Here is a 55,041-nt window from a genome sequence, read left to right on the forward strand (position 1 = left end):
CCTGTTGCCGAGGGATGCGTTGCAGCGCGTCAAGGTGAGGGCGTTCGCGCTGGCGATCGCCTGCGACACTCACCCCGTGCAGAACTTGAAGGTGCTGGCGCGGCTGCGCGAGCTCGGCCTTGCCGAGGAGAAGGTTCAGAACTGGGCGGCCTGGGTCAACCGCGAGGGGCTCGCGGCGTGCGAGACGCTGATCAGAAGCGAGCCGGGCCCGTTCTGCTTCGGGAATGCGCCGACGCTCGCCGATCTCTGCCTGGTGCCGCAGCTCGCCAATGCGCGCCGCTTCGGCGTCGACGTCTCCGCCTATCCGCGTCTGCTGAAGGCGGAAGCTGCGGCCAAGGCGCTGCCGGCGTTCGTCAACGCCGCGCCGGAGAAGCAGCCCGATGCCGAGTAAGCCTGCGCCTCCGATCACGATAGACGCGGTCTATGCGGCGCCGGGCTATCTGTTCCGGCGCATGCAGCAGATCGCGGTCTCGATCTTCATGGAGGAATGCAAGGCGTTCGACCTCACGCCGGTGCAATACGCGGCGCTGATCGCGATCCATACCCACCCCGGCATCGACGCGACGCGATTGTCCGCAGTGATCGCCTTCGACCGCTCCACGCTGGGCAGTGTGATCGAGCGGCTTCGGGCCAAGGATTTCGTCGAGCGCAGGCCGGCGCCGGAAGACAAGCGGATCAAGCTGCTCTATTTGACCAAATCAGGCGCGGCGATCCTGCGCGACATCATTCCCGCCGTCGAACGCGCCCAGGCGCGGATGCTCGAGCCGCTCAAGCCAGCGGACCGCAAGGCGCTTATGGGGCTCCTGGCGCAGCTCGTCGATCTCAACAACGAGGCGTCACGAGTGCCGCTGCGGGCGGAGGACGCGCTGGAGCATATGGGGAAGGCGCCTTAATCCTGGATGACAGCGGAGGTTCACATCCGCAACAACGCCTGCCGGTCGATCTTCCCCGTGCCGGTCTTCGGCAGCTCGTCGATGAAGATCACCTCGCGCGGATATTTGTAGGGAAGCAGTTTGCCCTTCACGTAATCCTGCAGCCGCCGGGTCGTTTCGCTTTGATCCGCCGCGCGGGTGTTCATCACCACCACTGCCTTAAGCGTCATGCGCCGGTCCGGCAGCTCGGCGGCGAACACCGCGCATTCGCGGATGTCCGGGTGGTCGGCGAGGCAAAGCTCAACCTCGAGCGGGTAGACCCATTGGCCGGAGATCTTGATGAGATCGTCGGCGCGGCCGCGGAAGAAGTGAAAGCCATCGCCATCGCGGACGAAGCGGTCGCCGGTGTAGATCCAGCCGCCTTCGCGGATGGTCTCGGCGGATTTGTCCGGCCGGTTCCAGTACAGCGGCGTGTTGGAATCGCCGCGCACCCACAAGATGCCTTCCTCGTCGTCGGCGACATCGCGGCCGTCCTTGTCGCGCAGCGCGACCTCATAGCCGGGCACGCGCAGGCCGGCGGCGCCGAGCTTCTTCCGCTCGGGGCGGTTGGAGAGATAGATGTGCAGCACCTCGGTCGAGCCGAGGCCTTCCACGATCTCGAGACCGGTTAGCGTCTTCCAGCCGTTGAAGACGTCGGCCGAGAGCACCTCGGCGGCCGAGAGCGCCATGCGCAGTGAGGAGAAGTCGGTCTTGTTCGCGCCCTCGGCCTTGGTCAGCGATGTATAAAGCGTCGGCAGGCCGAAGAAGACCGTCGGCCTGTACTGCTCGACCGCCGAAAAGATTGCCGCGGGCTTCGGCTGGCCTGGCAACAGCAGTGTCGTCGCGCCCGCCGAGAACGGGAAGGTGATCGCGTTGCCGAAGCCATAGGCGAAGAAGATTTTTGGCACCGAGAAGCAGATGTCATCCGGCGTCAGCTTCAAGACGTTCTGCGCAAAGGCGGCTTCGCTATAGGCCATGTCGTGCTGGAGATGCACGATGCCCTTGGGGCGGCCGGTCGATCCGGACGAATACATCCAGAACGCCATCTCGTTGCGATGCGTGTCGGCTTCCGCGAGCTCAGTCGGAAACTGGGGGAGCCAGCCGGCGGCGGAAACGGCGTTCGGCGCGGCGTGATCGCTCGCCGGGCCATTGACGACGACCAGGGTATGCAGGGCCGTGTCCTTGCAGGCCTCGGCGTTGAAACGTGCACAGAACTCGGCGTCCGCCACCGCAACAGTCGCGCCGGAATCGGCGAGATAGAATTGCAGCAGATCCGGCGGTGTCAGCGTGTTGATCAGCAATGGCACGAAGCCGGCGCGCACCGCGCCGAAGAACGCGGCCGGGTAGGCCGGAGTGTCATCGAGGAACAACAGCACGCGATCGCCGCGCTTGAGGCCAAGCGAGGCAAAGCCGTTGCCCCAGCGCCCGGCTTCCGCGCAGAGCTCCGCGTAGGTGCGCGTGCCCGCGGGGCCAATGAGCGCGAGCTTGTCACCGTGGCCTTTGCCGACATTGTCGAACAGCACGCGGCTGGCATTGTAGACCTGCGGAACGGAAAAGCCGATCTCGCGCGCGCCCGCGCAGTCGGCGGGCACCTGGTCGTGAATCTGCTGGCTCATGCCTCGTCCCCACCGTTCTTGGCGGCTTCGTAGCGCGCCATGAAGGCCGGCGACATCGCGCGCAGGCGGGAGTCGTCGATGCGGCCGGAGCGGGTGATGTAGCTATAAGCAAAGTCCATCAGGCCCTGCTGCATGTGCTGAGCAAAGTGCTCGTACCAGAAAGCGCTGGTCCGCGCGGCATTGACGAGCTTCTGCACCACCGGCTTTCGCGCGGCCTGGTAGCGATGCAGGGCGGTCGAGAGATGGGCGTCCGATTCCAGCGCCTTGACCAGTGCAATGGCGTCCTCGATCGCGAGCCGCGTGCCCGAGCCGATCGAAAAATGCGCCGAGTGCAGGGCGTCACCGAGCAGCACCATGTTCTTGAACGACCAGTGCTCGTTCCAGACCCAGGGGAAGTTGCGCCAGACCGATTTGTTGGAGACCAGCGAGCGGCCGCCGAGCGTGTCGGCGAACACCTCCTCGCAGACACCTTTGGACTGCTCCACGTCTTTGTAGGCGAAACCGTAGGCCTGCCACGTCGCATGATCGCATTCGACCAGGAACGTGCTCATGGTCGGCGAGTAGCGGTAGTGGTGGGCGTTGAAGGCGCCGCGGTCGGTCTTCACAAAGGTCTGCGACAGCGTGTCGAAGCGCTTCGAGGTGCCGTACCAGACGAACTTGTTGGAGGAGTAGGACAGCGAGGTGCCGAAATCGCCCTCGAAGGCGCGGCGCACCAGCGAGTTCAGCCCGTCGGCAGCGACGATCAGATCGTGCCCGTTGAGCTGATCGATCGCATGAATCGGCGTGTCAAAGCGCGGGGTGACGCCGGCATCAATCGCGCGCTGCTGCAGGAATCGCAAGAGCTCGAGCCGGCCGATCGAGGAGAAGCCGACGCCGTCGATGGCCACGCTGTCGCCGCTCAGGTTCAGCGTAATGTTTTCCCAGCTCTCCATGTGCGGCGCGATCGCGTCGACCGTCTCGGGGTCGTCGGCGCGCAGGAATTCCAGGGCCTGATCAGAAAACACCACGCCAAAGCCCCAGGTCGCGTCGGCCGGGTTCTGTTCGAACAGGTCGACTTGATCCTCGGGGTGACGCTTCTTCCAGAGATAGGCGAAGTAGAGCCCACCGGGCCCCCCGCCAATCACGGCGATCCGCAACGTCTGCCTCCCTAATTGACAGTATACTTACTATCTAGGGGTAGACTAATGTGCTCCGGCCACCCGCGCCAGCGGAATTATCGGCAAGCCGCGCGGCACACCACAGCTCACGTCCGGACGCGCGTTTGGCGCGTGTCCGAAGCAGTGACCTTGCGAAGCATAGCCAAACCGTGGCGGCTTGGCCATCCGCCCCGTCAGACGCAGCGCTTCACCCGTACGCCGCCCACGAGCACGGTGGTGCAGCGGACCGCCGGATGGCACGCTTCTCTAGCGTGCCGCGAACGGCGCCAGCACGTCCTTGCAGGCAGGTGACAGCGACGCGGCGTTGCTGGCGATGCACTGCACGATGCGGCCGCCGCCAGGCGCTACGCCGGCGCACAGCGTGCGGATGTCGGCACCGCAGGCGGAGCGGACGATGAACAGCTCTTCGCGCGGCCGCAGCGGGCGCAACGCGATCACGGCGGGCGCGGCTGCCGGTGCTGCCGCTGCCGCGGGAGCCGCGCCCGGAGGTGCCGCCGTTGCTGCCGTGCCACCGCCGCCGGCCGCGGCGCTCACGGCCTTCTCGCAGGCCGGCGAAACCTTTGCCTTGTTCTTCTCGAGGCATTCGAGCGCAGGCGCGCCGCCTGGCGGCACGCTGGCGCACACCTTGGGATAATCGGCGCGGCACGCGCTCTTGACGGCAGCGACCTGCGCGCTGCTCGGCTGTTTGGCTGCCGCGGCCTTCGGCGCTGCTCCAGATGCCGGCTTTGCGGCGGGGGCGGTTTCAGCCTTCGGCGCGGCAGGCGCGGCCTCCGCCTTGGGTGGAGCCTCTTTGGGTGCAGCCTCGGTCTTCGGCGCCGCAGCAGGCTCGACGGCGCGAACCGCGGTTTGGCATCCCGAGGACAGGCTGGACATGTTCTTCTGCAGGCATTGATAGGCTTCCACGCCGCCGGGCGTGACGCTCGCGCAGTGCGCCATGAAATCCGAGCGGCATGCGGAGCGGATCGCGCTCTTCTGCGCCTCGGTCGGCGCTTGTGCGAATGCGCCTGCTGCAGTTGCGAAGAGAGCCGCCGCCAGCAACGCCCCGCGTGCCGACGCATGTTTCAACGTGTTGAACATCCGAGTAATTCCTGCCCTGTCGGCAACGCCGACAATTTTTTCAAATGTGATGCAAACAATCGTCGCGGGTGATGCCGCGCGCGACATCATTGGCCGCCGCGACCTCTACCGCAAGTAGATATTGGCTTTGCAATTGCGACGTAACTACGTCGTCAGAGCTTGATCATCCGCTTGCCGCGGTTCTCGCCCGCCAGCAATCCGATCAGCGCCTTCGGCGTGTTCTCGAGGCCGTCGATGATGTCCTCCTGCACCTTCAGCTTGCCGGATGTGACCCAGGCCTGGAGGTCGGCGAGCGCTCGCTGACTCTCTTTCATGTAGTCCATCACGATGAAGCCTTGCATGACGAGCCGCTTCACCACGATCAGGCCGGGCACGCCGCGCGGGCCGTGTGCCGAGGGCGCGCCGTCATATTGCGAGATCGCACCGCAGCAGGCGATGCGGCCGTAATTGTTCATCTGCGGCAGGCAGGCTTCGAGAATGTCGCCGCCGACATTGTCGAAATAGACATCGATGCCCTTCGGAGCCGCCGCGCGCAACGCCTTGAACACCGCGCCGTCCTTGTAGTCGACGACGGCATCGAAGCCGAGTTCGGAGGTCAGCCAGCTGCACTTGTCGGCGCCGCCGGCGATGCCGATGACCCGGCATCCCTTGATCTTCGCGATTTGCCCGACGATCGAGCCGACCGAGCCCGCGGCCGCGGAGACCACGACCGTCTCGCCCTCTCTGGGCTTGCCGATCTCCAGCAGGCCGAAATAGGCGGTGAGGCCGGCAATGCCGAACACGCTGAGCAGATGCGTCATCGGCTCGAGCTTCGGCATCTTGGTGAGATGCTTGGCGGGCACTGTCGCCAACTCCTGCCAGCCGGTGTCGCCGAACACGATGTCGCCCGGCGCAAGCTCCGGCGCCTTCGAGCTGATGACCTCGGCGATGGCGCCGCCGGCCATCACGCTGTTGGCCTCCACCGCTGAACGATAGGTCGCGCCGTGCATCCAGGCGCGGTTGGCGGCGTCGAGCGAGATGTAACGCACGCGCAGCAAGGCCTCGCCGTCCTTCGGCTCGGGCACCGCACCTTCGACCAGCTTGAAGTGCTCGGGACCGAGCTTGCCGCTGGGCTTTTCCACCAAAAGAATCTGACGATTGACGCTGCCGCTCATGATGTTTCCCCTCGGTCGTTTGACGATTATTGATGCAGCTGCCGCAAGAAAAACGTGCAAGCCGCTTTCGTTGTGCGCTGCATGAAGGCTAGATCGCGGGCGCCAGTTTCGCAACGGGAACATCCGCCCGACGATCGCACGCCAAGCGTGTTGCGCAGTCGTCATATCTGCGACATCATGAAGCGGTCGGTGTAGCGGGGGTGTTCAATGTCGAACAGGTTTACGCAATTCATTCTGGTGGCGATGGTGCTGGGCATCATCATGGGCGCGGCGATCTACAATTTCCTGCCCGACACACGGGGCGACTGGGCCTCGTCCATCAACCTGATCGCCGTGATTTTCCTGCGCCTGATCAAGATGATCATCGCGCCGCTGGTATTTGCGACCCTGGTCGGCGGCATTGCTCATATGGGCTCGGGCTCCAAGCTCGGCCGCATCTTCGCCAAGACCATGGGCTGGTTCGTCAGCGCCTCTTTCGTCTCGCTGATGCTCGGCCTGGTGATGGTCAATCTGCTCCAGCCCGGCGCGAATTTCCCGGGTACGCTGCCTGACAAGGCGCAGTCGACCGGCCTGCCGGTTTCCGCCTTCTCGATCGAAAAATTCCTGACCCATCTGATCCCGACCTCGATCGCGGATGCGATGGCGCAGAACGAGATCCTGCAGATCGTGATCTTCGCCGTGTTCTTCTCGGTGGCGATGGGCTCGATGCCCGAGCGCTCCAAGCCGATCCTGGCGCTGATCGACGACATCGGCCACATCATGCTCAAGGTGACGGGCTATGTGATGCTGTTCGCGCCGTTCGCGGTCTGGGCCGCCATCACCGCGACGGTTGCCAAGAACGGCCTGCTGGTGCTCTGGAAGCTCATCGTCTTCATGGGTGGCTTCTATCTCTCGCTCGCGCTCCTGTGGGGCATCCTGGTGGTCGTGGGCTTCATCGTGATCGGGCCGCGCTACGCCCATCTGCTGAAGCTGATCCGCGAACCGCTGATGATCGCGTTCTCCACCGCGAGCTCGGAAGCGGCGTATCCGAAAACTCTGGAGGGGTTGAACAAGTTCGGCGCCTCGTCGCGGATATCGAGCTTCGTGCTGCCGCTCGGCTATTCCTTCAATCTCGACGGCACGATGATGTACTGCACCTTCGCGAGCGTCTTCATCGCGCAGAGCTATCACATCGACATGCCGCTCGGCACCCAGCTCGCGATGCTGGCAACGCTGATGATCACCTCGAAGGGCGTGGCCGGCGTGCCGCGCGCCTCCCTCGTGGTGATCGCCTCGACGCTCTCGCAGTTCGGCATCCCCGAGGCGGGGCTGTTGATGATCATGGGCATCGACACCTTCCTCGACATGGGCCGCAGCGCCACCAACGTGATCGGCAACACGCTCGCGACCTCGGTCGTGGCCAAGTGGGAAGGCGAGCTCGGGCCCGAGCACGAGCTTGAACCTGGCGATGCCGTGCCGGGGAACATGATCCCCGGCGAAGTGCCTGCGATGGCCGGCCATTGATCGGAGTGCATCATGCGCCTTTCAATGGCGATATCGGGCGGCCTGTTGCTGGCAGCGTGCCTGCTGGCCACGGGTGCCTCCGCCCAGACCGGTGGCAGCGAAGGGCTTAGCCCGACGCTGTCGGCGATCAAGACCGCGCACACCGTGCGCCTCGGCTATCGCGAGAGCTCGCCGCCGTTCTCCTTCCTCGACCAGGCCAACCGGCCGATCGGCTACAGCCTCGAGCTTTGCGAGGCTATTGTCGAGGAGATCGGCGTCGAGGTCGACGATCCCAATCTGAAGATCGCCTACGTCAAGGTCACCTCCGATGACCGCATCGACGCCGTGCTCCAGAACAAAATCGACCTGGAATGCGGCTCGACCACGGCCAATGCCGAGCGCGGCAAGCGCGTCGCCTTCTCGCCGCTGATGTTCGTCGCCGGCACCAAGCTGATGGTGCCGAAGGCGTCCAGCGTCCAGTCACTGACTGATCTGAAGGGCAAGACCGTCGTGGTGACGAAGGGCACCACCAACGAGCAGGCGATCCAGGCGGCCGACAAGAAGTCATCGTTGGGACTGAACATCGTTGTCGGTGCCGATCACGAACAGTCATACCAGATGCTCGTCGACGGCAAGGCCGATGCGTTCGCGACCGACGACATCCTGCTGTCCAGCCTGATCGTGCGTCACAAGGCACAGGACAAGTTCCGCGTCACCGGCGATTACCTGTCCTACGACCCCTACGGCATCATGTTCCGCAAGGGCGAACCGCAACTGGCGGCGGTGGTCGATCGCACTTTCCGCAAGCTCGGCTCCAACCACGACCTCGTTCCGCTCTACAACAAATGGTTCACCGCACGGCTTCCGACCGGCGAACGGCTGAACGTGCCGATCTCGCTGCAGCTGGAGGAAGCCTTCAAGGCGATGGACGATTCCGCGAGCGCGAATAACTAGCGCCTGTGCGACGAACGAAAGTGTGCCCTCTCCCTTACCGGGGGAGAGGGCGCAGCAACGAGCAGCGCGCGCTCACGTGCCGGCGGGCACCTGGTCCAGAAATCCCGTGATGCTCCTGATACGGCCGTCCTTCAGCACGGCGAAATCCGTCCCCTTGATCGGGCTGTCGATGCCGTCAGGACCAAGGCCCCAACTGAAGCGGACATGGTCGCCGTCGCCGTTGGGCTCGCCGATCAGCTTGAATTTGAAATCAGGGAAGCGCTGCTGCACGCCTGCGATCAGCGCATCGACGCCGTCATGGCCGTCGCCCTTCATCAGGGGATCGACATAGCTCGCATCCGCCGTCCAGTTCTGGCTCAGCAGTTCGCGCCGGCGGTCAGCTGCACGTTCGTTCCAGAGATCGATGTAGCGGCGAGCGATGGTGATGGGATCGGTCATTGTCGTCTCCTTCGATGGCGCCGTGTCGTTCGGCTGACATGATTATCGAAGGTTTGCGCGCGCTGATCGATTACCTCGGAGGTCATGCGCATGATGCGGGAAAGTGTGAAGCGGTTTCCCGATCGGATCATGCGCCGACAAGCGCGCGCAAATGTTTGTCGCGAACTTACTTGGCCGCCGTGACCATGATTTCGACGGTGTATTGTGCCGCCGCGAGCTTGGCTTCGACGGTGGCGCGTGCCGGCGTGTTGCCGGGCGAGACCCAGGCGTCCCACACCGCGTTCATCTCGCCAAACGTCTTCATGTCGGTGATGTAGATCGTGGCCGAAAGAAGTTTGGACTTGTCGGTGCCGGCCTTGGCGAGATGGCTATCGATAGTCGCCAGAATGTCCTGGGTCTGCTTCGTCACGCTTTCGCCGGCGGCGTTGTTGGCGACGACACCGGCGAGATAGACTGTGTTACCGTGCACGACGACCTGGCTCATGCGCGGGCCGGTTTCAAGACGCTGAATGCTCATTGGGGGTCTCCTTTGAATGGCGGCCCTGTCTAGCGCAGCGGCTTGCCCTGTGCCACCCCAGGCACGCATGCGTTGCCGGGCACGCATGCGTTGCCAGGCACGCATGCGTCATCGGCGATGCCTGAGTTGCACTTCAGGGAAACTGGCCGAAGAACGTCCAGATCGTTTCTGCTGCGTCGATGTCGCCGTTCTGCGACCCGAGCAAGCTGGCGGCGACCTTCGGGAAGCGGGCATCCGGAGAAAATCCGGGCATGCGATGACCGCCTTGATTGATGCGATAAAGCACGACGTCGTGCCCTTCAGGACAGCGCGAGGAGATCCGCGTCACCGTGGACTGGTCTGCTGGCGCCCTGTCGGGCAAATCGGTCATGTCGGCATTATCGGTCTCGCAGCCGTTGAGCTTGCGCCAGAACGCAAGCGTCTCGTCGGTGGACCAAAAACTGTCTGCGGCATAATAGCTCGATCCGCGGCCGCCTTCGTAGGGGACCAGCGGATCGGCGGTGCCGTTCATCAGCAGCATCGGCAACGGCCGCGACGGATGGCACGTGACAGCGGTCTCATCAGTGAGGTTCATGCTCACGCTCGCGCCGGCAGCAAACAGATCGGCGCGGGCGCAGACCAGCGTCATTGCCATGGCGCCGCCATTGGAGATGCCGGTGACATAGACGCGGCGAGGATCGGCGGTGCCGTTCGCCACCAGCTTCTCGACGAGCTTTGCGATGAAGGCGACGTCGTCGGTGCCTGCGGGCGGGCCACGGAGCGCCGGTCCCGCCTTGGTCCTCGCATCGGCCCATGCGTGGTTGAGGCCATCAGGAAAGACCACCGCAAACCCTTCGCGCTTTGCGACCTGCGGCCACGCCGTCCGCGTCATCATGTCGGCTCCGCGCTGCGTCTTGCCGTGCAGCACGACGACGAGCGGCACGAGCCGCTTCGACGGCAGTTGCACAGTGTAGGACCGCTTCACACCGTCAATATCGATCGTATCCGCGGACGCAGCCGAGGCAGCGGCTAATGCCGCAACAAACGCCCCGATGCGCAGCCGCGGCCGCATCATCTAGCCCACGGCCTTCGCCGCGGCCCGGCCCGCATTGCGGCCCGAGAACAGGCAGCCGCCGAGGAACGTGCCTTCCAGCGAACGATAGCCGTGCACGCCGCCGCCGCCGAAGCCGGCGGCTTCGCCGGCTGCATAGAGGCCGGGGATGACGCTGCCCTCCTCGCCGAACACGCGCGAAGAGAGGTCGGTCTCGAAACCGCCGAGCGTCTTGCGGGTGAGGATGTTGAGCTTGACCGCGATCAGCGGCCCTTGCGCGGGATCGAGGATGCGGTGAGGGGAGGCGGTGCGGATCAGTCTGTCGCCGATATAGCGCCGCGCATTGTGAATGTTCATCACCTGCGCATCCTTGACGTAAGGGTTGGCGATCTCTCGGTCGCGCGCCTCGATCTGCATCCTGATGTGCTCGAGCTTGAGGAGGTCGCTGCCGGCCAGCTTGTTCATGGCCGCAACGAGATCCTCGATCTTGTCGCGCACGATGAAGTCGACACCATGGCTTTTGAACGCTTCCACCGGTGCCGGCGCGCCCTTGTTGGTGGCGCGCTTGATGGTCATACGCCAGCTCTTGCCGGTGAGGTCGGGATTCTGCTCCGAGCCCGACAGCGCAAACTCCTTCTTGATGATGCTCTGGGTCAGGATGAACCAGGAATAATCGTAGCCGGTGGACATGATGTATTGGAGCTGGCCGAGCGTGTCGGAGCCGGGAAACAACGGCGCCGGCAGGCGCGTGCCGGTGGCGTCGAACCACATCGAGGAGGGGCCGGGCAGGATGCGGATGCCGTGGCGCGGCCAGATCGGTGACCAGTTCTGGATGCCTTCGACATAATGCCACATGCGGTCGCGGTTGATCAGCCGCGCGCCTGCTTTCTCGGTGATGCCGATCATGCGGCCGTCGACATGCTCGGGCACGCCGGAGATCATGAATTTCGGCGGCGCGCCGAGTCGCTTCGGCCAGTTCTGCCGCACCAGCTCGTGATTGCCGCCGATGCCGCCGGACGCCACGATCACGGCTTGGGCCTTCAACGCAAACTCGCCGACAACATTGCGCGACGAACTCTTGCCGCGCTCGACATTGTCGGGGGCGAGAATGGCGCCGCCGACGCCATCCACCGTACCGTTGGTGATCGAGAGCGCATCGACGCGATGGCGGAACCGAAAGCTCAGCCGGCCGCTTCTGACCGCCTCGCGCGCCCGGCGCTCGAACGGCTCGACGATGCCGGGCCCGGTGCCCCAGGTGACATGAAAGCGCGGCACCGAATTGCCGTGGCCCATCGCGTCATAACCACCGCGCTCGGCCCATCCGACCACGGGGAAAATGCGATGGCCCATCGCTCGCAGCCATGCACGCTTCTCGCCGGCCGCGAACGCCACATAGGCGTCGGCCCATTGCCGCGGCCAGAAATCCTCGTCGCGGTCGAAGCCGGCGGTGCCGAGCCAGTCCTGCATCGCGAGGTCGAAGGAGTCCTTGATGCCGAGCCGGCGCTGCTCCGGCGAATCGACCAGGAACAATCCGCCGAACGACCAGAACGCCTGGCCGCCGAGCGACTGCTCGCCCTCCTGGTCGACCACGATTACGCGCTTGCCGGCGTCCGCGATCTCGGTTGCGGCCACCAGGCCCGACAGTCCTGCGCCGACAACGATGACGTCAGTCTCTTCAGCCATCTGTTCGGCCATATGTTTCCCCCTCCATGTGTTTCGCCCTCCACAGGTTCCTCCCTGTAGTTGCCCGGATTGAAGCCGGCGGTTGCAACTGAGATCAAGAGGACGGCGCGTAAGACATCGTTAACTTGTTCCACTTCGGGAAAAAGACCGGCTGAGTGCAGCGCCGGCGCAACACTGGATTTGAATTTGTTTTGAGCGAGCCGGCATGCCTAGACAAAACCGCGGTTACGACGGACCCTAGCAGGGCATCACCACCTGACACACAGATTCGAATTCGACTGGGGCGGGGGCCAATGAAGTTTCTGACGGGGTTGCTTGCGGCGGTTCTCCTGATCGCGAGCATGGGCGCTTCTCACGCGGTGGTTCGGATCGCGGATGACCGCGGCGGCCGGATCGGAACCTACGTCGACAAATACCAGGACCTGCGACAGTCGGGCGATACCGTCATCATCGACGGTCTCTGCGCCTCTGCCTGCACCATCGTCCTCGGCGCCATCCCGCCTGACCGCATCTGCGTGACGTCGCACGCCACACTGGGCTTCCACGCCGCGTGGGATTTCGGCAGCAACGGCCGCGCCGTCACCAATACCGAAGCGACCCAGATGCTCTATGCGATGTATCCCTCGCAGGTGAAGCGCTGGATCAATCAGCGCGGCGGCCTCACCCCGCATATGCTCTTCCTGAAGGGCCGGCAGCTCCAGGCTATGTACAAGCCTTGCTACCTCGACGCGCAGGCCTCGGCCAACAAGCCATCGTCGCGGTAGGCCGCGCCGTCGTTGCTTCCGTTCAACCCTGAATTCTCGTCATAGCCGGGCGTCGCTTTCGCTCGCCTGTGTCCCGGCCATCCACGTTTTTGGCCCGGGCGAGAAATCACGTGGATGCCCGGGCCTTCGCCTCGCGGAAGCGGCTTCGGCCGCGCAAGCCCGGGCATGACGGAGAACCTCCGTATCACAAGTTCTCCAGCCCCCCGCCGCGCTTGCCCGGCCCCGTCCCAGCGCCTATTTGAAAGGCAGGGAACCCTTCACCCCGATCGTTGTCATGGCTCAACCACTGCACCCTACCCATCCTGTATCGGACAATTCGCCCACTGCCGGCCGGACGCCGGTCGTGCTGCTGTTGGCAGGTGCTGGCGTCGGCGGCCTGGTCGTGCTCGGCGCGCTCGCGCTCTGGTTCCACTACGGCAGCCAGGTGTTCTTCGAAATGATCAGGACCGGTCTTGCCGCCTGCTTCTGACACGCGACAGGAAGTTTTCCGCTCATGAGCCCTACCGCCCGTCCGCTGGTGATCGCGACCGCCTTCGCCGCAAGCCTCGTCCTCGGGCTGCTGATCGTATTCTGGGCCATGGGCGGGGTCGGCAAGGTGGCGCAGCCGGCCGCGATCGGCGGCCCGTTCCTGCTCACCGACCAGAACGGCAAGACCGTCACCGACAAGAACCTCAAGGGCAAGCCGACCCTGATCTTCTTCGGCTACACCCATTGTCCCGACGTCTGCCCAACCTCGCTGTTCGAGATCTCGGAAGTGCTGCGCGCGATGGGCAAGGACGCCGACAAGGTCAATGCCGTCTTCATCTCGGTCGATCCCGAGCGCGATACGCCGGCCGCGATGAAGGATTATCTGTCGAGCTTCGACCCGCACCTCGAAGGGCTGAGCGGCGATCCTGCCGAGACCGCCAAGGTGATCACCTCCTACCGGGTCTATGCCAAGAAGGTCCCGACCAAGGACGGCGACTACACCATGGACCACACGGCGCTGATCTATCTGATGGATCGCGACGGCCGCTTCGTCTCGCCGTTCAACCTGAAGCGCACGCCGGAAGAAGCCGCAGGGGAGTTGAAGCGGTATCTGTAGGCTCCCCTATTGACCGCAATCCGCGCTCGCGTTCCCGGCCGGATGGGCTATAAGGCCCTCCGATCCCAACGAAAATCGTTCATTTCAGCCGATGGCTCCATCGCAACAGGCGAAATCGTCCAAATCCGCCCGTGGCTTGCTGACCGGGCTGATCGTCGGCGTCTGCGCGCTCGCTGCTGCGCCGTCCGCGCAGGCGCAGGCCCCGGCCAAGCAGCCCCCAACGGCGCCGCAAGCCTCACCTCAGGTCGCGCCGCAAGCCGCCCCGCAGGCGGTGCCGGGTTTCTGGGACCCGCGGCGGCGGCCGGAGCGGCCGGACCTGTCGCGCCTGACCGTGATCCGTTTCCTGACCGAGACCGACTATCCGCCGTTCAACTACACCGGCGCCGACGGTAATCCGGCCGGCTTCAACGTCGACTTCGCGCGCGCGCTGTGCGAGGAGATCAAGGTCACTTGCACGGTGCAGATGCGGCGCTTCGAGACGCTGGTCGATGCGCTCGCCTCCAACCGGGGCGATGCCATCATCGCCTCGATGGCGGTGAGTCCGCAGCTCCGCGCCCGGGTCGACTTCACCGATCCCTATTACCGCGTGCCTGCGCGCTTTGCTTCGCGCAAGGACGCGGTGATGCCGGAGATCCGGCCCGAATATCTCGAAGGCAAGAAGGTCGGCGTCATCGCCGGCTCCGCGCATGAGGCCTATCTCAAGGCCCTGTTCACCGACGCCGAGTTGCACCCTTATCCCAACGACGACGCTATGCGCGGCGCCTTGCGCAAGGGCGAGGTCGATTTCATCTTCGGCGACGCCATCGCGCTCGCGTTCTGGATCAACGGCACGGATTCCGGCGATTGCTGCGCCTTCTCCGGCGGCCCCTTCGTCGAGAGCCGTTTCTTCGGCGAGGGCATTGGCATCGCCGTACGCAAGGGCAACGACGTGCTGCGCCAGGCCCTGAACTGGGCGATGTTCCGCGTCTGGGAGAAGGGCCGCTACACCGATCTGTGGCTGCGGTATTTCTCGGTGAGCCCGTTCTAGTCCCAGGCGCCGTTGCCAATTCCTCATCCTGACGAGCTTGCGTAGCAAGCGTCTCGAAGGATGACGGCCCCGCTGGTGGCCGGGCCCTTCGAGACCCGCGCTTCGCGGGCACCTCAGGATGAGGATATGTCGTATCCGCGACACCGGCGCATTAACCGTCCGCTCATCCTTTTCGTCAAAATAGCACCGCTCTGGCCGCAGCGTCGCTCGCGGAGCGGCCTTCCGCGTGGTGAAATCGAGCTTCGGCTTCGAGTGGTGTGATGCGTAACATAATGATCTTCGCGGCGATCATGATCGGCCTCGGCACCTTCATGGCGCAGATGGCGGACAGGATGAGCTCCGCCTCGGCGACGTCGGTGCCGCGTACGGTCGCAGTCGCGTCCACCGCGCCGGCCGGCGGCCGCAGCCTCAACATCCCCCGCGACGGCCGCGGCCACTTCCAAACCGAGGGCCGGATCGAAGGCCAGCGCATCGGCTTCATGGTCGACACCGGCGCCTCCGTGGTCGCGCTGAACGAGACCTCGGCCGCCCGCTTCGGCCTGCGTCCCTCGCGCAGCGATTACAACGCCACCGTCTCCACCGCCAACGGCACCATCAAGGCCGCGCGCACTCGCATCGCCATGCTCGATGTCGGCGGCCTCGTCGTGCGCGATGTCGATGCCATGGTGCTGCCCGACGAGGCGCTGTCCGAGAACTTGCTCGGTCTCTCCTTCCTCTCCCGCCTCAGGCGCTTCGAATACGCCAACGGTCAGATAGTGCTGGAGCAGTAAAGGTCCTCCCAAAGGCGACGGCGACACATATTTCAAGAAAATCTCTATTTCGATCGCTCTCGCGGACAGATTTCCCCGTTACCAAACTGCCGCAATTATCATCCATAAGCTGCCATTCCCGCCTTCCGCTGCAGCCCGGCATTCGCTAAGGCTGCATCAAATCCTGGCTCTTTTTCACGAGACCGTCTCAATGTTCCCCAAGCCGAAATCCGTGTTGCTGCCCAACACCTATGCCTTCGAATCCGAGCCGATGGTGAAGGCCACGGGCTTTCGCGAATACGACGCGCGCTGGCTGTTCCAGAAGGAAATCAACCTGATGGGTATCCAGGCGCTCGGCATGGGGCTGGGCGCGCTGATCGCGGAGCTCGGCGTCAGCCAGGAGATCGTCACCGGTCATGATTTCCGCGGCTATTCGGCCTCGATCAAATATGCGCTGATCTCCGGCCTGATGGCAGCAGGCTGCAAGGTGCACGACATCGGGCTCGCGGTGACGCCGATGGCCTATTTCGCGCAGTTCGACCTCGACGTGCCCTGCTGCGCCATGGTCACGGCCTCACACAACGACAATGGCTGGACCGGCGTGAAGATGGGCGCCAACCGCCCGCTGACCTTCGGTCCCGACGAGATGACGCGGCTGAAGGAGATCGTGCTGGGCGCCGAGTTCAAGAACAAGGCCGGCGGCTCCTATCAATTCCACGAGAACTATCCGGCGCGCTACATCGCCGATCTCACCAGCCGCCCGAAGCTCAAGCGCAAGCTCAAGGTCGTCGCGGCCTGCGGCAACGGTACCGCCGGCGCATTCGCGCCGCAGGTGCTGGAGGCGATCGGCTGCGAGGTGATCCCGCTCGACACCGAGCTCGACCACACCTTCCCGAAATACAATCCGAACCCCGAAGACATGGAGATGCTGCACGCGATCCGCGACGCGGTGCTGCAGCACAAGGCCGATGTGGGTCTCGGCTTCGATGGCGACGGCGATCGCTGCGGCGTCGTCGACAACACCGGCGAGGAGATCTTTGCCGACAAGGTCGGCGTGATGCTGGCGCGCGACATGTCCGCGATCCACAAGGACGCGCAGTTCATCGTCGACGTGAAGTCGACCGGCCTGTTCATCACCGATCCGGTGCTGCAGAAGCAGGGTGCAAAAACCACCTATTGGAAGACCGGCCATTCCTACATGAAGCGCCGCACCCATGAGACGGGTGCGCTCGCCGGCTTCGAGAAGTCCGGCCACTTCTTCTTCAACAAGCCTTATGGACGCGGCTATGACGACGGTCTCGTCTCGGCGCTGGCGATCTGCGATATGCTTGACCGCGCCCCCGGCAAGTCGATGGCCGATCTCAAGAACGCGCTGCCGAAGACCTGGTCGTCGCCGACGATGTCGCCGCATTGCGCCGACGAGACCAAATACGGCGTCATCGACAAGGTGGTAAAGCACTTCGAGGCCTTGCAGGCCAATGGCGCCAAGATCGGCGGCCAGTCGATCCGCGATCTCGTCACCGTCAACGGCGTCCGCGTCACGGTCGAGGACGGCAGCTGGGGCCTGGTGCGGGCCTCCTCCAACAAGCCCGAGCTCGTTGTCGTGGTCGAGAGCCCGGTCTCCGAGCAGCGCATGCACGACATGTTCGAGATGGTGAACAGCGTGCTGCGCACCCATCCCGAAGTCGGCGAGTACAATCAGAAGATTTGAGGCGCGAGGCTAGTCTCACCTGCTGTCATGCCCGGCTTGACCGGGGCATCCAGTACGCCGCGGCTTATCCGTACCCCATCATCGTCTCTGGAATACTGGATCGCCCGGTCAAGCCGGGCGACGACAGTTTGCGTGTGGTGAGCCTTAAGCCGCAACCACAGCCGGGATCGGCAGCGCGGTGACCGACTTGATCTTCTCCATCGCGAAGCGCGAGGTGACGTTCTTCAGCGGCACGGCGCTGATCAGTTTCTTGTAGAACACGTCATAGGCCTGCATGTCCGCGACGACGACGCGCAGCATGTAATCGACGTCGCCGGCCATGCGATAGAACTCCATCACCTCAGGCATGGCGCTGACGGCGTCGGCGAACCTCTTGAGCCAGGCGTCGGAATGGTCGGAGCTCTCGACCGACACGAACACGGAGATGCCGAGCCCGATCTTGTTCTGGTCGACCAGCGCCACCCGCTTGGTAATCACGCCGTCGGCCTCCAGGCGCTGGATGCGCTTCCAGCAGGGGGTCGAGGACAGGCCGACGCGGTCGCCAATCTCGGCGACGGAGAGGGAGGCATCGTCCTGCAGCACCATCAGAATCTTGCGGTCGATGGCGTCGAGGCGGCGGCTGGTCTCGGGGAGTGGGACGGCTAGATCGGTCATTTGAAGAACTTTGTTCCATTTCAAGGGACGTTTTCCCTGATATAGAGAAAATCTTTCTATAGCAAGTCTATAATCTTGGCGCCCGCTCCAACGTCGCCGCCGGCGACATGCTCAAAAGCTCTTCAACTTCAACGCGTTGCGGGGCGGCCAGGCCGCCACCATGACGGGTGCATTTCAGCGCCGCGGCGGCCGCGGCGAATCGCAGCGCCTGCCGCACGCCGCCACCTTCGGCGAAGCGAAGCGTGAAGGCGCCATGGAAGACGTCGCCGGCGCCGAGCGTATCGACGGCCTGAACCGGGAAGGCCGGCGTCTGCTCCAATGCGCCGGTCTCGTTCAGCCAGATCGTGCCATACGGACCGCGGGTGGCGGCGAGGAAGGCGGGCGTGAGCGTGGCCAGGCGCTTCAATGCCGCGCCGTCATCGGGGATGCCGGCTGTCTCCTGCACCTGGTCACTGGCGAACAGCAGATGCGACGCGGTCGTGAGCAGGCTGTCCTGCAACGCCATGCGCGATCGACGCCGACGATGACGGCAATGCCGCGCCGGCGTGCCTCAGTGCAGAGCGAAGTTGCGAACGCGGCGCAGCGGCTTTCGACGAGAACCGCCCGGCAATCGGCGAGCAGCTTGTCGGCGTCGGGCAACTCGACTGTCCACAGGGCCGGATCGCGATAGATCGTGAGCGTTCGCTCGGCCGTCGCGTCAATGATGATGGCAGAGACGGGCGTGCTCGCATCAGGTATGCGCACGATATGGCTTGTGTCGATATTTTCGGATGTCATGCGGTCGAGAATGAAGCCGCTCGACGTCTCCTGCGCATCGCCCATCGGACCTGCGAACGCGACGCGGCCACCAAGCCGAGCGATAGCGATCGCGGCATTGAGTGCGTTGCCGCCGCAAATCTCCGCGAGATGGCTGGCATTCGCCTTGCTGCCGCGCGCGGGCACGGTTTCGACACGAAAGGTCAGGTCGCGCACGGGAATGCCGATGCAGAGGATGCGCGGCGCGATCCCTGGTGCAGCCATCTCCGTCTCAGCTCTTGTCGTGCACCCAGCGGCCGAGCAGGTGATGCGCAATCGCAAACGGATGCGGGCCGGCGAGCCCGTCAGGATGCGTCCGCGTCAGCATCAAGGCCGCCTCCTCGCGCGTGAACCAGCGCGCATCCTCCAACTCGGAGTGATCGACGACGATGTCCTCGCTCACCGCCCGCGCGCTGCACCCGATCATCAGCGACGACGGATAGGGCCAGGGCTGGGTCATGTAATATTGCACCTCGGTGCAGCGAATCCCGGATTCTTCGAAAATCTCGCGGCGCACCGCGTCCTCGATGGTTTCGGCGGCCTCGACGAAGCCGGCGAGGCAGGAATACATGCCCGGCGGAAACTGCTTCTGGCGGCCGAGCAGGCATTTGTCGCCGGCGGCGACGTGCATGATCACGACAGGGTCGGTGCGCGGGAAATGCTCGGCCTTGCAACTCGGGCACTCCCGCTTCCAGCCGCCTTCCTTCATCGCGGTACGCGTGCCGCAATTGGCGCAATAGCCGTGGCGCTGATGCCAGCTCACCATCGACTTCGCCATCGCGATCGCCGACAGCTCCTGCGGCGGCACCGCGCCCTGCATCGCCATGCCGCGCAGCTCGCTGAGGGCGTAGTCTTCGCGCCCGATCAGCTTCTCGGACGCGGCCTGCGACAGGCCCATTCCGAACATCGCGGCGCCGTCGCGCAAGCCTAAGAAGATCGTGCCGGGATTGGCGCCGCATTTCAACGCCTCGTCGATTCCGAGCAGCGCGCGCACTTTGTCGCCTTCGCGCTTCACCAGCAGTGAGTCGCGATAGACCACATAGGCGCGCGACGACGGCTTCTGCTCCATCGCGAACAGCTTTTCGTCGTCGCGGCGCAGATGCGCGGCGCGGTCGAGAATGTTGGTGACGAAGGCGGGTTGTCCCAGTGGAAACGAGTCAAATGCTGACATTTCTTGTTCTTTCAACCCAACCAGATCTTGCGGCGAAGCGCGCTGATGAAACTCTGCACCTCTGTGGCGTCGTGCGCCAAGGGCTGCATCACGCCCCAGACCGGCCGCGGCCAGGCGGCGTCACTGGTGCGGCGCGCGATGATGTGGACGTGAAGCTGCGGCACGAGGTTGCCGAGTGCCGCGATGTTGAGCTTGTCGCATTGGGTGATCTCCTTCAGCGCGCGCGAGACGCGGGAGATCTCGGTCATCAACTGCGCCTGCTGCACCTCGTCGAGGTCGATGATCTCCACTGCATCGGCGCGTCGCGGCACCAGCAGCAGCCAGGGATAATGCGCGTCCTTGATGACCAAGACCTTGCACAGCGGCAAATCGCCGATGTCGATAGTGTCCTCTTTCAGGCGGGAGTGCAGCGACCAGGCGGGTTCGGACATAAAGGTTTCCGGATGGCCCGACGGGATCGGGCATGGCGGGGCGGAACCCCTGAATATTTGCTGCGACCATACGATACGGAATCTGATTGGGGAAGGATGGCGCTCCGCAGAGGCGGCATACGCGATCGTCGTCCTGGACAAGCGCAGCGCCGATCCAGGACCCATTACCATCGGATTGGGTTTGGCGAAGATTCGGGGTTACCGACTTCGTGCCGCAACTTCTCTTTGGGGTAATGGGTCCTGGCTTTCGCCAGGACGACGGTGGGGCGTGCCTTTACCCCTCCGCCAACACCCGCGCATTGGCGCGGACCGAGGCTTCGCTGACGCGGATGCCGAGGCCGGCACCGTCCGGCACCACGACGTGGCCGCCGCGATTGGCGACGCGCTCTTCCAGCACGTCCTCGGTCAGCACATGATGCGGCATGTAGAATTCGCAGCCGAGCGAGATGCCCGGCGTCGCGGCGATCAGCTGCGTGCCGGCGGCAAGCCCGATGCCGCCCTCCCACAGCGTGCCGCCATAGCCGGGCAGGCCCGCGATGTCAGCGATCGCCATGATCGCCTGCGCCTCGAACAGGCCGCCGGCCTTCATCAGCTTGATCGAGACGGCATCTGCCGCCTCGCGGCGCACCACCTCCATCATGTCGCGGCGGTCGAAACAGCTTTCGTCGGCGAGCACCGGCGTTTCCAGCGCCGCGGTGAGCTGCGCCATCACGTCGAGAAATTTGCGCGGCACCGGCTGCTCGATGAAGGTCGGCGCAAACTGCTCGATATCGCGCAGGATTTTGATGGCGCCGAACGGCGCCAGCGCCTGGTTGTAATCGACGCGTAGATCGACCTTGTCGCCGAATTCTTTCCGGATCGACGCGAGATGATCGAGATCCTCGCGATGCGGCTTCACGCCGGTCTTGACCTTGTAGATCAAATTGCCGTCCGGAACCATCTTCCGCATGCGTTCGAGATCGGCGGCGAAATCCGGATCGGCGATCGAGAACGACAGCGGGATCGTGTCGCGTACGCGCCCGCCGAGCAGGTCGGCGACCGAAAGTCCCGACGACTTGCCGACGATGTCGAGCAGCGCCATCTCGATCGCGACCTTGGCTTCGGCATGTCCGACCAGCGCACGATCGAGCTCGGCCATCAGCGCGCGGATGCGGCGCACCGACTTGCCGAGCACGATTGGCCGCAAATAGATGTCGAGCGCGGCGAACGCCGCTTCCGGCGTTCCCGTGAACACTTCCCATGGTGCCGCCTCGCCCCAGCCGATCACGCCGTCGCTCGACGTGAGCTCCAGCAGCACGCGCTTCACCGTACCCTTGACGTTGCCGACGCCCTGGAGGCGCGCCATCTTGATCGGGCTCTCGATCAGGAACAGCCTGAGACGTTCGATGGTGGCTTCGGTCATGTCAGGCCTCCATTGACGTGCCAGACCTGGCCGGTGACGTAGGATGCTTTTGGGGATGCCAGGAAGGCGATGATCTCGGCGACTTCCTCCGGTCGCCCGCGGCGGCCCATCGGGATCAGCGTCTCGGTCGCGGCGATCTGCTCGGGTGTAAGCCGGCTTTCGCTGGGCTTGTCCTTGACGATCAGGCCCGGCGCGACGGCGTTGACGGTGATGCCCTCCCTGGCGAGCTCGACTGCGGTGAGCCGCACCAGCGCTTCGAGCGCGGAGCGGCTCGCGGCCGTCGCTGCAAAGGGCGCGAACTCCGGCCGGATCGCGTGAGCGACGAACGACGACACCGCCACGATCCGCGAATCTCGCCCTGCACGCAGCAGCGGCAGCGCGGCGTCCACCAACCGTGTGAACGCCAGCGCCGACTCGTCCATTGCCTTGCGGAACTGATCCGCCGGCGTACCGATGGCGCTGCCGCGCCGGGCATGGCCGCCGATCAGGATCAATCCGTCGAGCCGGCCGAAGGCACGTTGCGTAGCGGCGACGGCGTCGGTGGCCGCGGTCTCCTCGGCGAGATCGCCGAGGCATTTTGCGACGATCGCGCCTTGCGCTTCGGCTTCCGCCGCCGTGGCGTCGAGGCCGGCTGCGTTGGAGCGCGTGTGCAGCAGCAGCGCAGTGCCGGGCCCCGCGAGCAGTTTTGCGGTGGCGCGGCCGATGCCGCTGGCGGCGCCGGTGACGAGATAGACGCGATCGATTTCGGACATCACGATGCCGTTGTAACCGGCGGCAGCGCGCCGGTGCGGTGGAAATGGCTGAGGAACGCGCGCGTCGCTCCTTCCTGCGGATTGTCGATCACCTGTCGCGCCGGGCCTTCCTCGACCACGACGCCGTCGCGCATGAAGATCAGACGGTCGGCGACTTCGCGGGCAAAGGCGATCTCGTGGGTGACGATCACCATGGTCATGCCCTCCGACGCCAGCTGCTGCATGACGTTCAAGACCTCGCCGACAAGCTCGGGATCGAGCGCGGAGGTGACCTCGTCGAACAGCATCACGTCCGGCTCCATGGCGAGCGCCCGCGCAATCGCGACGCGCTGCTTCTGTCCGCCGGAGAGCGTTGCCGGATATTGGTCGGCCTTCTCTGCAAGGCCCACCTTCGCGAGTTGGGCCCGCGCCAGCTTCTCGGCGTCCGCCTTGGCCATGCGCCGCACCGTGACCGGTCCCTCCATCACGTTCTGCAGCGTCGTCATGTGCGGGAACAGATTGAAATGCTGGAACACCATGCCGGTGGTGGTACGGAATTTGGCCAGCGTCTTCACATCGGGGAGCTTCGTACCCTCGCCGAACGAAAAGCGGGTGTCGCCGACGCGAACGCTGCCGCCGTCGGGCGTCACCAGGAGGTTGATGCAGCGGAGCAGCGTCGACTTGCCGGAGCCGGACGGGCCGATCAGCGCCACGACGCCGCCCTTCGCGACATCCAGGCTGATGCTCTTCAAAACCTCGTTGCTGCCAAAGCTTTTGCGCAGCGTCCGGATCTCGATCTTGGAAGAGGTGTCGCTCATTCGCCGACCGCCAGTCGCTTCTCGCCGCGCCGGACCATGATGGTCAGGGGGATCAGGATCGCCGCATAGGCGACCGCGACGGCGGTGTAGGTTTCCAGCGGACGGTAGCTGTCATGGGCGGCGACCTGGCTCTGATAGACCAGATCAGGCACCGCCAGCACCGAGACCAGCGAGGTGTTCTTGAACTGGATGATCGACTGGTTCATCAGCGCCGGGATCATGCGCTTGATCGCCTGCGGCAGCACGATGCGCCGCATGCTCTGTCCCGGGGTCATACCGAGCGCGGCACCGGCTTCGGACTGGCCGCGGTCGATCGAGATGATGCCGCCGCGGATGATCTCCGAATAGAACGAGCCGCCATAGAGCGACAGCGCCAGCGCGGACGCCGTGATTGGGGTCATCTCGACACCCGCCAGGATCGGCAGCGCGTAATAGAACCAGATCAGCTGCACCAGGATCGGCGTGCAGCGGAACGCCTCGATGAAGGTGAGCGCGAGCAGGCGCACCGCGCGAAAGCGCGACAGGGTGCCGAACGCGCCGAACAGGCCGAAGACGAGGCCAAGCACGACGATGACCACGGTGAAGCCTACGGTGACGCCGAGCCCGTTGAGAAAGAGCCAGCGATAGCTCCAGAGGATGCCGAAGTCCCACTGATACATGCGTGTGTTACTCGTCGAACGCCTTGACCGCCGGCATTGTCGTCCGGGGCGATGCGAAGCATCGAGCCCGGAATCTCGAGATTCCGGGTTCGCCCTTTGGGCGCCCCGGAATGACAGTGGAAGACTACAGCGAAACGCCCGGCGGAATGTCCGCCTCGGTCACGCCCACCAGCTCCATGTTGGTGATGATGGCGTTGCGAATGAAGCCGAGGCCTTTGTTGAAGTCGATCCAGGTGTTGACGTAGTCGCGCCAGGTCTTGTCGGTCTCGCGGCGGAAGCCGGCGTTCGACGTGGTAGCAAAGATCGGCGTCGGCAGCACGAACTGGCCCAGCGAGGGATTTTTCTTCAGCACCGTGAGCGACAGCATGGTGATCAGGCACTGCGCGTCGACGCGGCCGGTCTGGAGCGCGGCGGTGGCGTCGTCGGCGGTCTTCAGCCGCGAGATCTGCGCCTTCGGCGTCAGGCGGCTCACGACCTGGTCGTGCGAGGAGCCCTGGTCGACCGCGATCTTGACGTCGGGCGAGTTCAGCTCGGCCCAGCTCTTCGGCTTGAAGTCCTTCTTGCAGAGGATGCCGAAGGCGTTGTTGAAGACCGGCACCGAGAAGTCGACCACCAGCGCGCGCTTCGGGGTCGGGTTGAGGCCGAAGAAGATGTCGATCTTGTTGGACTGGAGGTCGAGCACCGAATTGCCCCAGGTGGTCTCGGTGATCTCGAGCTCGGCCTCCATGTCCTCGGCGAGCGCCTTGGCGATGTCGACGTAAAAGCCTTTCCACTGGCCGGTCGAAAGATCCTTCATGTAATAGGGCGCGCCGCCGCCGACCGCGCCGATCCGCATCTTCTTGGTGCGGCGGATGCGGGCGAAGGTCGATTCGTTGGTATCGGCGGTCTGCGCCACGGCAGGGGAGGCCAGCGTCGCCGCGCCAATCGCGCCAAGTCCGACAATCGATGCAACATCACGACGTGTAACCATTGGGATCAATCGCTTTTCTGTTGGAAGAAGTTCCGGCAGCGTTCTTACCAAGGCGCCTCCGGCAGTGAAAGCACAGCCTATCGGCTGGGCAGACCAGGAATTGCCCGGATGCTGGGCAAGCCACCATGAAGCCGCGCCTGTTCAAGCCGATACCCGCTTGCTTTCCGGTCCTTTTGGCCCCAAATAGGGGCCGGGAGATTGGCGGTGGACGAGCCACTCGCCAACCGGGTCAGGTCCGGAAGGAAGCAGCCCTAACGAGGTCCGGATCGGGTCGCTCGTCAGTCTCCTACCTGTTTTTTCCGAGCGAATTGCGCCGGCGGCTCGGGCCGCCAGCGCGCTCCTTTCCGCAAAGCCGGCCGAAAGACACTTCATTGCGGATCGACCGATGACCGACGCTGGCGCCCCTCCCAACCCTGAAAGCGCCGGCCGGGCCAGCACGCCCTACCGGGTGCTGGCGCGGAAATACCGTCCTTCCTCATTCGACGATCTGATCGGCCAGGAAGCCGTGGTCCGCACCGTCTCAAATGCATTCGAGACCGGTCGCATTCCGCAGGCCTGGATCCTCACCGGCGTCCGCGGGGTCGGCAAGACCACCACTGCGCGCATCCTTGCCCGCGCGCTCAACTACGAGATGCCGGATGGCTCGGTGAAGGGCCCGACGGTCCAGATGCCGACGCTCGGCGTGCATTGCCAGGCCATCATGGAAAGCCGGCACATGGACGTGCTGGAGATGGACGCGGCCTCGCACACCGGCGTCGACGACGTCCGTCAGATCAATGACAGCGTCCGCTACGCGCCGGCCAGCGCCCGCTACAAGGTCTACATCATCGACGAAGTCCACATGCTGTCGACGGCGGCGTTCAACGCCTTCCTGAAGACGCTGGAGGAACCGCCGGAGCACGCCAAGTTCGTGTTCGCAACGACCGAGATCCGCAAGGTTCCGGTCACGGTGCTGTCGCGCTGCCAGCGTTTTGACCTGCGCCGCGTCGAGGCCGACGTGCTGATGAAGCATCTGGCCAACATCGCGGCCAAGGAAAACGTCGAGATCGAGCCCGAAGCACTAGGTATCATCGCGCGCGCCGCGGAAGGCTCGGTGCGCGATTCGCTCTCGCTGCTCGATCAGGCGATCGCGCATGCGGCAGGCACCGTGAAGGCCGATGCCGTCAGGCAGATGCTGGGGCTCGCCGACCGCACCCGTGTCATCGATCTTTTCGATTCTCTGGCGCGTGGCGACATCGCGTCCGCGTTTAGGGAGTTCCGCGACCAGTACGACGTCGGCGCCGATCCGATCGTCGTGCTCTCGGATCTCGCCGAATTCGTCAATTTCGTCACCCGCGTGAAGATCGTGCCGGCGACCGCCGACAACGTCGCCTATGGCGAGACCGAGCGCGTGCGCGCGCGGGATTTCGCCTCGAAGATCTCGATGCGCGTGCTGTCGCGGATGTGGCAGATGCTGCTCAAGGGCATCACCGAGGTGCAGGCCGCGACGCGGCCCGCCGCAGCCGCCGAGATGGTGCTGGTGCGCATCGCCTATGTCGCCGACCTGCCGACGCCTGACGAAGCGATCAAGATGCTGGAGCAGAACGGCGGTGGTTCGCCAGTCGTGAGCGGCGGCAGTGCCGCGCGCAACGCGCCGGCCGGGCCGGTGGCGTCCGCGGCTCCCGTTCGCATGCCGAATTCGTCACCGTCCTCGTTCGGCGGCGGTGGTGCTCGTCCGCAGATGGCAACACCCGCGCCGGATCCGCAAGCTGCCACGCCCGTGTTGCGCGTCACGAGCTTCACCCAGCTCGTTGCCCTGGCCGGGCAGAAGCGCGACCTCCTGACCAAGGGCGCGCTCGAAGGCGACATGCGCCTCGTTCGTTTCGAGGAGGGCCGGCTGGAAGTCGCGCTCGAGCCGAACGCCTCCAAGACCATGATTTCCGATCTCGCGCGAAAATTCGAGCTCTGGACCGGGCGCCGCTGGACCGTGATCGTCTCCAACGAGCCGGGCCAGCCGACGCTGCGCTCGGTAAGCCAGGCGGCCAAGCAGGAACATGCGCGCACCGCCGAGGCCGATCCGCGCGTGCGCGAGGTGCTGTCGCGGTTTCCGGGTGCGAAGGTCGTCGAGGTCCGCAGGCTTGCCCCCGAGGCGCCGGAATCCGATATTAACGCCGACTATGGCAGTGACGATCCGCCCGACGGTTCCGACGGCGACGATCTCTAGAGCATGATCCGGAAAAAGCGTGCAGCGCTTTTCCGACTGGATCACGCTCAAAACAATCAGCGAAGGCGCGACGATGAGTCATCGCGCCAACCAAGGACAGCACCGATGGTCGATATTTTCGGCATGATGAAGCAGGCGCAGCAGCTGCAATCCAAGATGCAGGAGATGCAGGACCAGCTCGCCAACGTCGAGGTCGAGGGCATCTCCGGCGGCGGTCTCGTCGCCGTGCGCATGACCGCGAAGATGGACGTCAAGGGCGTCAAGATCGATCCTTCGCTGATGAAGGCGGAAGAGCGCGAGGTGCTCGAGGATCTGCTCGTCACCGCCTTCGGCGAGGCCCGCCGCAAGGCGGAAGCCGCCATGCAGGAGAAGATGCAGTCGCTCACCGGCGGGCTCGGTCTGCCGCCGGGGCTGTCGGGGCTGTTCGGCCAGTAGGATGGGCGCTGTTGCGGGTCCTGAAATCGAGCGGCTGGTCCAGCTTCTCGCGCGGCTGCCGGGCCTCGGTCCGCGCTCGGCGCGGCGCGCCGCGTTGCATCTGATCAAGAAGCGCGAAGCGCTGATGATACCGCTGTCCTCGGCCATGCAGGTCGCGCTCGAGAAGGTCCAGGTCTGCAAGACCTGCGGCAACATCGACACGCAAAGTCCCTGCACGGTCTGCACCGATCCGAGGCGCGACCCCTCGATCATCGTCGTCGTCGCCGACGTTGCCGATCTCTGGGCGCTGGAACGGGCCAATGCCACTCAAGGGCGCTATCACGTGCTGGGTGCGACATTGTCGCCGCTCGACGGCGTCGGCCCGCAGGACCTCACCATCGAGGCGCTGGTCGCGCGCGCGCATGAGGCACAGGTGCATGAGGTCATCCTGGCGCTGAATGCCACCGTCGACGGCCAGACCACGGCACATTACATCACCGACCTGCTTCAGGACGCCAACGTAAAAGTAACCCGGCTCGCCCATGGTGTGCCGGTCGGCGGCGAGCTTGATTATCTCGATGAAGGTACGCTATCGGCCGCGATGCGGCAGCGCACCCTGTTCTAGCCATCCAGACTTACGGAACGGACGACATGACGAAACTTTTCGCCACACGATGGGCTTTGGTCGCGACGCTGACGATGCTGGCGACGCCGGCCATCTCCGCGCAACAGGACGACGGGGCTCCGCCGCCGTCGAAGCCCGGCAAGCCGATCAATGCCGGGGAGGTGCTGTCGGGCGAGCTGAACACGATGAAAGTGCGCGACGTCAAGAACGTCGGCAAGCGGGTTGCGACCTACCAGATCACCTCCGAGCCGCGCCGACTGCCGCCGCCGAGCGGGCTGTGCAATCTCGAGACCGGACCCGAAACCTTCCAGCTCGTTCCCAGCGGCGACGCGCAGGCAGCGCAGCTGAAGACGTTTGCCGGCAAGGAGATCTCGGTCAAGGTCGACGAAGTCGCCTGCGCCAGCGATCCCGGCCAGATGAGCGAGGCCGTGATCACGAAATGGAGCCTGATCAAGAAGCAGTAGGGGGCGCCCCGTTTGCTCGCCACACATATAAGCGCATCTGTTTTTCGTCATGCCCGGGCTCGTCCCGGGCATCCACGTTTTTGGCGCCGCGTAGCAAGGCGTGGATGGCCGGGACAAGCCCGGCCATGACGGCGTTGCGCTAAACCCGCACCGGCCCCAGCGCATCAAAATGCCCGCGCTTCTGCAACCAGGCCAGCAGCACCAGGCTCGGGATCGCCACCAGCATGCAGATCACGAAGAACAGCGGCCAGCCGGTGGTATCAGCCACGAAGCCGGCGCCTGACGAGAGATAGGTCCGCCCCACCGCGGCAAGCGCGGTGAGCAGCGCATATTGCGTCGCCGTGTGCAGCGGGTTCTGGCAGAGCGCCGAAAGATAGGCGACGAAGATCACCGTGCCGATGGCGCTGGTGAAGTTCTCACAGGTGATGGCGAAGGCGAGCGCCCATTGGCTGGTGCCGACGAAGGCCAGCCAGGAGAAGGAGAGGTTCGCGAGCGCCTGCACCACGCCGCCGATCCAGAGGCTGGTCGCAAGCGAATAGCGCCGCGCGACGAAGCCGCCGGCAAAGCCGCCGATCAGAGTCGCAGCAAGGCCCACGCCCTTCACGATCGCCGCATAGTCGTTGCGGGAGAAGCCGAGGTCGATCACGAACGGCGCGGTCATCGTGCCGGAAAAGGCGTCGGTGAACTTGAACAGCACGACGAAGGCGAGTGCCGCAAGCGCGTCCTTGCGCGTCAGGAATTCCGAGAAGGCGCCGATTGCCGCGTGCAGCACGCGCGCGAGCGCGGTCTGCGTCTGCGTCGCGGCTTCCGCCCGCAATGACTGCTCGGGCTCGGTCGCGACCAGCGCCGTCATCGTCCCGATCAGCACCATCGCCGCCATCACCACATAGCCCCACATCCAGGCGGACGTGCGGGTGATGCCGGTGCTCTCGAAGCCGGAGACGATGAACAGCGCGCCGGCGGTCGAGACCAGCATGCCGATGCGATAGGCCGCGACATAGGACGCCATGCCGGCGGCCTGCTCGCTCTCCGGCAGGCTCTCGACGCGGAAGGCGTCGACCACGATGTCCTGCGTCGACGAGGCCGTCGCCACCAGCAATGCGCCGAGCGCGACGTAGAACGGCGAGCGCGCGGGATCGGTCAGCGCCAGCAGCAGGATCGCTGCGATCAGCAGCAATTGCGAGAACAGCAGCCAGCCGCGGCGCCGCCCGAACGCGCGCGTGAACAGCGGCACATGCATCGCATCGACCAGCGGCGCCCACAGGAATTTCAGCGTGTAGGGCGTGCCGACCAGCGCAAACAGCCCGATGGTCTTGAGATCGACGCCGGATTCCCGCATCCACACCAGCAGCGTCGAGCCCGACAGCGCCAGCGGCAGCCCGGACGAGAAACCGAGGAACAGCACGATCAGCACCCGCGGCTGCAGGTAAACGGCAAGGCTGTCACGCCAGGAGGTGGGGGCCGTGCCGGGGCCGGCAGGGGAGGTCGCGTCGGGTGCGGTCATGGCAGGGTGTTAGCAGATTCTGAGAGCCACAAGTGAGGTGTCGTCGCCCGGCTTGACCGGGCGACCCAGTATTCCAGAGGCCGGAGTTATGGAGGGCCCGCGATCTCCGCATAGAGATCGTTCCAATCGGGATTATCCTTCTCGATCAGCGCAAGCTTCCAGGCGCGCGTCCATTTTTTCAGGCGCTTCTCGCGTTTTATCGCATTCTCGGGATCATCGAATTGCCCGAAATAGACTAGCTTCACAACGCCATATTCCTTCGTGAAGCTCTCGACTAACTGCAATTTGTGTTCGGCCACACGGCGGATGAGATCGTTCGTTACGCCAATGTAGAGCGTGTCGCCCATCTTGCTGGCGAGAATGTACACGTAGTAGCAGCGCCCGCCCATCTGCCGTCTCTGGGATACTGGGTCGCCCGGTCAACCCGGGCGACGACAGTGTGTTCTATATTCTACTCCCCCGCCTGGAGCTTCCTCGGGAACAGCTCGGCAGCGCCGGTGGCCACGAGATGCGGGGCTTCGGGCGCATCGCTCTTGCTGAAATCGAGCTCTTCGATCCGCCCCGCGCGCTTCTCGATCTTGTCGGCGGAGATCAGGATCTGGCGGACGTCCTCGTTGGCGTCGGCAAAGTGCTTCTGCAATTTCAGCACGCGCTCGCGCAGGCGGCCGAGATCGTCGCCGAGCTTGATCACCTCGGTCTGGATCTGGTCGGCGGCATCGCGCATGCGCGCGTCCTTCATGATCTGCTGCATCACCTGGATTGCGAGCATCAAAAGCGACGGCGACACCAGCACGACGCGGGCGCGATACGCCTTCTGGATCACGTCGTCGAAACCGTCGTGGATCTCGGCGTAGACCGATTCCGACGGCACGAACATCAACGCCATTTCCTGGGTCTCGCCGGCGACGAGATATTTTTCGGCAATGTCGCTGACATGCTTCATCACGTCACCGCGCAGCCGCTGCGTGGCGATGCGCTTTTCCTCATCGGTGCGCGCATCATGCAGCGCGGTCATCGCCTCCAGCGGAAATTTCGCGTCGATGCAGAGCGGACGCTGGTCGGGCAGGAACACGACGCAGTCCGGACGCTTGCCGGTCGAGAGCGTGAACTGGAACTCGTAGGCGCCCTTCGGCAGACCGTCCTGGACGATCGCTTCCATCCGCGCCTGACCGAAGGCGCCGCGCGACTGCTTGTTGGCGAGCACGTCGCGCAGGGTCGTCACCTGCGTGGTGAGGTCGGTGAGGTTCTTGTGTGCGCTGTCGATGATGCCGAGCCGCTCGTGCAGCGCGTGCAGGCTCTCCATGGTGTTGCGGGTCGAGTGCTCCATGGACTGGCCGACGCGGTGGGTCACCGAATCCAGCCGCTCGTTGACCGCGCGCGCCATGTCGGCCTGGCGGCCGGCCAGCGTCTGGGTCATGGCGTCGACCCGGCCCGCAGCCTCGCTCTGGGCGTGCAGCATCTGGCTGATGCGCTCCTCGAGCTCGTCGGCGCGGATGGCGTTGGCCATCGCGAGTTCCGCGCCGCGCCGCCCTGACCGCGCGATCACGACGGCAATCACGAGCAGCAGGATAAGGACCAGGGCGCCGAAGCCGATCAGCGCGTCCACGGTGCGCACCGGCCAGTCGCCAAGCATGAAAATGATCTCGTTCATGCCCCTGCTTCTAGCCGATTCGCTTCGAGACACGAACGAATAGCGAACATTTATGGTAAATGCTCTGTTAATTTTTATGGTTAACGAAACCTGAAGTTTTATGGTTAGCGGAGGGTTAACGGGGTTCCCGGCCGCATTGACCGCATCGAACGCGCGGCTTAAATCGCGGCCATGGCCCTCAGAGAAATCATCATCCTGCCCGACAAGCAGCTGCGTCTGGTCTCCAAGCCGATCGAGAAGGTCACGCCGGAGATCCGCAAGCTTGCCGACGACATGTTCGAGACCATGTACGACGCGCCCGGCATCGGGCTCGCGGCGATCCAGATCGCGCAGCCGTTGCGGCTGATCACCATGGACCTCGCCAAGCCCGACCAGGACGGCGAGACCAAGCCCGAGCCGCGCGTCTTCATCAATCCGGAAATCATCGCCTCTTCGGAGGACCTGTCGGTCTACGAGGAAGGCTGCCTGTCGATCCCCGAATATTACGAGGAGGTCGAGCGCCCTGCGAAGGTGCGGGTGCGCTACACCGATCTCGACGGCAAGGTGCACGAGGAGGACGCCGAAGGCCTCTACGCCACCTGCATCCAGCACGAGATCGACCATCTCAACGGCGTGCTGTTCGTCGACTATCTGTCAAAGCTCAAGCGCGACCGCGTGCTGAAGAAGTTCGAGAAAGCCGCCAAGCGCGCGGAGTGAGGTTCTCTGTCGATGCCCCTCCGCCTGATCTTCATGGGCACGCCCGATTTCTCCGTGCCGACGCTGCTCGAGCTCGTCGCGCATGGCCACGAGATCGCGGCCGTGTACACGCGCGCGCCGAAGCCCGGCGGACGGCGCGGGCTGCAATTGCAGCCGACCCCGGTGGAAGAGGCCGCGCGAAAGCTCGGTGTGCCCGTGCTGACGCCGAAGACTTTGAAAACGCCGGAGGCGCTGGAAGAGTTTCGCGCCTTTGACGCCGATGCGGCCGTCGTCGTCGCCTATGGCATGATCCTGCCGCAGGCGATCCTCGATGCGCCAAAGCTCGGCTGCTACAACCTGCACGCCTCGCTGCTGCCACGCTGGCGCGGTGCCGCTCCCATCAACCGCGCGATCATGGCCGGCGATGCCGAGAGCGGCGTGATGGTGATGAAGATGGATGTTGGCCTCGACACCGGCGACGTCGCTATGGCGGAACGGCTCGCGATCACGGACAACATGACCGCGCTCGATCTGCACGATCGTCTGTCGCGGCTCGGTGCCGATCTGATGGTGCGCGCCATGGCCGCGCTGGCGCGCGGCGGGCTTCAGCTGAAGCAGCAGAGCGAGGACGGCGTCACCTATGCCGCCAAGATCGACAAGGCCGAGGCGCGGATCGACTGGACCAGGCCCGCACGCGAGGTGCTGCGCCATATCCACGGCCTGTCGCCGTTTCCCGGCGCCTGGGCCGAACTTGAGAATGCGCGAGTCAAGATCCTGCGCTGCGAGCTGGCGAAAGGCACGGGCGCACCCGGTGAGGTGCTCGACGATCACCTCACCATCGCCTGCGGCGAGGGCGCAATCCGTCTGATCGAGCTCCAGCGCGAAGGCAAGGCACGCATGCAGGCCGCGGACTTCCTGCGCGGCGTGCCGTTGAAGACCGGCGCCAAATTCACCTGACGCTGTCATACCCCGCGAAGGCGGGGTATCCAGTACGCCGAGGCTTCTCGGTCGAACGGATAGGCTGCGGAGTACTGGATCGCCCGGTCGAGCCGGGCGATGACAGCGAAACTGGACAAGATGCCCCGCTACAAGCTCACCATCGAATATGACGGCGCGCCGTTCTTCGGCTGGCAGGTGCAGGAGACGCTGCCCTCGGTGCAAGGGGCGCTGGAGGCTGCCGTCAAGGCGATGACCGGCGCGGATGCGCGCGTGCACGGCGCCGGGCGCACCGATGCCGGCGTGCATGCGCGCGGCCAGGTCGCGCATGTCGATATCGCGAAGCAGTTTCCGCCGGGCCGTTTTCGCGACGGCTTGAATGCGCATCTGCGCCCGCATCCGGTGGCGGTGCTCGAAGCGGATATCGTGCCTGATAGTTTCGAGGCGCGCTTCTCGGCCATCAAGCGCCACTACCGCTACCGTATCGTCAACACTCGCGCCAATCTCGCACTCGATGCCGGCCACGCCTGGCGCGTGCCGCGCCGGCTCGACGCCGATGCGATGCATGCGGCGGCACAACGCCTGCTCGGCAAGCACGATTTCACCACCTTCCGCGACACCGAGTGCCAGGCCAGGTCGCCGGAGAAGACGCTCGATCAGCTCGACGTGCTGCGCGACGGGCGCGAGATCACCATAGTCACCTCGGCGCGCTCATTCCTGCACAGCCAGGTGCGCTCGATGGTGGGGTCGCTGATGTGGGTCGGCGAAGGCCGCTGGACCCCCGACGATCTCTCCGCAGCGCTCGCCGCACGCAACCGCGCCGCCTGCGGCATCGTCGCCCCGCCGGACGGGCTGTATCTGATGCAGGTGGATTATTGATGGGGTGAGGGCGCGTACTCTCGCTACATCCCCCACTGTCATGCCCCGGCTTGACCGGGGCATCCAGTACGCCGCGGCCTCTCGGCTCAGTCACTACCCTCACGGGATACTGGATCGCCCGGTCAAGCCGGGCGATGACAGCAGTGGGTTTGGCGGCAATGGGGCCTACCCAAAATACCTCGCCAAAATCCCGCGATACACCTTGGTCAGCTGCTCCAGATCCCTGACCGGCACGCGTTCGTCGACCTGGTGCATGGTCTGGCCGACCAGGCCGAATTCGATCACCGGGCAATAGCTCGAGATGAAGCGCGCGTCCGAGGTGCCGCCTGACGTCGACAGCTCTGGCTTGCGGCCCGTCACTTCCTCGATCGCGGACACCGCGAGTTCGGTGAACGGGCCGGGCTTGGTCACGAACACGTTCGAGTTCGAGGGCTCCCAGACGATGCGGGCGCGAATGCGGTTGCCGCAGGCTTTTGTCAGCCGCGTCTCGACCAGCTCGCGCAGGCTCGCCTGAGTGTGGTTGTCGTTGTAGCGGATGTTGAATTTTGCGCGCGCTTGTCCCGGGATGACGTTGTTGGCGGTGTTGCCGACGTCGACCGAGGTGAATTCGAGGTTGGAGGCCTGGAACTGCGTGCTGCCATGGTCGAGCGGCTCGTCCGAGATGGCCACGATCAGCCGCGCGATATCAGGCACCGGATTGGCGGCGCGGTGCGGATAGGCGACGTGACCCTGCACGCCGTCGACATACAGCGTGCCGGATTGCGAGCCGCGGCGGCCGACCTTGATGGTGTCGCCGAGGGTCTCGACATTGGAGGGCTCGCCCAGCACACAATGATCGAATTTCTCGCCGCGCTCGGCCGCCCATTGCAGCAGCTTGATGGTGCCGTTGATGGAGACGTCTTCCTCGTCGCCGGTGATCAGAAAGGAAATCGAACCTTTGCCGTCGCGGCGCGGCTTGCCGTCGTTCGCGGCGAGATGCTCCAGCACCGCGGCGACCGAGCAGGCGATGCCGCCCTTCATGTCGACCGCGCCGCGGCCGTGCAGAAAGCCGTCCTTCACCTCGCCGGAGAACGCGCCGACGCTCCAGGCGCTCTCGTCGCCAGGCGGCACCACGTCGGTGTGGCCGGCAAAGGTGATGTGCGGCCCGTCAGTGCCGATCCGCGCATAGAGATTGTCGACGTCGGCGGTGCCGGGCTGGCTGAAGGTCACGCGGTGGCACCTGAAGCCCGCCGCATTGAGGGCCTGTTCGAGCACGCCCAGCGCACCGGCATCGGCCGGAGTTACAGAGGGGCAGCGGATGAGATCGCGGGCAATCGAGAGAGCATCGGTCATGCGCCCCGCTTAACATGCATGCCGCCGGGTGGGCTAGCACTGGGCGGGACAAATTCGATCTCACCCTGCTGGTCCCAGCTTTTTGCCGCAGGTGCGGGCGCGGAGCCATCTTCAAGGACGGCCAGTGGATCGGGGCCGAACCGGTTGTCGCCCGAGGTGCCGGGCACAATGAACATTTCCACGAGGCCCCAAAACCACGGAATGTGCACGGCCCAGGCGACGGCAAGAACCCAGTTTGAATTGGTGGGCAGCAGGTCCGAGAACTGGTCGAACAACGCAGGCACGACGAAGAACGGAACCAGCCACCAGCCGCTCCGGTCGCGATCGTGCAGCCGCTTGGTCGCGGTTGCGAGATAGATCCACAGGAATAGCAAAGTGCCGAACACTTTGAGGATGAGGGTCGCCCGATCGGCCGTAGCCAGCTGACGATAGGCCCTGGGATCGACCACGTTGAAGATGTCGTCGACACCGAAATCGAAGTCGACTTTGAAGTTGAAGGCGAAAGTTGCGGCCCCGTTCAGCACCTTGATGGCCTGGTCGATCATCCCGAGCATGCAGGCCAGCATCATGACGATCAGCAGCACCTGCCACAGCAGCGCGCGGTTGATGCGGCCGTCGAAGCGGAAGAGATACCAGATCCAGTCCATACCAAAGGCTCCGGGCGGGAAAGGTCGCCCGAATCTTGGTCGCGATGGGGGGAGGGCGGGTTCGATGAACCCTCGGTGTCGTCCGGCAGCTGGTGCCGCGAATCAATCCCGCAGCAGCTCGTTGATGCTGGTCTTGGAGCGCGTGCGCTCGTCGACGCGCTTGACGATGACGGCGCAGGCGGTGCTCGGGCCGATCTGGCCGTTCTTCATGGGCTTGCCGGGCAGCGCGCCGGGAACGACGACCGAATATTCCGGCACCTCGCCGATGAAGATCTCGCCGGTCTCGCGATCGACGATCTTGGTCGACGCCCCCAGGAACACGCCCATCGACAGCACCGCGCCCTTGCGCACGATCACGCCCTCGGCGACCTCGGAGCGCGCGCCGATAAAGCAATCGTCCTCGATGATCACGGGCTCGGCCTGCAGCGGCTCGAGCACGCCGCCGATGCCGACGCCGCCGGAGATGTGCACGCGCTTGCCGATCTGCGCGCAGGAGCCGACGGTCGACCAGGTGTCGATCATGGTGGATTCATCGACGTAGGCGCCGAGATTGACGAAGGACGGCATCAGCACGACGTTGCGGGCGATGAAGGCGGAGCGGCGCACGATGGAGCCGGGGACGGCGCGGAAACCGGCATCGCGAAAGCGGTTCTCGCCCCAGCCGTCGAACTTCGAGGGCACCTTGTCCCACCAGGCCGCCTTGCCGGGGCCACCGGGAATGGCGCCCATGTCGTTGAGGCGGAACGAGAGCAGCACCGCCTTCTTCAGCCATTGATTGACCTTCCACTTGCCGTCGGCCCCGCGCTCGGCAACGCGGGCCTCACCCTTGTCCAGAATCTCCAGCGCGTGATCCACGGCCTCGCGGACCTCGCCCCTGGTCGAGGTCGAGACGCCGTCGCGCGCCTCGAAGGCGCCGTTGATGGTGGATTCGAGGGCGGACAGGGACATTTGGCGATCCTTGAGCGGTATTTGCGGGGAATTTGGATCGCTTTTTCGGGACTTGGAGCGAGAGAGTCAAGAACGCAGTCGGCCATGTCCCGACGCGTTCGGATGCGCCCGGGACATGGCCGGCGGCTATTTTGATGTGCCCGCGAGCTCGATACCGTTCACGATACCCTCGCAGAGGCCGGCGAGCTCATTTCCGAGTTCGGTCAATGCCGGCGAGCGGTAGCGCGCGAAGGCCATAGCCGGATCAAGCCATCGCAGTTCGGCTTGACCGTCGGGAAATCCGATCACGGCGAATTTTAGGGGGGCCTCGAGCAGTGCCGCGCTATCGGCCGCCAGCAGCCGCGACATCAGGCGTGGGTGGAAAAACAGGACCTGACGCGCGGGGCCGATGGCGAAGCCGCCACGACTGAGCAGCATTTGCGGGTCGATCTCGTGCAGGATCCAGAGGTCTGCCGCAATGATTCCCTGCTTCAAGCGGGTGACCACCTCTTCGACGGTCAGCGAAGAGGAGACCGACCGTTGAAACGAGCTTGCGGCCGAACCGCATCCGGAGAAGGCCACAGGTTGCGGTGTTTGCGTCATCGGATCAGCCTTCGCCCGGCTTCGGTGCCCGGCTCGAATCGAACGCTTCGAGCGTCCGTGCCGAGTAGACCAACGACGCCCCCGCACCGATCGCAATCGCCACGCCGAGGGCCTCGGCGAGCTCCTCACGGCTCGCGCCGAAACGTGCGGCGGCGGCGGCGTGAACCGCAATACACCCGTCGCAGCGGGCGGTCACGGCCGCCGCCAGCGCGATCAACTCGCGCGTCTTTCCGTCCAGCTTTCCTGTCTGGGGGCCAGCCGCGCCAAGTTCGCGATAGCCCTTCAGCGTCGCCGGGCTTAGGGCACCAATGTCGCCGATCCGCGCCAGCAAGTCGCTCCGATAGGCGCTCCAATCCATCATCATTGTCTCTCTCCTCGAACGGCGGGTTGTTGCCGAGCTCGAGAGATAGACGTGCGGTCTCGCCGGAGCCATCAGCTATGGGCGTATGGCCGCCATACAGCTTGCCGAAGCGTCAGGCGAATTGACGGAATTCTCCCGCGATGAAGTCCACCACGGCGCGAACCCGCCGGACCTTGCCGGTGTCGCGATGAAATCCCAGCCACAGCTCGCGGCTCGGGACGGGCGCCGGCGTCTTGATCGAACGAAGCGCGGGATAGGCCGAGGCCAGCCGAGTCGGCAAGCAAACCAGCCCCGCGCCGGCGGCGGCCGCAGCGGCCTGACCATCGCGGCTATTGCTGCAGAATCCAACACGTGCCTGCGGCAAATAGCGACGCAGCCACTTCGCCTCCGCAACACTTTCGGCGAGCGCCGCGTTCATTGTAATGAGCGCAGCGTCGGCGCCACCGTCCGAAAAATCGGGCGGTCCCTTTGCCTTGAGATAGGCAGCAGCAGCATAAAGCTCGAACGGAATGCTGGCGATCTTCCGCTGCATCAGTCCGTCCTGCTGGAAGCGCCCGAAGCGCAGGGCGACATCTATCTCCCGCCGCGTGAGGCTCAGGGCCTCGGCGTCAGTAACCAGCTCGACGGTGACGGTCGGATGCGCCGCGCAGAACTTCGCCAGCAAAGGCGAGAGGATCCGTGCCCCGAGCCATTCGGGCGAGGTCACGCGCACCGTTCCGGTCAGTCCAGCGCTGCTGCCAACTGCGATCCGCTGCGCCGCCAGTGCTGCGTCCTCCATCCTCTCGGCATAATCGAGAATCTGCCGTCCGGTGTCGGAGAGCCGAAGGCCGGACGGAAGGCGGTCGAACAGGATCGCACCGAGCTTGCTTTCGAACAGTTCGAGGCGCCGGCTCATTGTCGGTTGCGTGGTGCCCAGCTTTCGTGCGGCACCCGAGAGGCTTTTTTCGCGAGCCAGGTGCAGGAAGTAGCGCAGGTCTTCCCATTCGATCGCAGCCAAGTCTGTCGGCTTCTGAGGCACGGTCGCTCCTGCGTTGCTGCGGGGGTCAGCCGATCGCGAGCGACTGCAGAAACCCAGTCAGATCGTCGGTGACGTGGTCGACATGGGCCGCATCACGGCCCGCCAGTTCCCAATCTTCACGCACCACTTGCTTGGTGCCGTCCGGCACCACGAGTATCGTGGTCATGCCGAGCTCGTGCGGAACGGTGAGGTTGCGGGCGAGGTCCTCGAACATCGCTGCGCGGGTCGGATCGACCGAATGGTCGGCGAGAAACTTCCGGTAGGTCTGTGGCGCCGGCTTCGGCTCGAATTCGGCGGCGATGATGTCGAACACGCCGTCGAAATGCGTGGCAAAGCCGAGTCGCGCCAGCACCGCATCGACATGATCGACCGAGCCGTTGGTCAGGATCAGCTTTCGTCCCGGCAGTTTTGCAATGGCCTCGCCCAGGGCCGGGTTCGGCTCCAGCGGGGAATGGTCGATCTTGTGGACATAGGCGAGATAGTCGTCGGCGCGTACACCATGCAGGGTCATCATGCCACGCATGGTGGTGCCGAAGCGCTGGTAATAATCCTTCTGGATCTTGCGCGCTTCCACCGGTGTCAGATTGAGCCAGTTGCAAACGAACTCGGTGATCCGCGCATCGACCTGCTGCCACAGATTGACGTGGTGCGGATAGAGCGTGTTGTCGAGGTCGAACACCCAGGTGTCGATATGGGCAAAGGCGCGGGAGGAGGTCATTTTCACTCTCTATCCGCTGACCGCGGCGGCGCCCCACCCTCAATCGTCGTCTTGGCGAAAGCCAGGACCCATACGCCGTGACCGATCATTGGGGCACTGCGGTCGTCGTTCTTCGCCAAACCCAATCCTGGGGTAATGGGTCCTGGCTTTCGCCAGGACGACAGCGGCGTGCGTGGCACCGGTACCATCACAACAGCACCCGTCACGGCATTGCAAACCGCAGCGTCTTGCCGCCGCTCGACATGTCCACCGCGCTAAAGCCCGTGGCCGCGAAACCGCGCGCGCCGCAGTCGGTCTGCTCGTTGGTCTCGAACTTGGTCTCGCGCGTGCAAAGCTGCTTGTCGCCGCCCCAGTTCAGCGGCTTGTCCTTCAGCTTGACGATTCGGTTATCGGCGTCGATGGCTTCCGCGAAGCTGAATATCTGCTTCGGCTGGCCGCTCACATCAGGGTGCAGGCAGGTCTTGGGGTCGATGCGATACCAGCCGCGGCTCGTCACCGATTTGCCGTCGTCGGTGGCGACCGCCGCCATCACCTTGTGCGCGGTGTCGTTGCACCAGGTGAGGCCTGTCGCAGACGGCGTCTGCACGGCATCGACCATGGTCTTGAAGAAGTTCGGCGACGACAGGATGTCGGACGACAATCCGCGGCTCTTCAGGAAAGCGGCCAGCGCGCCTTGCGTCTTCGGCCCGTCGACGCCGTCGATCGGCGCGGCGTCGTAACCTGCGATCACCAAAAGCCGCTGGATGCCGGCGAGGCGGGCCTGCTCGTCGTCATACTCGGAGTCCTCGGCGAGATAGGCGACGAAATTGCCGTCCGCGCCTTGGGTCGGGGTGATCTGGGTGAAGGCGGCTTGGGTCTGGCCGCTGCGGCACTGCCGCGCTGCCGCGATGACGAAATTGTCCTGCGCGACGCACAGCGTGTCGCTGCCGTTCTGCGGGATCGGGGATGCGCCGTAGACGCCGAGCGCGCGGGCGTTGAGCAGGATGCGGTCGGCGGAGAGCGTGCCCTGCACCACCACGCGGCAGGTGGCGGGGTCGATCCTGAACCAGCCGCGCGTCGCGGTCGCCGCCTTGTCGTCGATGCCGATCGCGGCCTCGACGACATAGGACATGCGGTTGCAGATTTTCAGGTCGGCGAAGGCCGGTGCGGAGGAGAACACGAACGAGATGGCTGCGGCAGGGAGCGTCATCAGGAAGCGCGTCAGGACGGAGCGGCGAGGCCGCCGCTCTCCCAGCACTGTTCCTGTCCGCTCTTCTCTCACTTGTGGATCAGCGTGCCCGTGCCGGTGTTGGTGAAGAGTTCGAGCAGCACCGCGTGCTGCATCTTGCCGTCGATGATGACGACGCCCTCCACGCCCTGTTCGAGCGCGTAGATGCAGGTCTCGACCTTCGGGATCATGCCGCCCGATATGGTGCCGTCCGCGATCAGCTTTCGCGCGTCCTTGACCGAGAGCTGCGGGATCAGCTTCTTGGACTTGTCGAGCACGCCCGGCACGTCGGTGAGCAGCAGCAGCCGCTTTGCCTTCAGCGCGCCGGCCACGGCACCTGCGAAAGTGTCGGCGTTGACGTTCAGCGTCTGCCCCTCTTTCGAGGTCGCGAGCGGCGCGAGCACGGGGATCAACTCGTAGCCGATCAGCTGGTTGAGCAGCGTGAGATCGACTTTCTCGGGATCGCCGACGAAGCCGAGATCGACCGCCTTCTCGATGTGCGAGTCCGGATCCATGATGGTGCGCGTCGTCTTGGACGCCTTCACCATATTGGCGTCCTTGCCAGAGAGCCCCACGGCCTTGCCGCCGGCCTCGTTGATGTAGCCGACGATCTGCTTGTTGACGGAGCCGGCGAGCACCATCTCGACGATCTCGATGGTGGCGGCATCGGTGATGCGCAGGCCGGCTGCGAATTCCGAGACGATGCCGAGGCGCTTGAGCATGGTCGCGATCTGCGGGCCGCCGCCATGCACCACCACCGGATTGATCGCGGTCTGCTCGAGCAGCACGATGTCGCGGGCAAAATTCTTCGCGGTCTCCTCGTCGCCCATGGCATGGCCGCCATACTTGATGACGATGGTTTCCTCGTCATACTGCTGCATGTGCGGCAGCGCTTCGGACAGGATGCGGGCCTGGTCGAGCGGGGAGATTTCGGTCATGAGGCGGATCTCGCTGGCGGGATACTCGGGCCGCGTTCTATCCGATTGGCGGGCGGGGCGCAAAGTGATGTTCTTCCCCTCTCCCCTTGCGGGAGAGGGTGGATCGCCGCGATAGCGGCGAGACGGGTGAGGGGTTCTCTCCGCGCGCGCAATAGTGAGTTCGTGGAGAGAACCCCTCATCCGGCGCTTCGCGCCACCTTCTCCCGCAAGGGGAGAAGGAACAAAGAGCCACTATTTCTTCACCATCACCGCCGCGAGCGTCACCGCCAGCCAGCTCAAGATCATCACCGATCCACCGGTCGGCGCCGCATATGGAAACAGCGAATGGCCGGCATATTGCCGCAAGGTGAGGTCGCCCGCGAACAGCGCGGCGCCGGCTGCGAAGCCGGACGCGGCGATGATGCCAATTCCGCCGTGCAGAAGGCCGCGCCCGAGCAGGGCGACGGTTGCGAGTATGGCGGTTGCATGAAACAGCAGCATGGCGCTTGCGGCGGCGAGCCGGCTCGCATCGCCGCCATGCGAGGAAGCGGCGGCCAGCGCGACGCCGGCGGCGCCCATCATACCGGCAAGCCCGATCAACAGGCGGAACGCCGCCATTACGAGGTGCGCTCTTCCAGCAGCTTGGCGATCGCGGCGCGCAGCTCGGCCATGCCGGTTGCGCTCCGCGACGAGGTCGCGAGCACGTTCGGGAACGCGGCCGGACGCTTGGCGAGCGCGGCCTCGGTCTCGACGATGCGCGATTGAAGCTCGGCGGCCTTGATCTGGTCGGCCTTGGTCAGAACCAGCTGGTAGCTGACCGCGGAGCGATCGAGTGTCTTCAGGACTTCGAGATCGACGTCCTTGAGGCCGTGCCGCGCGTCGACCAGCACGTAGACGCGCGCGAGGCTCGCGCGTCCGAGCAGGAATTTGTGGATCAGCTCGGTCCAGGACGCGACCTGGCTCTTCGGTGCCTTGGCATAACCATAGCCGGGCATGTCGACCAGGCGCAGGTCACTTTTCCCGGGGACCTCGAAGAAGATCAGCTCCTGGGTGCGGCCCGGCGTATGCGAGGTGCGCGCGAGCGCGTTGCGGCCGGTCAGCGCGTTGATCAGGCTGGACTTGCCGACATTGGAGCGGCCGGCAAAGGCGATCTCCAGCCCCGCCATCGGCGGCAGCGTTTCAGTCGAGGGCGAGGCCCAGATGAACTGCCAGTCGCGCGTGAACAGCTTTCGCCCGACCTCGATCAGCTTCGCATCTTTGTCGTCATTCATGCGAAGGCTTTCTGTTTGTCCGCGTCATTGCGAGCGAAGCGAAGCAATCCAGAAACGCATCCGCGAAGGGACTCTGGATTGCTTCGTCGCTTCGCTCCTCGCAATGACGGCTACGTCGCCTCAGTCGTCAGTTTTTTTTTGAAGGAGTTTCGAATGTTGTCGAACAGCTCCACCTTCACGCCGTTGCGGCGCATGATGTAGCTCTGCTGGAGCACCGAGAGCGTGTTGTTCCAGGCCCAGTAGATCACGAGCCCCGCCGGGAAGCCCGCCAGCATGAAGGTGAAGATCAGCGGCATCCAGTTGAAGATCATCTGCTGCGTCGGATCCGGCGGCGTCGGATTCAGCTTCATCTGGAACCACATTGTGATGCCCATGATGATCGGCCAGATGCCGAGCGCGAGGTAGTGGCCGAACACGGGAATGGTGGTCGGATCGAACGGGATCAGCCCGAACAGAGTGAACAGGTTGGTCGGGTCCGGCGCGGAAAGATCCTTGATCCAGCCGAAGAACGGCGCGTGCCGCATCTCGATGGTGACGAACAGCACCTTGTACAGCGAGAAGAACACCGGGATCTGGATCACCACGGGAAGACAGCCGGCGACCGGATTGATCTTCTCCTTGCGGTAGATCTCCATCATCTCCTGCTGCTGCTTCACCTTGTCGTCAGGGTAGCGCTCCTTCAGCGCCTGAAGCTGCGGTTGGACCGACTTCATCTTCGCCATCGAGGCGTAGGACTTGTTCGCCAGCGGGAAGAACAGGAGCTTCACGATCACGGTCACGAGCAGGATCGAGATGCCGAAATTGCCGAAGAAGCGGTAGAAGAAGTCGAGGCCGAGGAACATCGGCTTGGTGATGAAGTAGAACCAGCCCCAGTCGATCAACAGATCGAAATGGTTGAGGCCGAGTTCCTTGTTGTAACCGCCATGGCCGGCGAGCGGGAAGTTGATGCCGACAACGCTGGCTTCCTTGGCGCCGGCGAACAGCCGTGCGTTCGCGGTCGCGGAGCCGCCGATCGCGACAGTGACCGGATCGAGCAGATAATCGGTCTGGTAGGTGTGGACGTTGCCACTCGGATTCGACGAGAAGCGCGCCTGAATCTGCGCACTGGTGTCCGGCAGCAGCGCCGAGGCCCAGTATTTGTCGGTCATGCCGAGCCAGCCATTGGTGGCCTTGAAGTTCACCGTCCTGGCTTCGTCGATTTTCTTGTAGGCGTATTCCTGCAAGCCATCGAGATAGCCGATCAGGCCTTCATGCAGGATGTAGTAGCCGGAGACCTGCGGCGTGCCGTGGCGCGAGATCAGTGCGAACGGATAGAGCGTGACCGGCGCGTTGCCGACATTGCTCACCTCGTCCTTGACGGTGAAGAGGTAGTGGTCGTCGACCGAGATGGTGCGACGGAAGTTGAGGCCCTCGCCATTGTCCCATTTCAGCAGCACCGGGGTCGTCGGCGTCAGGCTGCCGCTGCCCTCCTGCTGCCAGACGGTCTGCGCGTCCGGCAGTTTCGCCGTCACGCCCGTCGCCGGTACCCAGCCGAACTCGGCGTAATACGGCTCCGCGGTCCCCGAGGGCGAATACAGAATAATCGGCGGTGACTTCGGATCGACCGTTTCGCGGAATTGCACCAGCGCGACATCGTCGATGCGTCCGCCCTTCAGCGAGATGCTGCCGGCGATCCGCGGCGTCTCGATCTTCACGCGCGGGCTGGCAGCAATGGCGGTGTCACGGCTTTGAACCGGCTGGGCTTGCTGGTTCGCGCTCGGCGTCGACGGCTGGGCCGTGCTGCCGGCCTGCGGCGTGGCGCCCGGCGTAGCGGAAGCCGTCGGCTGCGGCGTGGTCTTCTGCAGCTCGGCCTGCGCCTGTTGCTGGGCGCGCTGCTTCTCCATCGCCGGCATGTTGTAGAAATATTGCCAGGCGATCAGCACGAAGCCCGACAGAATGACGGCGAGGATGGTATTGCGGTTGTCGGTCATCATTCTCTCGTCATCAATCCGGTTTGCGGCTGGTCGCAGGAGCGGGGCCGGGCTTTAAGCCGTCGGTTGTTGGGCTGCTTTTTGAGCCGCGTCCCTTGTGCGTATGCCGCGCGGGCTTCGCGAACGCTATGCGCAGATCGTCGAGCATGGTGGCGAAGCCGCGCGAGAGCGCGTCCCTTCGGCCGACCAGCACATAATCATGATGGGGCTGCATCGACACCGGATCGAGCCGCTTCACCAGTTCGCGAAGCCGGCGCCGGATGCGATTGCGCTCGGGGGCGTTGCCGTTCTTTTTGGTGACGGTGAAGCCGATCCGGATCGGGCCGCTATCGTCGCGACCGCGGCTTTGCAGGACGAACGCGGGGCTATTCACCCGCGCGCCATTGGCAACGGCGAGGAAATCCGCTCGCTGCCTCAGCCGATCCATGATGAAATCCCAAAAAGGGGGTCCGGCTCAGGCGCTCAGACGCTTGCGGCCGCGAGCGCGGCGGGCGGCGAGCACCTTTCGGCCGCCGGCCGTGGCGAGACGGGCACGGAAGCCGTGACGGCGCTTGCGCACCAGTTTGCTGGGTTGATAAGTCCGCTTCACGGGTTTTTCTCCGCTGACCGGGCAATTTGCCTGTAGAATTGATGATAAAGTCCGGAAGATGCTGCCCAAAACGGGCCTTTTTCGGCCCCAAGAGAGCCGCTCCCGGCGGTCACACCGGGTCATCGCGGACAATTGCGCGGCTTATAAGCGAGCGCCTTCTTTTCGTCAACGCCGCACAAGAGCTCAATTCCGGCGAATATCGCTGTTTGTGCGGGGTTTTTAACCCTTGAGGTAGCGACTCGCCAAATCTGCGCTTACATCCGACCTTGGGAGATTGACGATCTGTAATTTGACCGCGCTGGGGGCGGGCCGCATCTTCATACGCGCCAAACCCTTCACCAGCCAAATCTTCAACCCGGTAAAGGCAGCGAGGGCGAATTTCGTGGCAGCGACAGACCTCCAGCCGATCCAGGATGGGGATCAGCGGGACCCGCCGGCGGCGCTGCCGCGTGGGACGCGCGGACTTGGGCTGTCTGGCAAGCTGCTGCTGCTCACCGTCCCCCTGGTGATGATCGCGGCCATCCTGCTCTACGTGCCGGCCATCGCCAACTTCTGGGTCAACCGGCTCAACGACCGCGTCGCCGCGGCCAACACGGCAGCGCTGGTGCTCGATGCGGCGCCGCTCGGCATGGTCCCCGATTCGCTCTCGCGCGAGATCCTGAAAAGCATCAATGCGCGCGCCGTCGCCATCAAGATGGGCCAGCAGCGTCGCCTGCTCGCCAGCGACAATCTGCCCGCCGCCATCGAGCACGATATCGACCTGCGCGACATGACGGCGTGGGAGGCGATCACCGGCTCGTTCCGGATGATGCTGGAGACCGGCAACCAGGCCATCCGGATCGTCGGGCCCGGCGTCGGCAACGCCCAGTTCATGGAGATCGTCACCGACGAGCTGCCGCTGCGGCAGTCGATGTACCGATTCTCCCGCAACGTCGTGGTGGTCGCGCTGATCATCGCGGTGCTGACCGCCGGCCTCGTCTATCTCGCCATGCATTATCTCTTCGTGCGCCCGATGCGGCGGCTGACCGCGAGCCTGGTCGGCTTCCACGAAAATCCCGAGAGTTCAGCGGGGATCATCGTGCCGAGCCAGCGCAGCGACGAGATCGGCGTTGCTGAGCGCGAATTATCGGACATGCAGCGCGACCTGATGTCGATGCTGCATCAGAAGAGCCGGCTCGCCGCCCTCGGCCTCGCCGTCTCCAAGATCAATCACGACCTGCGCAATCTGCTGGCCTCGGCACAACTCCTGTCGGACCAGCTCGCCAGCGTGCCGGATCCGCGGGTGCAGCGCTTTGCGCCAAAACTCGTCCGCTCGCTCGAGCGCGCCATCGCCTTCTGTCAGTCGACCTTGTCTTACGGCCGCGCCCAGGAAGCCGCGCCCGACCGGCGCATGATCATGATCGAGCCGGTGGTGCTTGAGGTGCGCGAGACCGCTGGCCTTGCCTCCGACGCCTCGATCTCCTGGGTCGCCGCAATCGAGCGCGGGCTCGCGGTCGATGCCGATCCCGACCAGCTCTTCCGCGTGCTGCTCAACCTCGTCCGCAACGCCGCCCAGGCGCTGGAAAGCCATGCGTCCGCCGAGGGCGGCGCGCAGCAGATCCGGATCACGGGAAAACGCGAGGGCGCGGTCGCCATCCTCGAGGTCTCCGATACCGGCCCTGGCGTGCCGCAGAAGACTCGCGAGCACCTGTTCGAGGCGTTCCAGACCTCCGGCCGCCCCGGCGGCAGCGGCCTCGGCCTTGCCATCGCCGCCGAGCTGGTCCGCGCCCATGGCGGCGACATCCATCTGGTCGAAGGCACCATCGGTGCCACCTTCCGGATCGTCATCCCCGACCGCCCCGTGGAACTGCTCTCCGTCCGCAACGAGCGGGCGCGGGCGTAGGTCGGCCGGCGGCTGAGTGCGGAAACCGTCATTTCCCAGCAAAATCACCTCAATCCGGACCTTGCCAATTGGGGCAAGAGCGGTTAGTCAGGGCGCTCTTTCGCACCCCTCCGGCGTCGCCGGGGGCTGCCTGCGGGCCACGCCCGCAATGTCAGCGAAAAACGCGCCCGTAGCTCAGCTGGATAGAGCATCAGACTACGAATCTGAGGGTCGGACGTTCGAATCGTTCCGGGCGCGCCATTTTCGAATACGCGATCGACGCCGATTTCCCGCATCCATTCGTTTCGTCCGCAGGCGGCGCACCCGTTTCGGCGCGATGACAATCAATTGCACTGTTCGGGATTCTGCGTACCGCCGACAAAGCCCGCTTTAGCGCCGCCCTACATCTTGCGCCGCCAGATCCGAACCAAGCCCCTTGCTCGTCAGCAAACGGTTGAACTGATCGGCGGAAAAAAGCTGCCCGTCCGGAGCCGTGATCGACACTACAAAACCATTCACCGAATGCTTGCGGGCCAGGATCACCGCAACGATCGCGCTGTCACGGAAATCCACGGTGCGGCAGTCGTCTTTTACAGCTTCGATGATGAATGTCATTTGGCCCACGACCACCGTTGGCACGCGCCAATTGCGCGCCCGGCCACTCAATCCCGTATCGGTGAAAATGATATTGCCGACAAGCCGGCTATTGACCCGATTGAACCGCAACCATACCCATATTGGGGGAACAGCAGACCGGTCCTGCCTCACGCGCGGTGCGCCACGGATACATAGAACCGGCTTGTGGGCGTCGGACCGGACATCCGTAGAAGCGGGGACTGGTGATGGTTGGTACGACTGAAGGCGAGGACATCGCGTCGGATTTGATCCGAACCGTCTCCCGCCACTCGTTGGCCTACATGCTGTGCGCAGCCAGCGAAATGTTCCGCCACTACGATTTCGATCCGCTGGACTTGATGATCATTCATGCGGTCCTGAACGCCAACGTTCTCAAGATCATGAAGTCCCCCGAACTCGACCGGCAATTTGGCAGTATCCAGGCGGTGGAGCCGGACAAGATCAAGCAGGGCGTTTCCCGTGCCGCCCTGTCCCGCTTTTTCGGTCTGCCGATCGAAACCGTTCGGCGGCGCGCCGATCGCTTGAAGAAGCAAGGCATTTTCCGCGAGACCGACCAGGGTCTGATCGTAACCGAAGCCAACCAGTTCAAGTTCGGCAATAATCACGAGTTGCAGAGAACCAACATGCTCCTGGTGCGGAAATTCCTCCGTGACCTGACGGAAGCGGGCGTTGAGCTTCCCGGCGGGATTTGATGGACCATTGGCGCTTCCGAATCGGGACCGCACCAGACGGTGCGCCATTCATCATCCGGCTTTCACGCGCTCTTCGGCCGAAAAGCGACGATGGATCCGCTTGGCTCGTCTTCGCGCATTGCCGCCTCGATTGCCTTCGCCAACGCAGCCTGGTCGAATGGCTTTGATAAACGCGGCAGGCTGGATCGTTCGTTGCTGGGAATCTCTGCGTATCCCGTGCTCAGGAGGATGATCGTCCCGGGGCGCTCCGCGGCGACAGCGCCGGCCAGCTGCAGTCCAGTCATCCCAGGCATGGCAAATTGTCCTCCCCTGACGACGCCGAATCATCCTCGGCACCAAGATCGTTTCCGCCTGACAGGGACCGCGCCGATGATCGGCCGCGACATCCGTACCTCGTCAGACGAGAATCAGTTGAGAATAATACCGGCCGCGAGCCTGCACCGCAAAGTGTCAGCAAGTCGGCCGATTCCCGCACAAGATGCATACCGCGCGACCGACCGTGATACGCGAGGGCAACGTCACGCGCTGCTGCGCAGGCAAGGGCGCGGTGCGCTATGAATGGTAAGATCCAGGCACGCTCGGCCGGCGGTGCGAGGTGCAGCACGCAACATCACTTGTAATCTGCTTCACACGCAAATGCGCCCAATGACGCTAGACAAAACAGGTCGCGCCTCCGCGCGGCCTGTTCGGAGCTGGCGATGATGGCTGCACTGGCAAAGGCGATATCCCGCGCGACGAGAACCAACGTTGATGTCGAAACTCTGAAAGTCCTCGTGATCTTTTCGGGCGCGGGCTTGCTGCTCTCTCTCGTGGCCGCAATGATCTACGGGCAGGCTGGCAACGCCGCTTTGTTTTGAGATCCGGCGCGCCGGGTCGTCGAAGTGCGTCGTCTCCTTAACGAACCGTTTACCGAGCTTCGCGGCAGCCGTAACCGCGGGTTAACCATGGATATTTACGGTGCAGCAAGTCTCTAGGCTGTGCCTGTTAGTTGATTTCGAGTCCAACCCCATGGCGTTCGGTAGAAGCGCATCTCCGCGAAGCATCGCCCCGACGGAGCCCGCGGCTTCGTGGGAAGCGCCGCTGGCTGCGGCGGCGACGCCCGACAACACCGCCCCCGCGCTGATCAAGGGATCGCTGACCCTCACCGGCGCGTTCTCTTTCCTGCGTGAGAACGGCCGGCGCATCCTGATGCTGGCGCTGGCACTCTTCGCGCTCGGCGTCGCCGTGCTGATGGTGCTGCCGGTCCGCTATGCCGCGACGGCGCTCGTCGTGGTCGATCCTCGCGAGCTGCGCGTGACCACGGATCAGGACGTGCTGCCTGGCATCGGCCAGGACGCCGCTGCGCTTCAGAGCCAGATCGAGATCGCCAAGTCGGACGGCTTTCTCCGGCCCCTGATCGAGAAGCTCAAGATCGCCGACGACGAGGATATCTCAGGCGGTCATACCGACATGACGCGCCTGCTCGAAAAACTCCGCAGCCGCCTCGATATCTCGCGTCGCGGCCTGACTTACGTCATCGCCATCTCGTTCACCTCGAACAGTGCGGAGCGGGCAGCGTATTATGCCAATGCCATCGCAGAGGCGTTCGTCGCGACCCAGAGCCGCGTGCGCAGCGATGCGACGGACGAGGCGGCCGACTGGCTCAAGGACCGGCTGAAGACGCTCAGCGAGCGCCTGCGCGTCTCGGAAGACGCCGTCGCAGCCTTCCGGCTCGAGCACAAGATCCTCAATGCCGGCAAGGATTCCACCACCCAGCAATTGCGGGTGACCGACCTGAACCAGCAGGTCTCCGCGGCTCGCGCGCGCACCGAGGAGGCCAAGGCGCGTTACGAGCAGGTGCAGCGCGATCTCAAGGCCAATGTCGAAGGTCCGGTGAAGCAGGATCTCCTGAGCATGCTGCGCGCGCAACGCTCGACCCTGAACGACCAGATCGCACAGAAGAAGGCGGTCTACGGCGACCGCCATCCTGATCTTGCGATCTCCTACAGCCAGTTGGCTGACATCAACAGGCAGATCGAGGTCGAGCGGAAGAAGAACATCGACACCGCGAAATCCGAATACGAGGCCCAGCTCGAGCAGCAGGCCGCGCTGGAAAAGCAGCTCAAGGCGGTCGAGACGCAGATGCTGGTGGACGGCCAGGCGCTCGTGAAGCTGCAGGAGCTGCAGCGCGATGCCGATGCCAACAAGAACATCTACGAGCAGTTTTTGTCGCGGTTCAAGACGACCAACGAGCAGCGTCAGCTTCAGAGCTCGCAGACCAAGATCGCTTCGCCCGCGATCCCGCCGCTGCGCTCGACGCGTCCGCCGCTCGCCTTGCTGCTCGCCGCGCTCGCGATCGGCTCGCTGCTGACGTCAACCGCTACGGTTGCGGCGATGACGAGCATGTCCGACAAGTCCGATCCTGCCGAGGCTCCGGCTCGAACGCCCGCGCGGGCGGAGGCGAGGGAGACGCCCAATCGGCAAGCCCAACGTCCGGCTCCGGCCGTGCAGCAACCCGAGGCGATGCCGAACCTTCCGGTCTGGTCCCGCATTCCCGAACTGATGTCGGGAGCTGCGCCCAACACTGTCTGGCAACGACCGATTGCCGCCCCAGCCGAGCTCGATCTCGGCGCTCACTTGCGTCCGCTGCTCGAGCGTATCGATCGTGCCCCGGTGCGTGGCTGCAAGGTCGCCCTCGTGCTGTCGGTCGGCAAGAGCGCCGGCGGCAACACCGTTGCGCGCTCGCTCAACCGCGCGGCCGTCAATCGCGGCATGATGAGCGTGCTGATCCGGCTGCAGCCGGAATTCGCGGGCGCCCAGCCGCCGGTGACCGAATGGCAGGACGGCTCGACCACGGCAGGACTCCAGTCGATCGACGAGCTGCTGAGCGCCGGCAGGAAGGCCGATGCGCGGCCGGAGGACGACATTCGCTCGGAGTTCGACCTGATCATCGTCCATGCGAACAATCTTGCCTTGCAGCCAGATGCGATCGCGCTCGCCGCGCACGCGGACCTGATCATCCCGGTGGTGCGCGCCGGCGAGCTCGGTTCGGCGGCGATGCGACGGGTGACCGCCGCGCTGTCGAAGTACGACACCGTGCCGACCGGTCTCGTCGTCAATCATGCGCCCGCCGGCTCTGCCGCGCCTCACCCTGACGGCGGTGCGCTTAGCAGGGCGGTTTGACGATGGCGACGCCGTGCCGTCGTCTGCTCCTTGCCACGATCTTGCTATCCACGATCTTGATGCCAACGTCGCTCGCCTCCGCGACATCGGCCGAAACTTGCGTACCTGCCTCGCAGACCGTCGCGCCGCACAGGCTCGCCGCACTGTCGCGCGGGTTCAATGCCGACGGCTGGATCAATGGCGAAAAATCCGCGCCTCCAACTCGCGAATTGCTGCAGCAGCTTCGCAAGGCGGGGATGAGTCATGTCCGCTTGCCGGTGCCGGCCGAGCGCGTGATGCTGCGCTTCGCTTCGAAAGCGGAACGCGATGAGACGCTGCGTGCGCTCGACAAGGCATTGAAGCAGCTCATCTCGCTCGGCTATTCAATCTCCGTCGATCTTCATCCCGGCGATCGTTTCAATCGCCTGCACAAGGACGACGCCGACGCCTCGCTGCGCGAGCTGGAGGATGCGTGGGGCACGCTCGCCCGGGTCATTCAATCGTTCCCGGCCGACCGCGTGTTCGCCGAGCTGCTCAATGAGCCCGACATCGAAGCCGGCAGATGGCAAAAGCAGGTCGAAACGCTCGCCGCCTTCGTTCGCCAATTGCTTCCCGCGACCACGCTGATCGTCGGCCCGGTCGACTGGCAACGCGCGGACTCGCTGCCGCGGTTTCGCCCGTTGCCGGATCCAAACGTCGTCTACGCCATCCATTTCTACGATCCCATGGTGTTCACACACCAGGGCCACTGGGACGTGCAGGATCCGCTGCACGACATCACGGATCTGCGTTATCCGATCAGCGCCGGCGATCCCGGGGTTCAGGCGCTCCGCCGGGATTTGCAGGACAGAGGCGCGACGAAGGCGCTCCTCATGCTCGACACGGCGATTGCCGCCGCCAGGGACAAGCCGGATGTCAGCCGCTGGCTCGCGCCCGCGGTCGCGTGGCAGCAGCAATTTTCGCGGCCGATCATCATCAACGAATTTGGCGTGTTGAAAGCCGCGGCGCCCCGGGACAGCCGCGTACGCTGGCTCGCGGCCGTGACCGCATATGCGCGGGCGCATTGCTGGGGCTGGGCGCATTGGGAGCTGGCGCAGGGATTCGGCCTGCTCGAAAACGGGACCGGCAAGCCCGATCCCGACGTCATGCGCGCGCTGTTCGGCGCCGCGAAGCCGGGCCGCCGCTGAAGCCGGTCCGTCATCGTTAACGAATCCTTACGCATCCTGCCGCTATCGTGGCCGCCGCGCTGCGCCAAAGGACGAGTCATGAGTGGCGGGACCTCACCGCATCTTCAAGCCGTGCAGGCGGGCTGTCCCGAGCCTTCGCGTTCGCCTTCACGTTCGCCTTGGCGCGAGCTGATCCCGACGCTCTGCATCGCCATCGCAACCATCGGCTTTGTGCCGGTCCTGCACGGGGCGAGCCCGGTCCTGTCCCTGACCGTCGAAGTTCTCGTCGCCATCGCCATCGTGGTTGCGGCTCCAACCTACGCGCCGGCGATCGCGATCTTCGTCCTGTTCTTCCAGAACCTGTTCGTCTCGATCCTGTCGCCGCTGATTTCGGCGCCGTCCGACCTGGACTTCATCAAAGGCTATAATTTTCTCGTCTGCTCCGTGATGTGGCTGACGACATTTGGGCTCTACGTCGCCGGCCAAAGGAACCGGTCGACTGAGGTCAATCAGATCATGCGCTGGGGCGTCGTGACCCTCGCCGTGGTGTCGTTGTATTTCGCGATCGGCTTCGTCCAGGACGGCCAGGCGGCAACGGTCTATCTGCGCAACATCGTGCTGCCGCTGTTCCTGTTTCAGCTCTCGCTGCTGACGGCCGCGACCTATGAGGTTCGCGCCACGCCGTTCCTGGTGACGCTTGGAGTCATTCTGATCCTGTGCGGATACGTCGAGTTTGCGTTTCGGGATTTCTGGCTGGCCGTCACCAACGGCTACACGTTCTGGGGTTTCGACGAGCTCAAGGCGGCCCGCTCCGGCGCTTGGGAAGCCGAGATGCGCGCCACCGGCAACGTGCCGGTCGATCTGAAGGATCGCTTCAGCTTCGACTTTCTCAATACGCCCCTGCTCGAAGGGTTCGGCGTGTCGAAGATCCTCCGCATCCACGGGCCGAATATGCACCCGATCAGCTTCGCGTACGGGATCGCGTTTTTCGGGCTTTTCCTGTTTTCGGTAGGGCGTCCGGTTCTGGCCCTCGTGGCGTTGCCGCTGCTGATCGTTTGCAGCGTGAAGGGAGCGCTCATCGTGGTGGTGTTCGTCGCCACGGCCTGGATATCGACCCGTCTGCTCGGCGCCGTGGTGACGCTATGGCTCGGCTTCGTGACCTTGATCGTGTTTGCAATTGTCGCGATCCGCGTCGGCTTGCAGATCGGCGACTATCACGTCCTCGGCCTCATGGGCGGCTTGAACGGATTTCTCGAAAAGCCGTTTGGCCGCGGCCTGGGCGTCGGCGGAAATCTGTCGGACGATTATTTCTCGATCGACTGGAGCGCCGCGCAGGCCGCCGGAACGACCAACGGCGCCGTCGAGAGTGCGATCGGGGTCCTGCTGTACCAGATGGGCATCGCCGCCCTCGTTCCGCTGGCGTTTCATTTCGCGGTGGCGCTGAAGGCCTGGCGTCTTTATGCGTTCTCCGGATATCTGACGCAGGGGCTCGCGGGCTTCGGCGTCATGGTCGTGCTGCTGAATGGATTGTTTCAGGAAGAGGCCTTGTTCGCGCCGCTGGCGCTGGGGCTCATGCTCTCGCTCACCGGACTGGTCATCGGCAGCCAGATCAGGGCGCAGACGGTCTCCGTTCCGGATGCCGATCCGGA

At 64.4% G+C, this 55,041-nt stretch carries 58 protein-coding genes, 1 tRNA gene, 1 other RNA gene and 1 pseudogene (2 of these 61 running past the window's edge); 26 read left to right on the forward strand and 35 right to left on the reverse strand.

The window, feature by feature from the left end; genetic code table 11:
- A protein-coding gene (gene maiA / locus IVB19_RS02140; protein WP_247820931.1) for a maleylacetoacetate isomerase crosses the window boundary here: on the forward strand, positions 1–391 show its 3' portion. Its footprint begins 242 nt before the window's first position; the window shows 391 of its 633 coding nt (coding positions 243–633); its start codon lies off the left edge, out of view; the stop codon is at positions 389–391.
- Complete coding sequence (locus tag IVB19_RS02145) at positions 381–893, forward strand: MarR family winged helix-turn-helix transcriptional regulator (RefSeq protein WP_247820932.1); 513 nt, start codon at positions 381–383, stop codon at positions 891–893. Before maiA ends, IVB19_RS02145 begins: the two co-directional genes overlap by 11 nt.
- A 20-nt stretch (positions 894–913) precedes the next feature.
- Here IVB19_RS02145 and IVB19_RS02150 read toward each other — a convergent pair whose 3' ends face one another.
- From IVB19_RS02150 to IVB19_RS02160, 3 genes are all read right to left on the reverse strand, one after another.
- Positions 914–2,527 (reverse strand): benzoate-CoA ligase family protein, encoded by a 1,614-nt coding sequence (locus IVB19_RS02150; protein WP_247820933.1) that lies wholly within the window; start codon positions 2,525–2,527, stop codon positions 914–916.
- Positions 2,524–3,663 carry an FAD-dependent monooxygenase gene (locus IVB19_RS02155; protein WP_247820934.1) on the reverse strand — a complete coding sequence of 380 codons (1,140 nt, stop codon included), beginning with the start codon at positions 3,661–3,663 and terminating at the stop codon, positions 2,524–2,526. The genes IVB19_RS02150 and IVB19_RS02155 overlap by 4 nt, the downstream gene beginning before the upstream one ends.
- A gap of 267 nt (positions 3,664–3,930) precedes the next feature.
- Positions 3,931–4,620, reverse strand: a complete 690-nt coding sequence (locus IVB19_RS02160; RefSeq protein ID WP_247820935.1) for a cysteine rich repeat-containing protein — start codon at positions 4,618–4,620, stop codon at positions 3,931–3,933.
- Here IVB19_RS02160 and IVB19_RS02165 point away from each other — a divergent pair.
- A complete protein-coding gene (locus IVB19_RS02165) occupies positions 4,619–4,879 on the forward strand; it encodes a hypothetical protein (protein ID WP_231189770.1) in 261 nt (86 codons plus the stop codon). The two genes, IVB19_RS02160 and IVB19_RS02165, sit on opposite strands and share 2 nt — an antisense overlap.
- A gap of 34 nt (positions 4,880–4,913) precedes the next feature.
- On the opposite strand, the gene IVB19_RS02170 is transcribed toward IVB19_RS02165, so the two are convergent.
- Positions 4,914–5,915 carry an NADP-dependent oxidoreductase gene (locus IVB19_RS02170; RefSeq protein WP_247820936.1) on the reverse strand — a complete coding sequence of 334 codons (1,002 nt, stop codon included), beginning with the start codon at positions 5,913–5,915 and terminating at the stop codon, positions 4,914–4,916.
- Between the two features lie 207 nt (positions 5,916–6,122).
- Between IVB19_RS02170 and IVB19_RS02175 the strand changes: the two genes are divergently transcribed.
- Both IVB19_RS02175 and IVB19_RS02180 read left to right on the forward strand, forming a co-directional pair.
- A complete protein-coding gene (locus IVB19_RS02175; protein ID WP_247820937.1) occupies positions 6,123–7,418 on the forward strand; it encodes a dicarboxylate/amino acid:cation symporter in 1,296 nt (431 codons plus the stop codon).
- Between the two features lie 12 nt (positions 7,419–7,430).
- Positions 7,431–8,351: an amino acid ABC transporter substrate-binding protein gene (locus IVB19_RS02180; RefSeq protein WP_247820938.1), complete on the forward strand. Its 921-nt coding sequence runs from the start codon at positions 7,431–7,433 to the stop codon at positions 8,349–8,351.
- 72 nt (positions 8,352–8,423) lie between these two features.
- Here IVB19_RS02180 and IVB19_RS02185 read toward each other — a convergent pair whose 3' ends face one another.
- From IVB19_RS02185 to IVB19_RS02200, 4 genes are all read right to left on the reverse strand, one after another.
- Positions 8,424–8,789: a nuclear transport factor 2 family protein gene (locus IVB19_RS02185; RefSeq protein WP_247820939.1), complete on the reverse strand. Its 366-nt coding sequence runs from the start codon at positions 8,787–8,789 to the stop codon at positions 8,424–8,426.
- A 166-nt stretch (positions 8,790–8,955) separates the two neighbouring features.
- A complete protein-coding gene (locus IVB19_RS02190; RefSeq protein ID WP_007599359.1) occupies positions 8,956–9,306 on the reverse strand; it encodes a RidA family protein in 351 nt (116 codons plus the stop codon).
- A gap of 133 nt (positions 9,307–9,439) precedes the next feature.
- Positions 9,440–10,360 (reverse strand): extracellular catalytic domain type 1 short-chain-length polyhydroxyalkanoate depolymerase, encoded by a 921-nt coding sequence (locus tag IVB19_RS02195; RefSeq protein WP_204512766.1) that lies wholly within the window; start codon positions 10,358–10,360, stop codon positions 9,440–9,442.
- Complete coding sequence (locus tag IVB19_RS02200) at positions 10,361–12,019, reverse strand: FAD-binding dehydrogenase (protein ID WP_026232436.1); 1,659 nt, start codon at positions 12,017–12,019, stop codon at positions 10,361–10,363. It abuts the gene before it with no gap.
- 293 nt (positions 12,020–12,312) lie between these two features.
- Here IVB19_RS02200 and IVB19_RS02205 point away from each other — a divergent pair, with 293 nt between their 5' ends.
- From IVB19_RS02205 to IVB19_RS02230, 6 genes are all read left to right on the forward strand, one after another.
- Positions 12,313–12,783 (forward strand): Clp protease/crotonase-like domain-containing protein, encoded by a 471-nt coding sequence (locus IVB19_RS02205; RefSeq protein WP_018453000.1) that lies wholly within the window; start codon positions 12,313–12,315, stop codon positions 12,781–12,783.
- 274 nt (positions 12,784–13,057) lie between these two features.
- Positions 13,058–13,252, forward strand: coding sequence for a hypothetical protein (locus IVB19_RS02210; RefSeq protein ID WP_026232437.1), 195 nt, complete (start codon positions 13,058–13,060; stop codon positions 13,250–13,252).
- A gap of 24 nt (positions 13,253–13,276) precedes the next feature.
- Complete coding sequence (locus tag IVB19_RS02215) at positions 13,277–13,867, forward strand: SCO family protein (RefSeq protein ID WP_204512765.1); 591 nt, start codon at positions 13,277–13,279, stop codon at positions 13,865–13,867.
- A gap of 91 nt (positions 13,868–13,958) precedes the next feature.
- Positions 13,959–14,894 carry an ABC transporter substrate-binding protein gene (locus tag IVB19_RS02220; protein ID WP_018453004.1) on the forward strand — a complete coding sequence of 312 codons (936 nt, stop codon included), beginning with the start codon at positions 13,959–13,961 and terminating at the stop codon, positions 14,892–14,894.
- Positions 14,895–15,154: 260 nt separating this feature from the next.
- Positions 15,155–15,664, forward strand: coding sequence for a TIGR02281 family clan AA aspartic protease (locus tag IVB19_RS02225; protein ID WP_247820940.1), 510 nt, complete (start codon positions 15,155–15,157; stop codon positions 15,662–15,664).
- 190 nt (positions 15,665–15,854) lie between these two features.
- Entirely contained in the window at positions 15,855–17,354 is a 1,500-nt protein-coding gene (locus IVB19_RS02230) for a phosphomannomutase/phosphoglucomutase (protein WP_204512762.1), read from the forward strand.
- Positions 17,355–17,498: 144 nt separating this feature from the next.
- Here the strand turns inward: IVB19_RS02230 and IVB19_RS02235 are convergent, their stop codons facing one another.
- The 9 genes and pseudogenes from IVB19_RS02235 to IVB19_RS02275 form a co-directional block, all read right to left on the reverse strand.
- Positions 17,499–18,008 (reverse strand): Lrp/AsnC family transcriptional regulator, encoded by a 510-nt coding sequence (locus tag IVB19_RS02235; RefSeq protein WP_018453007.1) that lies wholly within the window; start codon positions 18,006–18,008, stop codon positions 17,499–17,501.
- 67 nt (positions 18,009–18,075) lie between these two features.
- Positions 18,076–19,028, reverse strand: a pseudogene (locus IVB19_RS02240) (sugar kinase).
- A gap of 7 nt (positions 19,029–19,035) precedes the next feature.
- A complete protein-coding gene (gene nudC / locus IVB19_RS02245) occupies positions 19,036–19,974 on the reverse strand; it encodes an NAD(+) diphosphatase (RefSeq protein ID WP_085351593.1) in 939 nt (312 codons plus the stop codon).
- Between the two features lie 11 nt (positions 19,975–19,985).
- On the reverse strand, positions 19,986–20,405 hold the full coding sequence (locus tag IVB19_RS02250) for an HIT domain-containing protein (RefSeq protein ID WP_018453010.1): 420 nt from the start codon (positions 20,403–20,405) through the stop codon (positions 19,986–19,988).
- 274 nt (positions 20,406–20,679) lie between these two features.
- The gene (locus IVB19_RS02255; protein ID WP_247820941.1) at positions 20,680–21,807 is read right to left on the reverse strand and encodes a muconate cycloisomerase family protein; all 1,128 of its coding nucleotides are present in this window, start codon (positions 21,805–21,807) and stop codon (positions 20,680–20,682) included.
- Entirely contained in the window at positions 21,804–22,559 is a 756-nt protein-coding gene (locus IVB19_RS02260) for an SDR family NAD(P)-dependent oxidoreductase (protein WP_085351591.1), read from the reverse strand. Before IVB19_RS02260 ends, IVB19_RS02255 begins: the two co-directional genes overlap by 4 nt.
- Positions 22,559–23,356 carry an amino acid ABC transporter ATP-binding protein gene (locus IVB19_RS02265; RefSeq protein ID WP_247820942.1) on the reverse strand — a complete coding sequence of 266 codons (798 nt, stop codon included), beginning with the start codon at positions 23,354–23,356 and terminating at the stop codon, positions 22,559–22,561. Before IVB19_RS02265 ends, IVB19_RS02260 begins: the two co-directional genes overlap by 1 nt.
- Positions 23,353–24,015: an amino acid ABC transporter permease gene (locus tag IVB19_RS02270; RefSeq protein WP_018453014.1), complete on the reverse strand. Its 663-nt coding sequence runs from the start codon at positions 24,013–24,015 to the stop codon at positions 23,353–23,355. Before IVB19_RS02270 ends, IVB19_RS02265 begins: the two co-directional genes overlap by 4 nt.
- 124 nt (positions 24,016–24,139) lie before the next feature.
- Complete coding sequence (locus tag IVB19_RS02275; RefSeq protein ID WP_204512757.1) at positions 24,140–24,985, reverse strand: transporter substrate-binding domain-containing protein; 846 nt, start codon at positions 24,983–24,985, stop codon at positions 24,140–24,142.
- A 193-nt stretch (positions 24,986–25,178) separates the two neighbouring features.
- Here IVB19_RS02275 and ffs point away from each other — a divergent pair.
- The 5 genes from ffs (at position 25,179) to IVB19_RS02300 (ending at position 28,691) form a co-directional block, all read left to right on the forward strand.
- Positions 25,179–25,275, forward strand: an RNA gene (ffs, locus tag IVB19_RS02280) — signal recognition particle sRNA small type.
- Between the two features lie 95 nt (positions 25,276–25,370).
- On the forward strand, positions 25,371–27,188 hold the full coding sequence (locus IVB19_RS02285; protein ID WP_247820943.1) for a DNA polymerase III subunit gamma/tau: 1,818 nt from the start codon (positions 25,371–25,373) through the stop codon (positions 27,186–27,188).
- A gap of 105 nt (positions 27,189–27,293) precedes the next feature.
- On the forward strand, positions 27,294–27,623 hold the full coding sequence (locus tag IVB19_RS02290; protein ID WP_007597704.1) for a YbaB/EbfC family nucleoid-associated protein: 330 nt from the start codon (positions 27,294–27,296) through the stop codon (positions 27,621–27,623).
- Position 27,624: 1 nt separating this feature from the next.
- Positions 27,625–28,227, forward strand: a complete 603-nt coding sequence (gene recR / locus IVB19_RS02295; protein WP_018453017.1) for a recombination mediator RecR — start codon at positions 27,625–27,627, stop codon at positions 28,225–28,227.
- A 26-nt stretch (positions 28,228–28,253) separates the two neighbouring features.
- Positions 28,254–28,691 carry a hypothetical protein gene (locus IVB19_RS02300; protein ID WP_026232439.1) on the forward strand — a complete coding sequence of 146 codons (438 nt, stop codon included), beginning with the start codon at positions 28,254–28,256 and terminating at the stop codon, positions 28,689–28,691.
- 139 nt (positions 28,692–28,830) lie between these two features.
- On the opposite strand, the gene IVB19_RS02305 is transcribed toward IVB19_RS02300, so the two are convergent.
- The 3 genes from IVB19_RS02305 to IVB19_RS02315 form a co-directional block, all read right to left on the reverse strand.
- Positions 28,831–30,195 (reverse strand): AmpG family muropeptide MFS transporter, encoded by a 1,365-nt coding sequence (locus IVB19_RS02305; protein WP_204512756.1) that lies wholly within the window; start codon positions 30,193–30,195, stop codon positions 28,831–28,833.
- Between the two features lie 86 nt (positions 30,196–30,281).
- Positions 30,282–30,584: a GIY-YIG nuclease family protein gene (locus tag IVB19_RS02310; RefSeq protein WP_247820944.1), complete on the reverse strand. Its 303-nt coding sequence runs from the start codon at positions 30,582–30,584 to the stop codon at positions 30,282–30,284.
- Between the two features lie 62 nt (positions 30,585–30,646).
- Positions 30,647–31,846: a DNA recombination protein RmuC gene (locus IVB19_RS02315; RefSeq protein ID WP_247820945.1), complete on the reverse strand. Its 1,200-nt coding sequence runs from the start codon at positions 31,844–31,846 to the stop codon at positions 30,647–30,649.
- Between the two features lie 171 nt (positions 31,847–32,017).
- Here IVB19_RS02315 and def point away from each other — a divergent pair, with 171 nt between their 5' ends.
- The 3 genes from def to truA all read left to right on the forward strand — a co-directional run bounded on the left by def (position 32,018) and on the right by truA (position 34,336).
- Positions 32,018–32,542, forward strand: a complete 525-nt coding sequence (gene def, locus IVB19_RS02320; protein ID WP_007597693.1) for a peptide deformylase — start codon at positions 32,018–32,020, stop codon at positions 32,540–32,542.
- Between the two features lie 12 nt (positions 32,543–32,554).
- On the forward strand, positions 32,555–33,478 hold the full coding sequence (fmt, locus tag IVB19_RS02325) for a methionyl-tRNA formyltransferase (protein WP_018453023.1): 924 nt from the start codon (positions 32,555–32,557) through the stop codon (positions 33,476–33,478).
- Positions 33,479–33,598: 120 nt separating this feature from the next.
- A complete protein-coding gene (truA, locus tag IVB19_RS02330; protein ID WP_247821653.1) occupies positions 33,599–34,336 on the forward strand; it encodes a tRNA pseudouridine(38-40) synthase TruA in 738 nt (245 codons plus the stop codon).
- A gap of 165 nt (positions 34,337–34,501) precedes the next feature.
- On the opposite strand, the gene dapE is transcribed toward truA, so the two are convergent.
- The 14 genes from dapE to rpmH all read right to left on the reverse strand — a co-directional run bounded on the left by dapE (position 34,502) and on the right by rpmH (position 45,896).
- The gene (gene dapE, locus IVB19_RS02335) at positions 34,502–35,668 is read right to left on the reverse strand and encodes a succinyl-diaminopimelate desuccinylase (RefSeq protein ID WP_247820946.1); all 1,167 of its coding nucleotides are present in this window, start codon (positions 35,666–35,668) and stop codon (positions 34,502–34,504) included.
- Entirely contained in the window at positions 35,665–36,315 is a 651-nt protein-coding gene (locus IVB19_RS02340; protein ID WP_247820947.1) for a DUF805 domain-containing protein, read from the reverse strand. The genes dapE and IVB19_RS02340 overlap by 4 nt, the downstream gene beginning before the upstream one ends.
- A 102-nt stretch (positions 36,316–36,417) precedes the next feature.
- Entirely contained in the window at positions 36,418–37,263 is an 846-nt protein-coding gene (dapD, locus tag IVB19_RS02345; protein ID WP_247820948.1) for a 2,3,4,5-tetrahydropyridine-2,6-dicarboxylate N-succinyltransferase, read from the reverse strand.
- Between the two features lie 126 nt (positions 37,264–37,389).
- Positions 37,390–37,845: a DUF302 domain-containing protein gene (locus IVB19_RS02350; RefSeq protein WP_247820949.1), complete on the reverse strand. Its 456-nt coding sequence runs from the start codon at positions 37,843–37,845 to the stop codon at positions 37,390–37,392.
- Between the two features lie 4 nt (positions 37,846–37,849).
- Positions 37,850–38,209, reverse strand: coding sequence for a carboxymuconolactone decarboxylase family protein (locus tag IVB19_RS02355; protein WP_094183287.1), 360 nt, complete (start codon positions 38,207–38,209; stop codon positions 37,850–37,852).
- Positions 38,210–38,318: 109 nt separating this feature from the next.
- Entirely contained in the window at positions 38,319–39,224 is a 906-nt protein-coding gene (locus tag IVB19_RS02360) for a LysR family transcriptional regulator (protein WP_247820950.1), read from the reverse strand.
- Between the two features lie 25 nt (positions 39,225–39,249).
- Positions 39,250–39,942 (reverse strand): pyrimidine 5'-nucleotidase, encoded by a 693-nt coding sequence (locus tag IVB19_RS02365; protein WP_085351583.1) that lies wholly within the window; start codon positions 39,940–39,942, stop codon positions 39,250–39,252.
- 202 nt (positions 39,943–40,144) lie between these two features.
- The gene (locus tag IVB19_RS02370) at positions 40,145–41,131 is read right to left on the reverse strand and encodes a DUF1036 domain-containing protein (RefSeq protein ID WP_018453032.1); all 987 of its coding nucleotides are present in this window, start codon (positions 41,129–41,131) and stop codon (positions 40,145–40,147) included.
- A 68-nt stretch (positions 41,132–41,199) separates the two neighbouring features.
- Positions 41,200–42,087: an acetylglutamate kinase gene (argB, locus tag IVB19_RS02375; protein WP_007597683.1), complete on the reverse strand. Its 888-nt coding sequence runs from the start codon at positions 42,085–42,087 to the stop codon at positions 41,200–41,202.
- Between the two features lie 231 nt (positions 42,088–42,318).
- Positions 42,319–42,684 (reverse strand): DUF423 domain-containing protein, encoded by a 366-nt coding sequence (locus IVB19_RS02380; protein ID WP_247820951.1) that lies wholly within the window; start codon positions 42,682–42,684, stop codon positions 42,319–42,321.
- Positions 42,684–43,337: a ribosome biogenesis GTP-binding protein YihA/YsxC gene (gene yihA, locus IVB19_RS02385; RefSeq protein ID WP_085351580.1), complete on the reverse strand. Its 654-nt coding sequence runs from the start codon at positions 43,335–43,337 to the stop codon at positions 42,684–42,686. The genes IVB19_RS02380 and yihA overlap by 1 nt, the downstream gene beginning before the upstream one ends.
- A gap of 110 nt (positions 43,338–43,447) precedes the next feature.
- Positions 43,448–45,307, reverse strand: a complete 1,860-nt coding sequence (gene yidC / locus IVB19_RS02390; RefSeq protein ID WP_247820952.1) for a membrane protein insertase YidC — start codon at positions 45,305–45,307, stop codon at positions 43,448–43,450.
- Positions 45,308–45,320: 13 nt separating this feature from the next.
- Positions 45,321–45,734, reverse strand: coding sequence for a ribonuclease P protein component (gene rnpA, locus IVB19_RS02395; protein ID WP_018453036.1), 414 nt, complete (start codon positions 45,732–45,734; stop codon positions 45,321–45,323).
- Positions 45,735–45,761: 27 nt separating this feature from the next.
- A complete protein-coding gene (gene rpmH / locus IVB19_RS02400; protein WP_008542748.1) occupies positions 45,762–45,896 on the reverse strand; it encodes a 50S ribosomal protein L34 in 135 nt (44 codons plus the stop codon).
- Between the two features lie 382 nt (positions 45,897–46,278).
- On the opposite strand from rpmH, the gene IVB19_RS02405 reads away from it, so the two are divergent.
- Positions 46,279–47,778, forward strand: coding sequence for an ATP-binding protein (locus IVB19_RS02405; RefSeq protein ID WP_026232446.1), 1,500 nt, complete (start codon positions 46,279–46,281; stop codon positions 47,776–47,778).
- A gap of 163 nt (positions 47,779–47,941) precedes the next feature.
- Positions 47,942–48,018 (forward strand) — tRNA-Arg (locus tag IVB19_RS02410).
- 129 nt (positions 48,019–48,147) lie between these two features.
- Here the strand turns inward: IVB19_RS02410 and IVB19_RS02415 are convergent.
- Positions 48,148–48,372 (reverse strand): hypothetical protein, encoded by a 225-nt coding sequence (locus IVB19_RS02415; protein WP_240543316.1) that lies wholly within the window; start codon positions 48,370–48,372, stop codon positions 48,148–48,150.
- 266 nt (positions 48,373–48,638) lie between these two features.
- On the opposite strand from IVB19_RS02415, the gene IVB19_RS02420 reads away from it, so the two are divergent.
- The 5 genes from IVB19_RS02420 to IVB19_RS02440 all read left to right on the forward strand — a co-directional run.
- Positions 48,639–49,085 carry a hypothetical protein gene (locus IVB19_RS02420; RefSeq protein ID WP_247820953.1) on the forward strand — a complete coding sequence of 149 codons (447 nt, stop codon included), beginning with the start codon at positions 48,639–48,641 and terminating at the stop codon, positions 49,083–49,085.
- A 698-nt stretch (positions 49,086–49,783) separates the two neighbouring features.
- Entirely contained in the window at positions 49,784–49,942 is a 159-nt protein-coding gene (locus IVB19_RS02425) for a hypothetical protein (RefSeq protein ID WP_018453041.1), read from the forward strand.
- A gap of 151 nt (positions 49,943–50,093) precedes the next feature.
- Positions 50,094–52,247: a GumC family protein gene (locus IVB19_RS02430; RefSeq protein WP_247820954.1), complete on the forward strand. Its 2,154-nt coding sequence runs from the start codon at positions 50,094–50,096 to the stop codon at positions 52,245–52,247.
- Between the two features lie 2 nt (positions 52,248–52,249).
- A complete protein-coding gene (locus IVB19_RS02435) occupies positions 52,250–53,413 on the forward strand; it encodes a glycoside hydrolase family 5 protein (protein ID WP_018453043.1) in 1,164 nt (387 codons plus the stop codon).
- A 78-nt stretch (positions 53,414–53,491) separates the two neighbouring features.
- A protein-coding gene (locus tag IVB19_RS02440) for a hypothetical protein (protein ID WP_247820955.1) crosses the window boundary here: on the forward strand, positions 53,492–55,041 show its 5' portion. Its footprint extends 31 nt past the window's final position; 1,550 of the gene's 1,581 nt are visible here — the first part of the coding sequence; the start codon lies at positions 53,492–53,494; the stop codon falls past the right edge of the window.

The organism is Bradyrhizobium sp. 187 (assembly GCF_023101005.1).
In the GTDB taxonomy this organism is placed as follows: domain Bacteria; phylum Pseudomonadota; class Alphaproteobacteria; order Rhizobiales; family Xanthobacteraceae; genus Bradyrhizobium; species Bradyrhizobium canariense_D.

Bases quoted from the DNA above. Each gene is read 5' to 3' on its own strand.
- IVB19_RS02180 (WP_247820938.1), top strand. From the start codon at position 7,431: ATGCGCCTTTCAATGGCGATATCGGGCGGCCTGTTGCTGGCAGCGTGC.
- IVB19_RS02175 (WP_247820937.1), top strand. From the start codon at position 6,123: ATGTCGAACAGGTTTACGCAATTCATTCTGGTGGCGATGGTGCTGGGC.
- IVB19_RS02305 (WP_204512756.1), bottom strand. From the start codon at position 30,195: ATGACCGCACCCGACGCGACCTCCCCTGCCGGCCCCGGCACGGCCCCC.
- IVB19_RS02160 (WP_247820935.1), bottom strand. From the start codon at position 4,620: ATGGCGCACTGCGCGAGCGTCACGCCCGGCGGCGTGGAAGCCTATCAA.
- IVB19_RS02270 (WP_018453014.1), bottom strand. From the start codon at position 24,015: ATGTATCAGTGGGACTTCGGCATCCTCTGGAGCTATCGCTGGCTCTTT.
- IVB19_RS02170 (WP_247820936.1), bottom strand. From the start codon at position 5,915: ATGAGCGGCAGCGTCAATCGTCAGATTCTTTTGGTGGAAAAGCCCAGC.
- IVB19_RS02380 (WP_247820951.1), bottom strand. From the start codon at position 42,684: ATGGCGGCGTTCCGCCTGTTGATCGGGCTTGCCGGTATGATGGGCGCC.
- IVB19_RS02255 (WP_247820941.1), bottom strand. From the start codon at position 21,807: ATGACCGAAGCCACCATCGAACGTCTCAGGCTGTTCCTGATCGAGAGC.
- IVB19_RS02370 (WP_018453032.1), bottom strand. From the start codon at position 41,131: ATGACGCTCCCTGCCGCAGCCATCTCGTTCGTGTTCTCCTCCGCACCG.
- yihA (WP_085351580.1), bottom strand. From the start codon at position 43,337: ATGAATGACGACAAAGATGCGAAGCTGATCGAGGTCGGGCGAAAGCTG.
- IVB19_RS02435 (WP_018453043.1), top strand. From the start codon at position 52,250: ATGGCGACGCCGTGCCGTCGTCTGCTCCTTGCCACGATCTTGCTATCC.
- IVB19_RS02200 (WP_026232436.1), bottom strand. From the start codon at position 12,019: ATGGCTGAAGAGACTGACGTCATCGTTGTCGGCGCAGGACTGTCGGGC.
- IVB19_RS02205 (WP_018453000.1), top strand. From the start codon at position 12,313: ATGAAGTTTCTGACGGGGTTGCTTGCGGCGGTTCTCCTGATCGCGAGC.
- IVB19_RS02195 (WP_204512766.1), bottom strand. From the start codon at position 10,360: ATGATGCGGCCGCGGCTGCGCATCGGGGCGTTTGTTGCGGCATTAGCC.
- IVB19_RS02210 (WP_026232437.1), top strand. From the start codon at position 13,058: ATGGCTCAACCACTGCACCCTACCCATCCTGTATCGGACAATTCGCCC.
- def (WP_007597693.1), top strand. From the start codon at position 32,018: ATGGCCCTCAGAGAAATCATCATCCTGCCCGACAAGCAGCTGCGTCTG.
- IVB19_RS02365 (WP_085351583.1), bottom strand. From the start codon at position 39,942: ATGACCTCCTCCCGCGCCTTTGCCCATATCGACACCTGGGTGTTCGAC.
- IVB19_RS02225 (WP_247820940.1), top strand. From the start codon at position 15,155: ATGCGTAACATAATGATCTTCGCGGCGATCATGATCGGCCTCGGCACC.
- IVB19_RS02145 (WP_247820932.1), top strand. From the start codon at position 381: ATGCCGAGTAAGCCTGCGCCTCCGATCACGATAGACGCGGTCTATGCG.
- IVB19_RS02220 (WP_018453004.1), top strand. From the start codon at position 13,959: ATGGCTCCATCGCAACAGGCGAAATCGTCCAAATCCGCCCGTGGCTTG.
- IVB19_RS02415 (WP_240543316.1), bottom strand. From the start codon at position 48,372: ATGACATTCATCATCGAAGCTGTAAAAGACGACTGCCGCACCGTGGAT.
- rnpA (WP_018453036.1), bottom strand. From the start codon at position 45,734: ATGGATCGGCTGAGGCAGCGAGCGGATTTCCTCGCCGTTGCCAATGGC.
- yidC (WP_247820952.1), bottom strand. From the start codon at position 45,307: ATGACCGACAACCGCAATACCATCCTCGCCGTCATTCTGTCGGGCTTC.
- IVB19_RS02165 (WP_231189770.1), top strand. From the start codon at position 4,619: ATGAAATCCGAGCGGCATGCGGAGCGGATCGCGCTCTTCTGCGCCTCG.
- argB (WP_007597683.1), bottom strand. From the start codon at position 42,087: ATGACCGAAATCTCCCCGCTCGACCAGGCCCGCATCCTGTCCGAAGCG.
- IVB19_RS02265 (WP_247820942.1), bottom strand. From the start codon at position 23,356: ATGAGCGACACCTCTTCCAAGATCGAGATCCGGACGCTGCGCAAAAGC.
- IVB19_RS02215 (WP_204512765.1), top strand. From the start codon at position 13,277: ATGAGCCCTACCGCCCGTCCGCTGGTGATCGCGACCGCCTTCGCCGCA.
- IVB19_RS02310 (WP_247820944.1), bottom strand. From the start codon at position 30,584: ATGGGCGGGCGCTGCTACTACGTGTACATTCTCGCCAGCAAGATGGGC.
- IVB19_RS02315 (WP_247820945.1), bottom strand. From the start codon at position 31,846: ATGAACGAGATCATTTTCATGCTTGGCGACTGGCCGGTGCGCACCGTG.
- IVB19_RS02425 (WP_018453041.1), top strand. From the start codon at position 49,784: ATGATGGCTGCACTGGCAAAGGCGATATCCCGCGCGACGAGAACCAAC.
- IVB19_RS02230 (WP_204512762.1), top strand. From the start codon at position 15,855: ATGTTCCCCAAGCCGAAATCCGTGTTGCTGCCCAACACCTATGCCTTC.
- IVB19_RS02250 (WP_018453010.1), bottom strand. From the start codon at position 20,405: ATGTCCGAACCCGCCTGGTCGCTGCACTCCCGCCTGAAAGAGGACACT.
- IVB19_RS02290 (WP_007597704.1), top strand. From the start codon at position 27,294: ATGGTCGATATTTTCGGCATGATGAAGCAGGCGCAGCAGCTGCAATCC.
- IVB19_RS02300 (WP_026232439.1), top strand. From the start codon at position 28,254: ATGACGAAACTTTTCGCCACACGATGGGCTTTGGTCGCGACGCTGACG.
- truA (WP_247821653.1), top strand. From the start codon at position 33,599: ATGCCCCGCTACAAGCTCACCATCGAATATGACGGCGCGCCGTTCTTC.
- IVB19_RS02235 (WP_018453007.1), bottom strand. From the start codon at position 18,008: ATGACCGATCTAGCCGTCCCACTCCCCGAGACCAGCCGCCGCCTCGAC.
- IVB19_RS02350 (WP_247820949.1), bottom strand. From the start codon at position 37,845: ATGACGCAAACACCGCAACCTGTGGCCTTCTCCGGATGCGGTTCGGCC.
- IVB19_RS02275 (WP_204512757.1), bottom strand. From the start codon at position 24,985: ATGGTTACACGTCGTGATGTTGCATCGATTGTCGGACTTGGCGCGATT.
- IVB19_RS02190 (WP_007599359.1), bottom strand. From the start codon at position 9,306: ATGAGCATTCAGCGTCTTGAAACCGGCCCGCGCATGAGCCAGGTCGTC.
- recR (WP_018453017.1), top strand. From the start codon at position 27,625: ATGGGCGCTGTTGCGGGTCCTGAAATCGAGCGGCTGGTCCAGCTTCTC.
- IVB19_RS02430 (WP_247820954.1), top strand. From the start codon at position 50,094: ATGGCGTTCGGTAGAAGCGCATCTCCGCGAAGCATCGCCCCGACGGAG.
- IVB19_RS02185 (WP_247820939.1), bottom strand. From the start codon at position 8,789: ATGACCGATCCCATCACCATCGCTCGCCGCTACATCGATCTCTGGAAC.
- IVB19_RS02285 (WP_247820943.1), top strand. From the start codon at position 25,371: ATGACCGACGCTGGCGCCCCTCCCAACCCTGAAAGCGCCGGCCGGGCC.
- fmt (WP_018453023.1), top strand. From the start codon at position 32,555: ATGCCCCTCCGCCTGATCTTCATGGGCACGCCCGATTTCTCCGTGCCG.
- dapD (WP_247820948.1), bottom strand. From the start codon at position 37,263: ATGTCCCTGTCCGCCCTCGAATCCACCATCAACGGCGCCTTCGAGGCG.
- dapE (WP_247820946.1), bottom strand. From the start codon at position 35,668: ATGACCGATGCTCTCTCGATTGCCCGCGATCTCATCCGCTGCCCCTCT.
- IVB19_RS02340 (WP_247820947.1), bottom strand. From the start codon at position 36,315: ATGGACTGGATCTGGTATCTCTTCCGCTTCGACGGCCGCATCAACCGC.
- nudC (WP_085351593.1), bottom strand. From the start codon at position 19,974: ATGTCAGCATTTGACTCGTTTCCACTGGGACAACCCGCCTTCGTCACC.
- IVB19_RS02260 (WP_085351591.1), bottom strand. From the start codon at position 22,559: ATGTCCGAAATCGATCGCGTCTATCTCGTCACCGGCGCCGCCAGCGGC.
- IVB19_RS02355 (WP_094183287.1), bottom strand. From the start codon at position 38,209: ATGATGATGGATTGGAGCGCCTATCGGAGCGACTTGCTGGCGCGGATC.
- IVB19_RS02150 (WP_247820933.1), bottom strand. From the start codon at position 2,527: ATGAGCCAGCAGATTCACGACCAGGTGCCCGCCGACTGCGCGGGCGCG.